Genomic DNA, 54,156 nt, shown 5'->3' on the forward strand with positions numbered 1-54,156 from the left:
ACCTGGGCGCCGGTGTCGGAGTTGGGCTTGAGCAGCACCGGGTTCATGTCGGTGTGCGGCGCCAGCCCGCAGGCCTGGGCCTGCAGCGCCTGGGCGCGGCCGATCTCGCCGCCGTCGGCGGTGACCGCACTGTTCAGCGCCATGTTCTGCGGCTTGAACGGCGCCACGCGCACGCCGCGCCGGTGCAGGCTGCGGCACAGGCCGGCGGCGACCGTGCTCTTGCCGGCGTCCGACGTGGTGCCCTGGATCATCAGCGCGTGCGGCGCAACGCCGTTCACGGATGTGCTCCCAGCTTGTCGCGCAGCTGCGCGGCGGCGCGTTCGCTCGCCACCAGCACCAGCTTCATCATCGCCCTCGTGGCGCCGACGAAGAGTTTGCGCAGCGTGCGTTCGTCCAGCGTTTCGAAGTCGATTTCGGCGAGGATGACCGCCGGCGCCGACTGCCCCTTGAAGCGGTACACCGATTCGATCAGCACTTCGCCGCCGGAATACTCCGGCTGGCCGAGCAGGTCGTACTGGCCGGTGAAGCTGCGCAGCGCGTTGGCGCCGAGGCGGTCGTGGCGCAGCAGTTCCGACTGTTCGCGGCCGCGCCAGCTGATGATGGCGACGTCCTGCGCATGAAAGCCGGCGGCGAAGCACAGGCGTATCGCCTCCTTCACGCGGGTGGTCAGCGGATGGGCGGTGTCGTAGGCGAGCAGTTCGACCTCGTCCGCCTCGAACGGCGATGCCGCCTCGATATGCTCGGCGGCCGGCAGCAGCGCCTGCAGCATGCGCACCACCGGTCGCGGGCTGCGGAAATTGCTGTGCGCGCGCAGCGTGACCCAGCCGGGCAGCTCGATCGGGGGGCGCGCGTACAGGTTCTGCATCGGGTCTTCGAGCCAGATGCGGCGCGCGTCATCATCGGCGGCATGGCGCCACAGCTGCTGCGCCCAGTCGGCGGAAAAGTCCTGCCCCTCGTCGACGATGATGGAATCGAAGCGCAGGTCGTCCGGCACCTCGAGTTCACCGGCGCGTGCGATCAGCGCGTCGAAGGCGTCCGGCTTGGCGTAGTCCGGCCGCTCGCCGTGTGCGGCGAGCACGCGTTCGCACAGGTGGTGGAAGGTGCAGGCCAGGCCGCCTTCCGGCGCGATGTGCGCGAGATGGTCGGCCAGCGGGCGGTTGAAACAGACGTAGAGCGGGCGGCGGCCGGCCGCGATGGCGGCGCTGTACTCGGCCAGCGCCAGCTGGGTCTTGCCGGAACCGGCGGTGCCGACGACTCGCAGCCGGTAAGGGTCGAAGTCGAGCGCGCGCGCCCACTGCGACAGGCCGCCCGCGACACGGGTGATGCGCTCGCGCGCGATACCCAGCCGCGCGGCGACGTCCGGCTCCAGCTTGATCTCGTCGCGCAGGAAGCGGTGCACCTCGGGCGCGTGCCCGCTGTGTTCGCCTGGCGGCAGGATGGCGCGGATGCGCGGTATTAGCTGATCGCGCACCGCGGCGTCGACGATGCGTTCCGGTTCGATGCCAGCGGTATGTGCCTGGCGCACGAAGTAGTCGGGGCAGTACAGCAGGTACTCGATGCGCGGCACCGGGCCGCCGAGCCGCGCGGCCAGCCGTGCCTGCAGCGCGGTGCGCGAGCGCGCGATGCCGACCGCGACATTGCGGTCGCGACCGCGCCGGCGCGAACTGAGACCCTGCGGCCCTTCTTCGAGGAAGCCGCTGCGCTGTTCGATGGCCAGCAGTTCGCCGGCGGCATTCACCACGACGAAGTCGATGTCGCCGTAGATCGAGAAGCCGCCCTCGTCCAGCCGCGTCCAGTGCACGCCGTGGTAGACGGTGTAGGCGGCCGGCAGGCCGCGCTCGAGCAGCGCCAGCGTCGCCAGCTCGCGTTCGGCCGCGCCGCCGGCCTCGCCCGCCGCGAGTTCTCGCCAGCCGTCGGGAATGACTTTCGCCACTGCAGGATCCTGATTCGGAAAGCCGCGAGCTTACACGGCCGGCAGGCTGTTCTTATCCACAACATCTGTGGACAAGATGCAGCGCGTCGTCACGGCAGCCGCGCCGGCTGAGGGTGTCAATAGGGTTGCCTCATTTTTGGGCAGGTACGTCGAAGCCAGGGGATTCGCCTCCGGCCGCGTCGCGCACCGATGACCACGACATGGATCGCGGCAGACCGCGTCGCGTCATCCACAGCATCTGTGGACAAACTTGTTAGCGAAAGATGTATAGACGCCGCAATCGCGCGCGGGAGGCCGGTGTCAACGGTGTTGCCTATTTATTGGGCAGCGGTGACGAAATAAGTTTTCGCGCGATGTGGCGCGGCGTCGTGCGTGCGGACCGGCGGGCGATGCCTTGCTTCCGATACGTCGTCTAATCAGGGCCGCGCGCACCGAGCAGTTCGTCGTGGTTCTCGGCCACCATTTCCTCGTAGCCGGTGAGCGGGTCGATCTCGCGGCGGATTTCCCAACCGCTGGCGATGCCGAGCACCAGTTCCATCGTCGTGCGCACGATGCTGCCGGCAAGCAGATGACCGCCGGTCACCTGTCCGTGGGCGTCGGCCACCGACATGTGCAGATGCACGCCGTGCGCGCTGATCGTGCCGGACAGCGTGAGCAGTTCGCTGTCGCCGTCGATCACCGTCGGTGTATCCCGCCCGGCCAGCCGCAGCATGGCCGGTGACAGGCTGCCGACCGCCGACAGCACGAATGCGGCGCCGAGGTCCTGCCGCTTCGCCCAGTGTTCGAGACTGCGCCGCAGGTCGTCGCCCGGGCGCAGACGCTCGATGTGTACGGTCATCATTCCCGCTCTCCTCAGCCGAAGGGACGCACGCCGATCAGCAGGCCGTGCAGCCAGAACGCGAACACGGCCCAGCCGGCGATGCCGGCCAGCACCACCTTCAGGTCGCCGGCCGCCGAGCCGGGCGGCACCGGCAGATGTGCTTCGCGTCGACGCAGCAGCGTGAAGGACAGCACCGCCCACACGAGGAAGCTGCCGAACATGAGCAGGTCGGCCAGCGTACCGTTGGCCAGCAGGTGAGCGAAGGCCCAGATCTTCACCGACGCAGCCAGCGGCTGGCGCAGCCGGGCGGCGATGCGCGAACCCGGCAGCAGCGAAGCCGCCAGCAGCACGAACGAAGGCAGCATCAGCAGCGCAGCGGCGTGGCGCGACCACACCGGCGGTATCCACAGCCACAGCGGCTGGGACCGCGCCTCGCCATAGCCCCAGATCAGCAGCACCAGGCCGACGAGCGACGCGCCCGAATGCAGCAGGCGCCAGCGCGTCGCGCCGTGCCGCGCTATCACCTGCTCGCGCAGGCCGGGCGCCACCAGCCGCAATGAGTGCACACCGATCACCAGCACCAGTCCCGCGATCAACCCGATCATGTCCGTCCTCCTCGACCAGACGCGAGGGTAACCGAAGCGCGCCTGCCGGATTTGTCCTACACGCGCCCACCGCGACGGATGACAGGCGCACACCCGTCCGCTGCCCATACTGGGCTCGTGTCATGCAGACGGAGATACCCATCATGACTGGACGCATGCTGATGTCGGCACTGGCCGGCGCACTGACCGTGATCGCCCTGCTCGCCGCCTATGAACTGGGTCGCACAGGACGTATCGACGCGTCACCGTCGGGTGCCGCCGTCGCGCTGTCGTCGCTGGACGGTCGCGAAGTGTTCGACACCGAGGGCGCGACCGTGGGCGTGGTGGAACAGACCATCTCGGCCCGCCACGGCGAACGATCCGCCCGTTACGCCATGGTGCGCATCTCGCGCGGCAGTGACGCGGGCCTGCGTCTTGCGGTACCGGATTACCGGCTGCAGCCGGTCGAGGACGGACTGATGCTGACGCTGGACGTCGATGAAGAAGGCGACTTCCAGCCGACGGTTGCGCAGCTGCGCAATCGCACCTGAATCCCACACTGAACGACAGGAGACGACGATGAACAGACTGATCACCCTGATGCTGATGTGCGCTGGCCTGGCTCTGGCAGGCTGCAACACGATCGCAGGCGCCGGCAAGGACATCGAATCCGGCGGCGAGAAGGTCCAGGACACCGCCCGCGACGTCCAGCAAAAGATGTAGTCCTGATGTTGATGCTGTTGAAGTAGCTGCTCCGTTTCACTCCTCCTTGCGCTCGCCCGGTCCGCTCGCGGAACCGGGCGTTTTTTTGTCGACGCGCGGTCAGCGGAGAGGACGGGTGGCGGTCGGTGCGACGCCGGACTCCTGGTATTCGACGTCGCCGTCCTTGGCCCACACCCAGTGCGGCTCGCCGGCCGGTGTTTCGTAAATGGCGCCCGCCGGCACCGCCACCACGGCGGTCTCGTCGACGCGTTCGCCGAAGCCGACGTACAGCGTGCCGCTGAGCACGGTCGTATAACGGGTGTCCGGATGGGTGTGCGGCGGGAAGCGCCCGCCCGCCGCCAGGCGCACGCGCAGCAGGTAGGGTCCGGCGCCCTGTTCCGAACCGACCAGCCAGGCGGCTTTCAGCGCCGGAACCGCCGGCGGGCTGAACCAGGTGGCCTGCTCCGGCCGCAGCGGCTGCGGCGGGGTCTGTGCCGCGACCGCGCCACTCAGCAGGGCAACGGTCAGCGCGATCATCGCTTTATGCATCGACGGCTCCTTACTGCTGCGCGCGATCGGTGCGCAGCGGCGTATGGACGTTGTGCCGCGCGCGCTCGTTCTCGGCCGCATCGAGTGCCGCGGCCGCCAGCCGGCGGCCATATTCGATCAGCGGCGCAGCCAGATGGAATTCGTGGAACTGGCAGGTGTTCTTCGGCACGCTGATGACAACGTCCGGCCAGAACACCGCGAGGTGCTGGCGGGTGATCGCGGCCTGCATGGTTTCCAGCGAACGCATGAGCACGTCGGACATCGCCAGACCGGTCTCGACCGGCTTGGCGTCGCCGTTGCCGCCCGGCAGATAGCCGCGCAGCCGCGCCAGCAGGCCGGGGGATACTTCGGCAGGCAGCTTCTGCAGCGGCGGCGGCTCGACCGATTCGCCATTCAGGTCGACCACGACGGTGAGGTCGGTCAGCGTGCGTTGGGTCGGTGCCACCGGCACCGGGTTGAGCAGGCCGCCATCGACCAGCGTGCGACCGCGGTAGGCGTGCGGCGTGAAGATGGACGGTATGGCCATGGAGGCGCGCATCGCTTCGAACAGCGGACCGTCGGTGAACCACACCTCGCGCCCGCGCTCGATGTCGACCGCCACCGCGGTGAAGTCCAGCGGCAGGCTTTCGATGTCGCAGTCGCCGATCAGCTCGCGCAGCCGCGTCATCAGCAGCGTGCCGCGGATCAGGCCGCCGCCGGAGAAGGTCCAGTCGAGCAGGCGGAACACGTCGGACTGGACGAGGCCGGTCACCCACTGCTCGTAGGCGTCGAGCCCGCCGGCAGCGTGAATGCCGCCGACCACGGCGCCCATCGACGAACCGGAGATCGCGCGGATGTCGTAGCCACGTGCCAGCAGTTCGCGGATGACGCCGATGTGCGCAAGGCCGCGGGCGCCACCGGAACCCAGCACGAGGGATACGGTTTTCTTCACTTCGCTCATCGGCCGCAGTGTAGCGCCGCGCGGCTCGCCGGCTACGCGGACTTGCCTGCGAGGTCGAGACAGGTCAGATGCAGTCGCAGGTCGAACTCGTACTGGTGATAGCGCGGCTCCATGTGCTCGCACAGCGCATAGAAACTCTTGTCGTGCTCGCGCACCTTCAGGTGCGCCAGCTCATGCACGACGATCATCTTCAGGAACTCCGGCGCGCAGTCGCGGAACAGCGTGGCGACGCGGATTTCCCGCTTGCTCTTGAGCTTCGCGCCCTGCACGCGCGAAATCGTGGTCTGCGTGCCGAGCGCCTTCGCCACCAGGCCGAGGCCGCTGTCGTACGCCACCTTGGCGACCGGAGGCGCGGTGCGCAGGTGGCGGTTCTTCAGTTCGAGCACGTAGTCGTACAGCGCGGAATCGCTGCGTATGTCGTGACGCTCCGGGTAGCGCACGCGCAGGGTTTCGGCCAGCCTGTCCTGCTCGATCAATGCGCGCACCTGATCCTGGATGTGGGCCGGATAGGCCGACAGGTACTTCAGTACCGTCATCAGGCGACCTGATTGGCCGCGGTGCGCCGGCGTTCGGCCGCCAGCACGCGTTCGGCGTCGAGCGACGAGATGGCGATGCGGGTGTCGGCCGGTATCGCGCCGGCCAGCTGCAGCGCCATGTAGCGACCGCAGCAGACGCGCAGGAAGGAGGTGAAGTTGGCCGGCAGCAGATGGGCACCGTCGCCGCCGCCCGCCTCGGCCAGTTCGTCGTACAGCTTCGAAATGAGGCGCGGCAGCGTCAGCCCGTCGCGCGCGCCGATCTCTTCCAGCACGTCCCAGAACTGGTTCTCCAGTCGGATGCTGGTGGCGACGCCGCGCAGCCGCAGCGAACGGCTGCGCATCACATACAGTTCGGGGTCGGCGCGGATGAAGATCTGGCACATGGGTGACACCTCCTGCGCCTATTGTAGACAGCGCAGCGGAACGCACACGCCCCGCCGCGCCGTTCGCTCACTCGATGCGCGTGCCGAGCACCGCGAGGAACTGCGAAATCCACGCCGGGTGCGCCGGCCAGGCAGGCGCTGTGACGAGGTTGCGATCAGTCACCGCGCCGTCGATGGCGATGTCGGCGTAGCGGCCACCCGCAAGTTCGACCTCTGCGCGGCAGGCCGGGTAGGCTGAGCACAGGCGGCCTTCGAGCACCTTGGCGCCGGCCAGCAGCTGGGCGCCGTGGCAGATGGCGGCGATCGGCTTGTCGGCCAGTGCGAAGTGACGGACGATGGCCAGCACCTTGTCGTCCATGCGCAGGTATTCAGGCGCACGACCGCCCGGGATGACCAGCGCGTCGTAGTCCTCGGCCTTCACCGTATCGAACGTGGCGTTCAGCGTGAAGTTATGGCCGCGCTTCTCGGAATAGGTCTGCTGACCTTCGAAATCGTGAATGGCGGTGGCGATCTGGTCGCCCGCCTTCTTGTCCGGACACACCGCATGCACGGTGTGGCCGACGGCCAGCAGCGCCTGGAAAGGCACCATGATTTCGTAGTCCTCGACGAAATCGCCGGCCAGCAACAGGATTTTCTTCGCCTTCATGTCCGTCCTCCTCGCGTGAAGCGCGCAACGCGCGCAGGTCGCTAACGTGCTACGGACGGAAGGGCTCGGGGTGGTATTCCGTTAACACATGAGGCGCATGCGGCCGTAGCTGATCGACGGCCGTTGTCGGGGTCAGAAGACCCCTCCCACAGCACCGCGCACCTGGTTCGGCTAGCGGCCCGGGCGCACGCGCCGTGGGAGCGGCCTTGGCCGCGACACGGCAGCTGCGCTCCTGCGCCGCCTCAGTCCTTGAACGCCTCGACCGGGATGTTGATCACCACCGTGTCGCCGATGCCCGGCAGGTACTTGGTCATGCCGAATTCCGAACGCTTCAGGGTGGTCGAGATGTCGGCACCGCACAGCGCCTTCTTGTTGATCGGGTGGGTGCCGCAGGCGAAGCCCTTGACGTCCAGACGCACCGGCCGGGTCACGCCGAGCAGCGTGAAATCGCCCTCCGCGCCGACCAGCTTGTCGCCTTCGTACATCAGCTTCGTCGACTTGAAGGTCATGTTCGGAAACTTCTCGACGTTGAAGAAATCCTCGCCGCGCATGTGCTTGTCCCAGGCTTCGAGGCCCATGTCGACCGAAGCGCTGTCGATCGTGACCTCGATGCTGCCGCTCTTCTGCGCCGGCACCAGCATGATCTTGCCGGTCACGTTGTTGAAACGGCCGCGCTGCGTCGAGAAGCCGAGGTGGTTGACCTCGAACACCGGAAAGGTGTGGCGGCTGTCGATGGTGAAGCTATCGGCGGCCATCGCGCCGGCGGTCATGGACAGGCCGGCGAATGCGCCGAACAGGGCAACAGCGATCTTCTTCATGCAGGAACTCCTTCTTATTGATGTACGGGCGCGCCGCAGTCGGGCGCGTCCGGGGGATTACTTGCCGGCGACGGCGAGCCGAAAGCGGATCTGCACCTCGTCGGCGACCACCGAGGTGTCACCCCAGGCGCCGGTGCCGACTCCGTAGTCAAGGCGCTTGAGCGGGAAACTGCCCTCGAGCACCGCACCGGCACCCTCCGGTTTCAGCGTGAAGGGCGCGGCCACCTCGCGCGTCTTGCCCTTGATGCTCATCTGGCCGCGTACTTCGAACCTGTTGTTGCCCAGCGGCTTGACCGAGGTGGACACGAAGCGCGCCGTCGGGAACTGCTTCACGTCGAACCAGTTCTTGCCCTTCACCTCGTCGTTGGCTTCCGGGCCACCGGCATCGATCGACGCCAGTTCGATGTCCAGCGTGGCCTTGCCGGCCTCGGGTTTGGTCGGATCGAAATCAAGCGTCGCGGCAAACTTGCGGAAGGTGCCGTCGACCGACACCCCCATCTGCTGCGACACGAAGGCCAGCGAACTTTTCTCGGGCAGCACACGGCTGTAGGTGCCGGCCGCCAGCGCCGGCACGGCCAGTGCCAGACCCGCAGCGATCACGGTCGACCGGCACACGGCCGTGAAATTCGGGAAGGTCATGAGCTCTCCATATAAGTCGCACACCGTTGTTGATGCGCGATGACGGGAAAAATTCCGCGGCCGCAGTCAGCCCTCGCGTGCGGCAAGCCGGCTTTCAAGATCGGCAACACGCGCTTCCAGCGCTTCGAGCTGGGCGCGGGTGCGGGCCAGCACCTCTCTCTGCACGTCGAATTCCTCGCGCGTAACCAGATCGAGGCGGGAAAACATGGCGCTGGCCATCGCCTTGGCGTTCTTTTCCAGATCGCGGGCCGGGCTGGCGGCAATCAGTTCGGAAAAACGGCTGGACAGCTCCTCGAGCATCTTGGGATTGAGCATGGCGACCTCCTGCAGTTAGGGATTCAACGCGTCACCCCGGCGGGACGCCGACGCGACGAACGTTCGCCGCGCATTGTGCCGGCAAGCGGCAGCCGGCGCGACCATCGCGGCGACGCCATTCATGACATCGCGGTGCATTTCCGGGCATGCGGGCACCGAATTCGCGCACGGAATGTAAGGCCATGTATTCACGCACCGACTTGGTGCGAGTCGGATTTGTCGCGCGTGAACTTGGGGCAAGGCCGTTGCATGGATCACGGCGCCGCTGTGGGACATGATCACAAACCATTGAAATTATTGATGTTTGCTTGCTGGCACGGTCCGTGCAATGGAGGCTGAGCAGTTTTCCCTAACATCAAGGAGTGAACACTCATGCAAAAGACTCTGATCGCCGCCGCCCTCGCCAGCGCGCTGGCCGTGCCCGCCTTCTCCGTCCATGCCGAAGAGCCGGCCAGCCCGCACACCTTCACCGGCAACGTCGGTCTGTTCAGCCAGTACGTGTTCCGCGGCATCAGCCAGACCAACGAAGACATCGCACTGCAGGGCGGCTTCGACTACTCGCACGCCAGCGGCTTCTACATTGGCACCTGGGCTTCATCCAGTTCGTGGCTGTCTGATTCGGAGAGCATTACCGGCTACCGCTCGAGCAGTCTTGAGACGAATACATACGGTGGCTTTAGGGGCAACATCAGAGCTACTGACTTTAGCTATGACATAGGTCTTCTCCAATATATATATCCTGGCAGCCGGACATCCGGATTCGTCAACGCTGACACACTCGAAGCCTATGCCGCAATTGGTTGGCAGTTTCTGTCAGCGAAGTACTCTTACAGCCTTGGTGACACCTTCGGCGTGAACAATGCCTCCGGCACTTGGTACCTTGACCTCCAAGCCAACTACTCGATCACCGACGCGCTGACGCTGAACCTGCACTACGGCATACAAGAATTCAGCGGCTCGAACGGCGGCGTGAGTAACGATTCCGTTGCTTCTTATGAAGACTGGAAGATCGGTCTTTCGTACGCGCTGCCGCAAAGCTTCACCGTCGGCGCCTATTACACTGACACCAGCATGAACAGCACCCAGAAGGCGTTCTACACGAACACTTCCCGCAAGTTCCTCGGTGACGACCAGTACGTCGTATTCGTTTCCAAGACCTTCTGATTTACAAACGCTTCGCGGCATCTGCCAGGGGAATGTCATGAAACTAGTCACTGCCATCATCAAGCCGTTCAAGCTTGACGAAGTGCGTGAGGCGCTGTCCGCCATCGGCGTGCAGGGCATCACCGTCACCGAGGTCAAGGGTTTCGGTCGTCAGAAAGGCCACACCGAGCTGTATCGCGGTGCCGAGTACGTCGTCGATTTCCTGCCGAAGGTGAAGATCGAAGCGGCGATCAGCGACGAGCTGGTCGACAGCGTCGTCGAAGCCATCGAAAAATCCGCCAGCACCGGCAAGATCGGCGACGGCAAGATTTTCGTATTCGATCTCGAACAAGTCGTCCGCATCCGCACCGGTGAAACCGGCGTCGATGCGCTTTAAGGGAGAACGGGAGATGAAGCGCTTTTTGAGCATCCTGTGCGCAACGCTGGCCATCGGCCTGGCAGCGCCTGTCATGGCAGAAGACCCCCCGGCAGCGCCGGTCGCGGCAGAAGCGGCCGCACCGGCCGCCGACGCCCCGGCGGCGCCCGAGGCAGCACCGGTGGCCGCCGAAGCAGCACCGGCTGAAGCGGCTCCGGCCGAAGAAGTGAAGGCCGAAGTCCACAAGGGCGACGTGGCATGGATGCTGGTATCCACCGTGATCGTGCTGTTCATGGCCCTGCCCGGCCTGGCGCTGTTCTACGGCGGCATGGTGCGCGCCAAGAACATGCTGTCGGTGCTGATGCAGGTGATGGTGGTGTTTTCGCTGATCGGCGTGCTGTGGGTCATCTACGGCTACAGCCTCGCCTTCACCGAGGGCACGCCCTTCATCGGTTCGCTGGACAAGCTCTTCCTGAGCGGTGTCTCGGTCGAATCGCTGGCTGACACCTTCAGCCCCGCCGTGAAGCTGCCCGAGTACGTGTTCATCATGTTCCAGCTGACCTTCGCCGGCATCACCGCCGCGCTGATCGTCGGTTCGTTCGCCGAACGCGCCAAGTTCTCGGCGGTGCTGCTGTTCTCGGTGCTGTGGTTCACCTTCTCCTACATCCCGATCGCCCACATGGTGTGGGGTGCCGGTGGTTACCTGCTGGGTCACGGCGCGCTCGACTTCGCCGGCGGCACGGTGGTGCACATCAACGCCGGTGTCGCCGGTCTGGTGGGTGCCTACATGGTCGGCAAGCGCATCGGCTACGGCAAGGAATCGATGGCACCGCACTCGCTGGTACTGACCATGGTCGGTGCGTCGATGCTGTGGGTGGGCTGGTTCGGCTTCAACGCCGGCTCCAACCTGGAAGCCAACGCCAACACTGCGCTGGCCGCCATCAACACGATGATTGCCGCCGCTGCTGCTACGGTTGCCTGGATCGCCGCCGAAGCCATCTTCAAGGGCAAGCCGTCGATGCTGGGTGCCGCTTCCGGCTCGATCGCCGGTCTGGTTGCCATCACCCCGGCCTGCGGTACCGTCGGCCCGATGGGTGCACTGGTGATCGGTCTGCTGGCTGGCGTGATCTGCCTGTGGGGCGTGAATGGCCTGAAGCACATGCTCGGTGCCGATGACTCGCTCGACGTGTTCGGCGTGCATGGTGTCGGCGGCATCGTCGGCGCCATCCTGACCGGCGTGTTCACCGCGCCGTCGCTCGGCGGCACCGGTGCCGAGGACTTCGCGATGGGTGCCCAGGTCGGCATCCAGGCAATGAGCGTGGTGATCACCATCGTGTGGTCGGGCGTCGTGTCCTTCATCGCCTACAAGCTGGTCGACATCTTCATCGGCCTGCGTGTGCCGGAAGACGAAGAGCGTGAAGGTCTGGACGTGACCGCCCACGGCGAAACCGCCTACCGCCTCTGATACGAACACTCCCCCAGCAATGGTTCGGGCGCCTTCGGGCGCCCGTTTTTTTTTGTGCGTGCACGGTGTCAGCGAGGCCTAGGCCGGCGCGTGCTGTCCGTCGCCAGCGAGGCATGCGCGTTGATCGATCTCGTGCCCGACCCGCGGTTGCGGGTTAGCATCATGGCCCCTGCTGCCCTCAGCGCCGCGGGGGACGGCAACGAGGGCGCCCGCCGAGGCGCCCCGGATTGAACGAGGACACCGCACGTGAACACCTTTGCCCTGCGCAGCATGGCTGCGCTGATTGCCCTGAGCGCGAGCACCTTCGCCGCTGCGCAGGAGGACAGCTTCCCCACGGAAGAGCGCGCACGGCTGCGCGACCAGGCCGCTGCGCTGAAGCAGCAGGCACGCACGCAACAGGAAGCAGCCCGCATTGCGCGCGACGAGGGCTATGCCGCCTGCTGGCAGCGCACGCTGGTGTCGTCCTGCATCGAGGACACCGACGAAGCCTATCGCCGCAGCGTGGGTGAGGCGCGCAAGCTGGAAATCCAGGCCAGCGACATCGAGCGCGACATGCGCACCCGCGCCGCCGAAGTTCGCCGCGCGGAAAAGCAGCGTGCGGCCGAAGCGCGCCGGGACAAGTCGATCGAAATGAGCGTCAAGACGCGCGAACAGGAGGCGCAGCGTGCGCAGGATGCAGCCGCCCGCGCCGACAAGGACGCCGAAATGGCGGCCCAGGCCGAGGCGCGCGAACGCGCTCAGGCAGAGCGCGACGCCGCGCAGGCGGCCAAGCGCAAGCGCGAGGACGCGCGTGCCGCCGAGCGCGCCGCCGACCAACGGCGCAAGGCGGCGAAGATCGACGAGCGCGTACAGCGCCGCGAAGAGGAGCGCGCCCGCCGCGAGGCCGAGGCGGCAGCGAAGGAAGCCGCCAAGGACGCCAAGGAAACCACCGAGACGGGCGCGAAGCCCTGATCAGTTCGGCGTGTGGTGACCGCCAGGCGCGGCGTGGTGCGTACCGGACGCAGCATGGTGATGCAGCGCCGCGTGATCCGGTTCGTGCGGCAGCCGGTGACCGACCCACTGCGGCAGCAGTGACCCACCCACCATGCCGACCATGCTGACGACCAGACCGATCAGCTGCGGCGGTACCAGGCTCGCTTCACCGACCAGGATCTCGATCAGCAGCCATGACATCAGCCCGCCGATGATGGCCGCCAGCGCGCCCTGGGTCGTCGCGCGTTTCCAGAAGGCACCGAAGAACAGCGGCACGAAGGCGCCGGCCAGCGTCACCTTGTAGGCGTTCTCGACCATGCCGAAGATGCTGGTTTCCGAATTGAGCGCGACCAGCAGCACGACGCTGGCGAAGCCGACGATGGCGCCGCGCATCACGAACAGCAGCTGACGGTCGCTCATGCGCGGGTAGAAGCCCTTCACGATGTTCTCGGCAAAGGTGACCGAGGGCGCCAGCAGTGTCGCCGACGAACAGCTCATGATGGCCGACAGCACGGCGCCGAAGAACAGGATCTGCGCGATCAGCGGCGTGTGCTGCATCACCAGCGTCGGCAGCACGCGCTGCGAATCCTCCTCGATCAGCGCGCCGAAGGTGGCCGGATCGATCAGCGTCGCCGAATAGGCGATGAACATCGGCACGAAGCAGAAGCAGAAGTAGATGGTCGCGCCGAGCACCGAACCACCGACGGCCACCTTGGCCGACTTTGCCGAGGTGACGCGCTGGAACACGTCCTGCTGCGGAATCGAACCCAGCATCATGGTGAGCCAGGCGCCGATGAAGGTGATCCACAGCCAGGGGTCGGCCGGCGGGAAGAAATCGAGCTTGCCGGCTGCCGACGCGTGCTCGATCACCGGCGCCACGCCGCCGGTCAGGCCGCTGATGATGTAGGCGATGTAGAGCAGGCCGCCCATCGACACCGCCATCTGCACGAAGTCGAGGATGGCCACCGAGAACATGCCGCCGAAGGTGGTGTAGGTGAGCACGATGACCGCGCCCAGCACCATGCCCGCCTCCTGGCTCACGGCGCCGTTGGTCACCATGAAGAAGATGAGGCCCATGGCCTTGATCTGCGCCGCCACCCAGCCGAGGTAGGACACGACGATGCACATCGAGGTGATCGCCTCCACCGTGCGGTTGTAGCGCATGCGGTAGTAGTCGCCGACGGTCAGGATGTTGAGCTTATAAAGCTTCGAGGCGAAGAAGAAGCCAGCGATGATGAGGCACATCGACGAACCGAAGGGGTCGGCCACGACACCGCCCAGACCTTCGGTGACGAACTGCGCCGACACGCCGAAAACCGCCTCGGCACCGAACCAGGTGGCGAACACGGTGGCGGTGACCACCGGCAGCGGCAGGCTACGCCCGGCGACCGCGAAGTCCTTCGCGTTATGAACGTTCTTCGACGCGTACAGGCCGATGCCGACCGACACCATCAGATAGAGCACTACGAACCAGATCAGCATGAACGCCCCGGCGGAACATTGCGCGGCGCGGCACGACGCCGCGCGAGCGCAATGATAGCGGCGCGCAAACGCTGATGGGCAAAGGAAAGCGGCAGTTTTTCGATCAGGCCGAAAGTGAATAGCGCGAGGCGGCCGGCAGCGCCGTGTCGGCCACCATTTCGAGCACCACGCGGCCCTCGACCCGCAGGCCGGACAGATGGATGTGCAGGTGGGTGACCAGCGCGTTCTGCAGCGATTCGTCGACGCCGAAAGCGCAATCGCGCGACGACAGCGCGACGCGCGGCTGCGTCGCTTCGACCTTCCAGCCGAAGGCGCCGGCGAGGCCACCGCTGCAGGCACCGATGACGATGCTGCCGGCTTCGGCCAGCGCGTCCTGTTCGAGTTCGGTCAGTTCGTCGGAGACATCGGCCAGACCGAGCATGCGCCGCACGATGAGCAGCGCGCCCTCCTCCGGCAGCGCAAGCAGCGCTTCGGCCGCCTGGCCGTCAGCGGTGCGCATGCGCTGCGCGACCACGCACAGGCGGCCGCCGCTGAATTCGTCGAGCGCGCACAAGCTGCGCTGCAGCGACTCGCGGTCGGCCAGCGCGACATGCGAAACCGACATGCCGACGCGTTCGGACACGATTTGCGAAAAGGTCAGCGCCGCGCCATGTACCGAGCGGGTCATCGACCCGGCCAGCGCGCCGAGGCGTGCGGGGTGAGCCGGCGTCATCGCGCGTCCTCCGGGCGGGACGCCGTGCAGCCTTGATGCGTATCTACCGTGGTCGTTTTCATCGTTGTGATCTCGCGGCATGAAGGATCACTAACGACGGGGCGGGCGCTGACTTGAGGGCGCCGCTTCGGGTGTTCTTCCCGACCACGGCAGACGTGCTGCCGATGACTCCTACAGACCGGCGGCGATGCGCCAGATTTCGAGACCGATCAGCACCGCGACCAGCGCGCTCAGTATGCGCAGCCAGCGCAGCTGGCGACGGCTGCGCCGCTCGATGATGATGGGGTCGTGCAAGGCGTCGTGGGCGGCGGCCTGGCTCAGCACGCGGTGCGCCAGACGGGGCAGCTCGGGCATCGTCAGCGCCCAGCCCGGCGCCTCTTCGACCAGCTTGCGGCGCAGCGCGCGCCAGCCCATCTGTTCGCTCATCCAGCGCTCGAGGAAGGGCTTGGCCGTCTTCCACAGATCCAGTTCCGGATCGAGCTGACGGCCCAGGCCTTCGATATTGAGCAGCGTCTTCTGCAGCATTACCAGCTGAGGCTGGATTTCGACGTTGAAGCGGCGCGATACCTGGAACAGGCGCAGCAGCGTGCGGCCGAACTCGATTTCCTTCAGCGGCTTGTCGAAGATGGGCTCGCAGACGGCGCGGATCGACGCTTCGAATTCGTCTACCCGAGTGCCGCGCGGCACCCAGCCGGCGTCGACGTGGGCCTGCGCGACGCGCTTGTAGTCGCGCTGGAAGAAGGCGAGGAAGTTCTGCGCCAGGTAGTTCTTGTCGACGTCCGTCAGCGTGCCCATGATGCCGAAGTCGAGCGCGATGTACTGGCCGTCCGGTGCGACGAAAATGTTGCCCGGATGCATGTCGGCGTGAAAAAAGCCGTCGCGGAACACCTGGGTGAAAAAGATTTCGACGCCGGCGCGCGACAGCGCGGCCATGTCTACGCCCTGGGCGCGCAATGCGTCGACCTGCGAGATGGGCAGACCGTGCATGCGCTGCATCACCATCGCGCCCGGACCGCAGTAGTCCCAGTACACCTCTGGCACGGCGAGCAGCGGCGAATCGCGGAAGTTGCGGCGCAGCTGCGAACAGTTCGACGCCTCGCGCATCAGGTCCAGCTCGTCGCCGAGATGCTTGGAAAACTCCGCCACCACCTCGCGCGCCTTCAGCCGGCGGCCTTCCGACCACACGCGTTCGAGCAGCGTGGCGGCGGTTTCCATCAGCGCGATGTCGTTGGCGATGACGTGCTCGATGCCCGGCCGCAGCACCTTGACCGCCACTTCCTCACCCGTCGGCAGCACTGCGAAATGCACCTGGGCGACCGAGGCCGACGCCACCGGCTGCGTTTCGAAGCTGCGGAAGACCTGCGCCAGCGGCTTGCCGTAGAAGGTTTCGAGGCGGGCGATCGCCTGTTCCGACGGAAAGGGCGGCACGCGGTCCTGCAGCTTGGCCAGTTCGTCGGCCAGATCGGGCGGCAGCAGGTCGCGCCGCGTCGACAGCATCTGGCCGAACTTGACGAAGATGGGGCCGAGCGCCTCCAGCGCCTGACGCAGACGCACCGCGCGCGGCGCGTCGAATCGGCGGCCCAGCCGGGTGACGCGCAGCAGACCGGCGAAGCGCAGCTTGCTGCCGGCGTCGATCAGCATCTGGTCGAGCCCGAAACGCAGGCTGACGGTGACGATCTTGAGCAGTCGCAACCAGCGCATCGGTTCAGCCCTTCACCGCGGGCAGCGGATCGGCAGGGGTCGGACGGGCGGCGTGAAACGTCATGTTGCTAAATTCGGCAGCGGCGCGGGAGCGCGCACTGTACAAGAAGGCCTGCCGCCCCGGAAGCCGCGCGCGGCGGGCCTCCACGGGCTCGCGTTATACTTCGCGGTCTTCAAATGCTTCTGCGCTTCGCGCCCTCGTTCCATTCATGACCCCCGAACTGCGCCAGGAACTGACCCGTCTGCTGCATGCCTCGCTCGCCAGCGTGGCACCTGACCTCGCCGCGCCCGACATCATCCTTGATCGCCCGAAGCAGGCCGCGCATGGCGACCTCGCCTGCAACGTCGCGCTGCAGCTGGCCAAGGCGCTGAAGCAGAACCCGCGCGTGATCGCCGAACGCATCGTGCGCGAACTGCCGCCATCCAACGTGATCGAGCGTGCCGAGGTGGCAGGCGCGGGCTTCATCAACTTCTTCTTCAGCGCATCAGTGAAGCAGGCCATCGTCGGCCGCATCCTCGCCGAACGCGAACGCTACGGCCGCTCGGACAGCGGCGCCGGGCGGAAGGTGCAGATCGAATTCGTGTCGGCCAATCCGACCGGCCCGCTGCACGTCGGTCACGGCCGCGGCGCGGCCTATGGCTCGGCGCTGTCCAATCTGCTGGAAGCCGCCGGCTACGCGGTGACGCGCGAGTTCTATGTAAACGACGCCGGCCGCCAGATGGACATCCTGGCCGTGTCGGTATGGCTGCGCTATCTCGAAACCCAGGGCACCGCCGTAAAATTCCCGGCCGACGGCTACCGCGGTGACTACGTGCGCGACATCGGCGCCGAACTGTTCATCCAGCAGGGCACACGACTTAACCGCCACACCGGCGACCTGCCCGACGCTTCGCAGCCGGGCGACACCGCCGACGCCATGCTTGACGCGCTGATCGCCGCCGCCAAGAAATCGCTCGGCGACGACTGGTGGACGGTGCACCGCTTCGCGCTCGACGCGATGCTGGCCGACCAGCGCAACGACCTCGGCGAATTCCGCGTGCACTACGACGTGTGGTACTCGGAACAGTCGCTGCACACGAATGGCGCGGTCGATCGCGCGGTGAAACGCCTGCAGGACGCCGGCCACATCTACGAACAGGACGGCGCGCTGTGGTTTCGCTCCACCCATTTCGGTGACGAGAAGGACCGCGTGGTCCGCCGCGACAACGGCGCGTACACGTATTTCGCGTCCGACATCGCCTACCACGCCGAGAAATTCGCGCGCGGCTTCGATCTGGTGATCGACGTCTGGGGCGCCGATCACCACGGCTACATCCCGCGCGTGAAGGGTGCGCTCGCCGCACTCGGCGAAAACCCGGACAAGCTCGAAATCGCACTGGTGCAGTTCGCCGTGCTCTACCGCGGCGGCGAGAAGGCGGCCATGGGCAAGCGCTCGGGCGACTTCGTCACGCTGCGCGATCTGCGCGCCGAGGTGGGCAACGACGCCGCCCGCTTCTTCTACGTGCTGCGCAAGAGCGACCAGCACCTGGATTTCGACCTCGATCTGGCCAAGTCGGAATCGAACGACAACCCGGTCTATTACATCCAGTACGCGCACGCGCGCATCTGTTCGGTCATCCGCGAAGCGGTCGCCAACCACGCGCTCGACCTGTCGCTGCTGCAGGGCGTGCCGGTGGACAGCCTGTCCGGCGAGAAGGAACTGCTGCTGGCACAGCGTCTGGCCGAGTTCCCGGACGTGATCACGGCCGCGGTGGCCGACCGTGCACCGCACTCGGTTGCCTTCTACCTGCGCGACGTGGCGTCGGACTTCCACGCCTTCTACAACGCCTCGCGCATGCTGGTGGACGATCTGGCCGTGCGCGAAGCCCGCCTCGCGCTGGCGGCGGCCACCCGGCAGGTTATCGCCAACGGCCTCGCCCTGCTCGGCGTGTCCGCCCCGGAAACAATGTAAATGGCCAAGGCCCCAGCGAAGAAATCATCTGCACGCAAGAGCCGCGGCGGCACCGTGGTCGGCATCTTCATCGGCTTGGTGCTCGGTGTGGTGCTGAGCGCCGGCGTCATGTGGTACATCAATGGCTCGTCGCTGCCGCTGCAGGTGCGCGGCAGCGCGCCGCCACCGGCGCAGCCGCCGACCGAGCCGGCCGCACTGCCGGGCAAGCCCGGCGACAAGGCCCCCGCGAAGCCACGCTTCGACTTCTACGAAACCCTGCCCGGCAACACGCCGGCACCGGCCGCCGCGCCGGAGGCAAAGCCGGCTCCTGCCGCGGAGCCGCCGGCAGCCGCACAGCCGCCGGCGTCGCTGCTGCTGCAGGCAGGTGCTTTCTCGTCGGAAGAAGAAGCGGACAACCTGCGCGCCCGTCTTGCGTTGATCGGTCTGGAATCTTCGGTGCAGAAAGGTACGGTGCCCGGCAAGGGCACGCTGTACCGGGTGCGCCTGGGCCCCTTCGCCAACGCGGAAGACATGCAGCGCGTACGCGCTGACCTTGCACAGAACGGAATCGACGCGTCGATTGTCCGATGACATCGATTCAGAATAAGGAGACAGCATGAAATTCGGATTCAAAGCCCTTGCCGCGCTGGCCGTCGCCGGCTTCATGTCCATCGGCACCGCCACCGCCGCGCCGCTGACCGACAAGGACTACCGTGAAATCAAGCCGGCGCAGTCCACCGAGCCGGGCAACAAGGTCGAAGTGATCGAGTTCTTCTGGTACGGCTGCCCGCACTGTTTCGACCTCGAGCCGACGCTGAAGAAGTGGCTGGCCAAGCTGCCGGCCGACGTCACCTTCAAGCGCGTACCGGCGATCTTCCGCCAGTCCTGGGTGGCCGGCGCGCAGACCTACTACACGCTGGAAACCATGGGCGAACTGGATCGCATGCACGGCAAGGTGTTCGACGCCATCCACGTGGATCGCCAGGCCTTCAACGACATCGGCACCATCGCGACGTGGATGAGCAAGAACGGCATCGACGGCAAGAAGTTCGAAGACACCGCCAAGTCCTTCGCCGTGTCGGGCAAGGTGCAGCGCGCGCAGCAGATGAGCGCCGCCTACCAGCTGACCGGCGTGCCGGCGCTGGTGGTCGATGGCAAGTACATCGCGCTGGGCAACAGCTTCGACGGCATGCTCGCCAACCTCGACGCGCTGATCGACCGCGCCCGCGCCGAGCGCGCCGCTGCCGGCAAGAAGTGAAGCCGGACGGTTCGACGATGACGACGGGTGCCCACGCGGCACCCGTTGTTTTTTTGACCGGCGCGTCCACCGGTATCGGCGAGGCCCTCGCACGCCATTACGCGGCACAGGGCGCGACGCTGGGCCTGGTCGCACGCCGCGCGGCGCTGCTCGATAAGGTCACGGCCAGCCTGCCGGGTCGGCACCTCCAATACGCCGCGGACGTGCGCGACACCGACGCGCTGCGCGCCGCGGCGGAGGATTTCATCGCCCGCGTCGGCGTGCCCGACGTCGTCATCGGCAACGCCGGCGTATCGGTCGGTACGCTGACCGGCGAACAGGAAGACCTGCCTGCGTTCGAGGCGGTGTTCGACATCAATATGCTGGGGCTGATACGCACCTTCGCGCCCTTCGTGAAACCGATGCAGGCGCGCGGCTCGGGCACGCTGGTGGGCGTCGCGTCCGTCGCCGGTATCCGCGGCCTGCCCGGTGCCGGCGCCTACAGCGCGTCGAAGGCGGCGGCGATCAGCTACCTGGAAAGTCTGCGCGTCGAACTGCGCGGCAGCGGCGTACGGGTGAAGACGCTGTGCCCCGGCTACATCGACACGCCGATGACCGAGAAAAACCCCTACCCGATGCCCTTCATGCTCGAAGCCGCCGACGCCGCCGAACGCTTCGCCCGCTTCATCGACGGGCCACGCAGCTATGCCGTCATTCCGTGGCAGATGGGCATCGTCGCCAAGTTGATGCGGCTGCTGCCCAACCCGGTGTACGACGCGCTGGCGGCGAAGTCAGGGCGCAAGCCGCGCGGCACGCTGTAGGGCCGACACAAGACCCAGGCCGCAGGATTCAAGGGAGACGGAACGGCGATGCGGCCGTGGCAAAGCGTGAGGTGACCGGTCATTTCCACAGTGCGTGGAAGTGGTGCACCGGACCGCGCCCCCTGCCGACCTCCAGCTGGTACGCGGCGGCCAGCGCGGCACCCAGATAGTCTTTCGCCTGGCGCACCGCGCTCACCACGTCCGTGGTCGGCAGCAGCGCTGCCGCAGCGGCGGCCAGCGTGCAGCCGGTACCGTGATCGTGGGTGGTAACGATGCGCTGGGCCGGCAGCGCTAGTTCGACGTCGGGGCCGGCGAGCAGATCCGTACTGTGCGGCGCGCGCAGATGGCCGCCCTTCAGCAGCACCCACTGCGGTCCGTGCGCGCGCAGCGCGGTCAGCATGTCGCGCATGTCGTCCAGCGTCTGCGGCGCCGGGCGGTCGAGCAGCACCGCCGCTTCCGGCAGATTGGGCGTGATCAGCGTAGCCAGCGGCAGCAGCTCGTCGCGCAGCGCAGCCACCGCGTCCGGCAGCAGCAGATGGTCGCCGCTCTTGGCCACCATGACCGGATCGACCACCACCGGGCAGCGCGCATACCGCCGCAGCCGGTCCGCCACCACGCAGGCGATCGCCGCGTTGGCGATCATGCCCACCTTCACCGCATCGACCCGCACGTCGTCGAACACCGCGTCGATCTGCTCACCGACGAAATCCGGCTCCAGCGCCACGAAGCTGCGCACCCCGCAGGTGTTCTGCGCCACCACCGCGGTGATCGCACTCATGCCATAGGCACCGAGCGCGGAAAAGGTCTTGAGGTCGGCCTGTATGCCGGCGCCACCGGTCGGGTCGGTGCCGGCGATGGTGAGGACGTTGGGGATCATGGAAAGGGTTTCAGCGAGCGGGCGATCATGATGGCGCAAGCGGGGCGCGGCGGTCGAATCCGCATATATCGAAGTGGCGGGTACGCCCCGCGTCACCGTGTTCAGTTGCGGACACTCGTTATATCGTCTGCGTACATAGCATCGGATCGAGGCCAAGCCATGACCGCCAGCACCGTATTTACCCACAACCGCACCCAGGCCGTGCGCCTCCCTGCCGAGGTGCAATTTCCTGAAGAGGTGAAGAAGGTTGTCGTCCGGGTCGCCGGCCGGGAACGCATCATTTCGCCGGTGGGCGCGGTGTGGGACAGTTTCTTCCTCGGCGGCTCAAACATACCCACCGACGATTTCATGAACGAACGCGCCAGCCAGGATCAGCCGGCGCGCGAAGTCGAGCGTGTGCCGGGGCTGTTGAGCGAGAACGGGCTGTAAGGACCCGATCAGCCCCTCGACACCGACGACCTCCCGATCGGGCACGCCCGTAGAAATCCGTCCGAACGCGACAGCGGTGAGCCCTGCCCCACTCACCCGGTTTACGACACGCGTGATCCGGGAGCCGCTCATCCGCAAGGCTGCCCGGTAAGCGCACACGTGCTACGCTGTACTGACGATGTAACACGTGAGACGGCGCCATGAGCGATGCCACCTTTACCTTCCGGGTCGAAGAATCCCTGAAGAATGACTTCACCGCAGCCGCGAAGTCCCGTGACCGGAGCAGTGCGCAGTTGCTGAGGGACTTCATGCGCGATTACGTCCGGCAGCAGCAGGACTCCGCCGAACACGACGCCTGGTTCCGCCGCCAGGTGCAGGCCGGACAGGACGCCGCGAACGCTGGCGAGCTGCTGCCCGCGGAAGAAGTCGAAGCCGAAGCCGCCGCATGGCGTGCCGGAACACGCGCCCAAGCCGCCGACAGATCTTGAAACTGTTGTGGACGCGGCTTGCTGCGCAGGACCGCCGCGACATCCGCACCCATATCGCGCGAGACAACCCAGCCGCTGCGGCGGCACTCGACCAGTCGATCTCCGACAGCTCCGCCCGCCTGACTGCCCACCCAATCCTCGGCCGGGAAGGCCGCGTTGCCGGAACGCGGGAGCTGGTGATTCATCCGAACTACGTCGTGGTCTATGACCTCACCGCCGATTGCGTGCGCGTATTACGGGTGCTGCATGCGCGCAGACAGTGGCCGGAGGGTCGATCCTAGGAAGAAGATTGCGTGCCCAGGGCGTTGGGGTGCCCATCCATCAGGGCGCCTCTTGTTGTGCAAGGGTTCAGGACGTGACACCCGGCTTTGTCACCGTTACGCGAATCGGGTCTCCAACGGGAAGTGGTGAGAATGCAAGAGGTATCGCCAGTCCAGCTTGTCGGAATAATGGAAACGCTAGCGAGGTACTCTCAGTTTCAGCGTCCTCTACTAGCTAGGCAATCCGATCCACTTCATCCGTATGCAAAAAACTGAGCTATGACTAACCTCTTTGTCGATGCGCAGGACAAAATCGACCGGTGCCTCAATTCGTTTGCTACAGAGTCCTTCCGGGACCAAGCGGACCGGGACTACATTCATGCACGGCTCGCCTGTAGAAGCGAACTCTTTCCGCAATTCCTATGGTCGTCCCATCAAGCGCTCGAGAAGTACCTCAAAGCTATCCTTCTATACAACCGCATCGAGGCAACCCGAGTCAGACACGACATTCTCGGAGCGCTGGCATTGACGCGGCACCTTCCATTCAAGATCGAGCTGTCGAATAGAAGCAAAAGGTTTCTAGACCACGTCGCTGACCTCGGAGAGCACCGTTACCTAGACGTTCCATACTATGTGCATGGCCATGTGATGGTCGATCTTGATCTGTGCGTATGGGAGCTACGTCGTTACTGTCAGGTTCTGAATGTGTTCGGGAAAGCGCTCCCTCCAATCGAAGAATCACTACTCCAGAAGGCGAAGACTGATCTGGAACTTAGCGGGAGCCAGCCTCGACACCTATTCCGGCTACACGGCGGTCACTTGGAAAAGATCCTGGACAATCCGCGTCACCCAAGCCGACCCCCACTCGTCTGGAATAATCCATGCTACGGGGTACGCGCACGTAAAGTCATACGGGCCCGCGCTCAAATGCATGCGCAGAATCCGTTACTGCTGCACTATCCAGAAATTCTTCCTGAGTTACAGAAATATGTCTTCATACCTGGGTCGATCGCAGCCAGTTATCGTGCGCTAGCCAATGAAGCAGCGAAAAATACGACCTCCTAGTCTGAGGCGTTCAAGCGCGCTGCAAACTTCGCCGAATCTCTCTCCTCATTATCAGCCCGGATGCAGAGTCCAGCCGCAGCCTCAAGATAGACCTGCGGACTGCCTGCATCGGAGCACATCAGATATCAAACCATCGAAAGATCGAGTCATTTCTTTCGACAGCTAGCGTTCAAGTGGCCTCACGCCACCTTCGCAAACGCCGCCTTCGCCCGCGCCACGGTCTGCGCCACGTCGTCCTCGCTGTGCGCACCCGACACGAAGCCGGCTTCGAAGGCCGACGGCGCGAGGTAGACGCCGGCGTCCAGCATGGCGTGGAAGAAACGGTTGAAGCGCTCGCGGTCGGACTGCATCACCTCGGCGTAGCTGGCGGGGCAGCCGTCGCGGAAGTAGAGGCCGAACATGCCGCCGACCGACTGGGCGGAGAAGGTGACGCCGGCGTCCTTCGCGGCGGCGACCAGGCCGTCGCAGAACTGCTTGGTGCGGGCGGCGAGGCGGTCGTGGAAGCCGGGGGCGTTGATCAGTTCCAGCGTCTTCAGGCCGGCGGCGACGGCGACCGGATTGCCGGACAGCGTGCCGGCCTGGTAGACCGCGCCCAGCGGCGCGATGGCGGACATGATGTCGCGCCGGCCGCCGAAGGCGCCGACCGGCATGCCGCCACCGATCACCTTGCCCAGCGTGGTCAGGTCAGGCGTGATGCCGAACAGCCCCTGGGCGCCGACCGGGCCAACGCGGAAGCCGGTCATCACTTCGTCGAAGATGAGTACCGAACCGTACTTCGTGCACAGCGCGCGCATCGCGTCGATGAACTCGCGGCTCGGCACGATGAGGTTCATGTTGCCGACCACCGGCTCGACGATGACGCAGGCGATGCGGTCGCCGTGGTTGCGGAAGCAGTCTTCGAGCTGCTGCACGTCGTTGTAGTCGAGCACCAGCGTGTGCTTGGCGAAATCGTCCGGCACGCCGCCCGAACTCGGGTTGCCGAAGGTGAGTGCGCCGGAGCCGGCTTTCACCAGCAGGCTGTCGGCGTGGCCGTGGTAGCAGCCTTCGAACTTGACGATGGCGTCGCGGCCGGTGAAGCCGCGCGCCAGCCGGATGGCGCTCATCGTCGCTTCGGTGCCGGAACTGACCAGGCGCACCTGCTCGATCGACGGCACGCGCGCACACAGCGTTTCCGCCATCACGATTTCCGCTTCGGTCGGCGCGCCGAACGAGAGGCCGCCGACGGCCGCCTCCTGCACTGCGCGGATCACCTCGGGGTGCGCATGGCCGACGATGGCCGGGCCCCAGGAGCCCACGTAGTCGATGTACTCGGTGCCGTCGGCGTCCCACAACCGGCTGCCCTGGCCGCGGGTGAAGAAGCGCGGCGTGCCGCCGACCGAGCGGAAGGCGCGCACCGGCGAATTGACGCCGCCCGGAATGCTGCGCTGGGCGCGTTCGAAAAGTTGTTCGTTGCGGGTGCTCATGGGGAATTCCTTCAGAAAAGCCTGGCGTAGGCGCGGGCGCGCGCCGCGATGTCGGGCGCGTCGAACAGATCGGACACCACGGCCAGCAGATCGGCGCCGGCGGCGATCAGTTCCGGCGCGCGCGCCAGCGTGATGCCGCCGATGGCGCAGCGCGACAGGCCGAGATCGGCCACTTCGGCGAAACGGCCGATCGAGGCCGGCGGTGCAGCGGGCTTGGTGCTCGAGGCATACATCGAGCCGAAGGCGACGTAATCGGCGCCGTCACGCGCGGCGGCCCGGGCCAGCGCCGGGTCGTCGTAACAGGACACGCCGATCAGCGCATCGCTGCCAAGCGCCTTGCGCGCCAGCGCCGGGCCGCCGTCGTCGCGACCGACGTGCACGCCATCGGCGCCGCAGGCCTTGGCCAGTTCGATGTCGTCGTTGATGACGAACAGCGCGCCGCAGACGGTGGTGATGGCGCGCAGCGCGTCGGCGTCGGCGCGTCGTCGTGCCGCGTCGGTGGACTTGTTGCGGTACTGCAGCACGACCGCGCCGCTGCCGCAGGCGGCTTCGGCCGCGCGGTAAAGCGCGGCGCCGCTCAACGCTTCCGGCGTCACCGCGTACAGGCCGCGCAGCGGCTTACGCGTCATCGTCGGACTCCCGGTCGGCGGTCGCGGCATTGTGTTCGCGCAGGAAGAAGAAGCGGTCCGGCAGGTGCTGGCCCATGCCCGGCCGGAAACCGGCCTGCAGCGTGCGCCATGTGTACTCCTGCGCGGCGTGCGCCGCTTCGCCGACATCCAGGCCGTGCGCCAGCCAGGCGGCGAGCGCCGATGCCAGCGTGCAGCCCGAACCGTGGTAGCTGCCGGGCAGGCGGTCCCACTCGTCGCGGCGGATGACGCCACTGCGCCCGTACAGCACGTTGGCGACGCGGGTGGTCGATTCGTGCGTGCCGGTCAGCAGCACGTGGCCGCAGCCGGCGGCGATGAGCTGACGCGCGCACTGTTCGAGCGTCGGCGATACGGTGCGCCGTACGTCGTCGTCCTCGTCAGTTTCGTCGTCCTCGTCCTCGTCGGCGAAATCGTCGCCGTCGTCGTCATCCTCGTCGTCGGCCTGCGCCAAACGACGGGCTTCGAGACTGTTCGGCGTCAGCACGGTGGTCAGCGGCAGCAGCAGTTCCTGCAGCGCGATCACCATGTCCTCGTCGGCGAGCTCGTCGCCACGGCCGGACGACAGCACCGGATCGAGCACCACCGGTACGTCGGGGTAGTCGGAAATGATTTCGGCGATGGCCGCGATGTTCTCGATGCTGCCCATCACGCCGATCTTGAACGCCGCGACCGGCATGTCGGCGAGCAACACGCGCGCCTGATCGACCAGCAGATCGTCGTCCATCGGCACGACCTCTTCGACGCCTGCGCTGTCCTGCACCGTGACAGCCGTCACGACTGTCAGCGGATGGCAGCCCAGGGCCGACAGCGTCATCAGATCGGCCTGCATGCCGGCCCCGCCAGTGGGGTCGGTCGCCGAAAAACACATGACAAGCGGAGGATGCGCCCGCACATCAGAATTGACCATAAAGCGCGCGCCCGGATTGTCGTTACAGATGGTTAATTACGGTAATATCGACCGGATTCTAACAAACCAACCTGCCATGAGTTCCACTGTCACGGCCGAATTCCAGACTTATATGTGTCTCATCTGCGGCTTCATCTACGACGAAGCCGCCGGTCTGCCGGAAGAGGGCATCGCCCCCGGTACTCGCTGGGCGGACGTTCCGCCCAACTGGACCTGTCCCGAGTGCAGTGCACGCAAGGACGATTTCGAGATGGTCCAGATCTGAAACACGCATCGGTTGCGGACCTGTCGGGCCGGTGCATCCGCCTCATGAAGACCAACCGGATGCCGTCGCCGCGCAGTCCTGCGGCAGAACGGCGTGCGGACAACAGGGGAGAACATCTTGGCTGAATCGGGTGGCAATACCGGCGTCAAGGTGATGGTGATCGACGACAGCAACACCATACGCCGCAGTGCCGAAATCTTCCTGGTCCAGGCCGGGTATCAGGTGGTCCTGGCCGAGGATGGCTTCGACGCCCTGTCGAAAATCAGCGACCACCACCCCCAGGTCATCTTCTGCGACATCATGATGCCGCGCCTCGACGGTTACCAGACCTGCGCGCTCATCAAGAAGAACCCCCGTTTTGCCGCTACTCCCGTCGTGATGCTTTCGTCACGCGACGGCCTGTTCGACCGCGCACGCGGTCGGATGGTCGGCTCGGACGAATATCTCACCAAGCCCTTCACGAAGGACAGCCTGCTGCAGGCGGTGTCGCGTCACGCGCGCAACGGCGCTGACTGAGACGCCTTACACCGTATCCACCGAACGCGGAGCCGACGATGGCGATCAAGCGCATCATGGTGGTGGACGACTCGCCCACCGAACGCCATGTTCTGAACGACTTCCTGACCCGCAAGGGCTTCGAGGTCATCATCGCCGAGAACGGCGAACAGGCCATCGAGAAGGCCAAGGCCGAGAAACCCGACCTCATCCTGATGGATGTGGTGATGCCCGGCATCAACGGCTACCAGGCCACCCGCACGATCACCCGCGACGACAGCACGCGCGACATCCCGGTGATCATGTGCACCAGCAAGGATCTGCCGACCGACCGCATCTGGGGCATGCGCCAGGGTGCGCTCGACTACATGGTCAAGCCGGTCAATCTGGAAGAACTGCTTGGCCGCATCACCCAGCTCGGCGCGGCGAACAACGATGGCTAAGCTCTCGCTGCGCGAGTTTCAGGAAGAACTGGCCCGCAAGCTGTCGGACACCTCCGGCGCCACCGGCACGCGCGCGCTGCTCGGCCTGCAGGCCGGCGCCGAGCTGTGGCTGATCGATCTGGCCGAGTCCGGCGAAATCCTGCCGGTGCCGGCGCTGACACCGGTGCCGCTGGCCACCGGCTGGCTGCGCGGCGTCGCCAACGTGCGCGGCGTGCTGTACGCGGTCAGCGACTTTTCCGCCTTTCAGGGCAATGCACCGACCGCGCTGACCGGCGACGCCCGGCTGCTGCTGCCGCATGCCAAGTTCGGCTGCAACAGTGCGCTGCTGGTGTCGCGGGTGCTCGGCCTGCGCGCACTCGACGATTTCGAACCGGCCGACGCGGCAGCGGATCCACGGCCCTGGGTTTCGACGCAGTTTTCCGATACGCAGGGCCGGCTTTGGCGCCGCTTCGATCCGCGCAAGCTCTATACCGACGCGCGTTTTCTCGACGTCGCCGCCTGATTGCAGCAGAGGCTGACAGCACACCGTCCTCCAAGAACCGAACAGCCCTCCAGGAATAGCTCCGATGGCACTGAACATCCCAGGACTGAAATCCGCCCGTCCCGCCGACGGCAGCAGCGCACCCACCGCGCCACGCGGCACCCTCGGTTTCCTGCGCGGGCGCCTGCCGCTGATCGGTCACCTGCCGCTCGAACAGCAGGTACGCGTGCTCGGTACGCTGTTCCTGTTCTTCATCGTGATCGCCGCCTTCCTGGTCTGGCAGGACTTGCGCATTACCCGCTACAACGCGAGCTATGTGTCGGCCGCTGGCCAGATGCGCACGCTGAGCCAGAGCATGGCCAAGTCGGCGCACCAGGCGCTGGCCGGCGAATCGGCCGCCTTCGCCGAGCTGGCCGCCTCGCGCGACGCCTTTTTCCGGCTGCTCGACCGCGTCACCCAGGGCGGCGAGATCGACGGTGTCGACGTGCCGGCCAGTTCCGGTGCGGTGCAAGGGTCGCTGCAGCAGCTCGACGCCGCCTGGTCCGGCTTCGATCAGAACGTGTCGGCCGTGCTGGCGCAGGAAAAGGCGCTGCGCGCGCTCGGCGACGCCGCCCGCGCACTCGACCAGCAGGCGCCGGCGCTGGCCGCGGCAGCAGCGCAGACGGCCGTCGCACGGGCCGGCAAGGACGGCAACCTGTTCCACGGCTTCGCCACCGTGCTCAGTCAGGTGCAGGCCGGCGCGCACGCGACCGCGGCCGACGCGCCGGCGACGCTCGCCCTCAGCGTGCCGGCGCTGCGCGACGCCGCACAGCAGATCGAGACACTGGCCGAAGGCGCGGCGCGCGACACCTTCAGCAGCGCGCGCGCCGTCATCGACGGTCCGCTCGGCGTGCTGGCCGGTGAGCTCGGCAAACCCGAGGCGCTGGCCGGCGCACGCAAGGCCGGTGCCGCGGTGATCGCCGAGGCGGCGACGCTGTCGAAACTGACCGACGAACTGGGCGCCGGCTATGTCGCCGAGCGCGAGGGGCGGCTGGCCCTGGCCGGTGCCGGCGCGCTGTGCGTGCTGCTGGCCCTGATCAGCGTGTTCCTGATGGTGCGCGCCTACAACGAGGACCAGAACGAACAGCGGCTGCAGGCCGAAGGTTCGCGCGAGGAAGCGAAGCGCGAGAAGGACATGACGCAGCAGGCCATCCTGCGGCTGATGAACGAGATGGGCGACCTCGCCGACGGCGACCTGACCGTGCGCGCCACGGTGTCGGAAGACATCACCGGCGCCATCGCCGACTCGGTCAATTACACGATCGAGGAACTGTCGGTGCTGGTGAAGCGGATCAACGACGCCGCCGGCCGCGTGACCGAGGCATCGGAAACCGCGCAGCGCATCTCGACCCAGTTGCTGACGGCGGCGGAAAAGCAGTCGCGTGAGGTGACCGAATCCGGCCAGTCGGTGCTGGCGATGGCGCAGTCGATGAATATGGTGTCGCAGGAGGCGACCCGCTCGGCGCAGGTGGCGCGGCAGTCGCTGGCCGCCGCGCAGAACGGCTCGACCGCGGTGTCGAACTCGATCCGCGGCATGAACGACATCCGTGAGCAGATCCAGGAAACGTCGAAGCGCATCAAGCGGCTGGGCGAGTCGTCGCAGGAGATCGGCGAGATCGTCGAACTCATTTCCGACATTACCGAACAGACCAACGTGCTGGCGCTGAACGCCGCCATCCAGGCGGCGAGCGCCGGCGAGGCCGGCCGCGGCTTCACGGTGGTGGCGGAAGAAGTGCAGCGGCTGGCCGAACGCTCGGCCGAAGCGACCAAGCAGATCGCCGCCATCGTCCGCACCATCCAGACCGACACCCAGGATGCCGTGGCGGCGATGGAAAATTCCACCCGCGGCGTGGTCGAGGGGGCCCGCCTGTCCGACGCCGCCGGTCAGGCACTGGGCGAGATTTCGACCGTGTCGTCGGAACTGGCGCAGCTAATCGAACGCATTTCGTCGTCAGCCCAGGTTCAGGCGGAACAGGCCACACGGGTAGCTCAGGGCATGCAGGGCATCCTGCGCATCACGGAGCAGACCACGGTCGGCACCAAGCAGACCGCGGTGTCCATCGGCCAGCTGGCGGACCTCGCCGCTGAACTCAAGGGCTCGGTCGCGGGCTTCAAGGTATGAACACCTCCACCAGCGAACAGGATCTGGGCCCGCTGATCTGGGTCCGCGGCGAGATCGATCTTGCCCTCGTCCGCGCCGCAGAAGCGCTCGGCGACGGGCAGCACGGCAGCGGCGCCGAAGCACTGAAATTCGCCCAGACCCACCTGCACCAGGCGCGCGGCGCACTGGCCATCGTCGGCCTCGATGGCCTGACCCATTTCTGCGACGCGCTCGAACAGACGCTGGCCGACTGGCACGGCGGCCGGCTGGCGGACACCGGCACCGCCGGTGCCGTCGCGCAGCGCGCGATCGCCGCGATCCGCACCCACCTGGACGAACTGGTGGCCGGCGGCAGCGACCAGCCGATGCGGCTGATGTCGCTCTACCGCGACCTGATGGCGCTGCGCGGCGAAGCCGTGGTGGCGCCGTCGGAGCTGTTCTTCCCCGATCTGACGCTGCGCCCGCCGCCGGCACCGTCGGCCGCCGCCGCACTGTCGCCGCTGGACCGCGCGCGCGCATTGCGCAGCGCGCGCAGCCAGTTCGAACGCGGCCTGCTGCGCTTCCTGCGCGACGACCGCGACGGCCTGCTGCAGATGCGCCAGGCCGTCGGCGCGATCGAACAGACGCAGACCGCCCCCGCCACGCGCGCCTTCTGGTGGGTGGCCGGCGCGCTGTTCGACGGCATGGCGCAGGGCGCCATCCAGAGCGACTTCTTCATCAAGCGGCTGTGCGCGCGCATCGACGTGCAGATGCGCCGCCTGCTCGAAGGCTCGCGCGGCGTGGCCGAGCGGCTGATGCGTGACTCGCTGTACTTCATTGCCACCGCCGAACACCCGACGCCTGCACTGCGCGCGGTGCGCGACACCTACCGGCTGGACACGCTGCTGGCCACCGACGCCGAGACGCGCGACGACATCGCCGCGCTGCGTCCGGCGCTGGCCGCACTGCGCGAGTCGCTCGGTCAGGCCAAGGAAGCGTGGACGCGCTTCTCGTCCGGCGCCGCCGTGGCGCTGCCGCAGTTCCACGAACAGTGCGAATCCATGGTCGCGTCGGCGGCCCGCGTCGGTCAGCCCGACCTCGCCCGGCTCGCCGCGGCACTGCTCGACCTCGGTCAGTGGCTGCGGCGCGATCCGCTGCAGCACCAGGAAAACCTGGCGATGGAAGTCGCCACGGCACTGCTGGTGATGGACGCGCTGGTCGAACAGTTCAGCCGCGCCCAGAGCGACGACCTGCCTGCCCAGGTCGATACGCTGATCGACCGCCTGGCGCGCGCCCGTCGCGGCGAAACGCTGCCGGCGATGCAGATTCCGCTGTTCGACGAAATGTCGCGCCGCGCCCAGGAGCGGCTGTTCATGGGTCAGGTCGCGCGCGAAATCCTGGCCAGCCTGACCGAGGTCGAACAGCAGCTCGACGCCTATTTCCGCAATCCGGCCAAGGCTGCTGAACTGGCTGCGCTGGCAGCGCCGCTGAAGCAGGTGGAGGGCGCGCTGAACATGCTGGGGCAGGACGCCGCGGTGTCGCTGGTGCGGCGCTGCGCGCAGCAGATCGCCCGCATGGCGCAACCGGACCACGTCGCCGCCGAAGGCGAATTCGAGGCGCTGGCGCACCAGCTGTCCGGCCTCGGCTTCTTCGTGGACAAGCTGCAGTACGGCCCGGCCGATCTTGATGCCATCCTGAACCCGCGCGGCAGCGCACCGGCGACCGGCGACGTGCCGACCGAGGCGGACGAAGCCAGCGTCGAGTCGGAACTGGCCGCGCGGCGCAACGAGGCGACCCAGCTGCTCGACCGGCTGGCGCACGGCGACGCCGACGAACACACCCGTGACGAATTGCGGCAGTCGCTCGAAACCATCCGCCAGGACGCCAAGCTGCTGGCTGACGAAAAGCTGGAAAAGCGGGTGACCGAAGCGCTGGCGGCGCTGAAGGCCGGCGACGCTGCGATGGCCGGCGCGGTGCAGGCGCTGGCCGAAGCCCCGGTCGAATCGCTGGCGCCGTCGGCCGACACGGTGCGTCTGGCCGAAGCCAGTCAGGAGGAATTCGATGCCGAACTGCTCGAAATCTTCATCGAGGAGGCACGCGAAGTCCTCGACAGCATCGCCTCCGGCACCGCCGCCGCTCGTCAGGCGCCGCACAACCAGGAGCTGCTGACCGCGCTGCGCCGTGGCTTCCACACGCTGAAGGGCAGCGGCCGCATGGTCGGTCTGCGCGACCTCGGCGAGAGCGCCTACGCGATCGAGCAGGTGATGAACCGCTGGCTGTCCAGCGAGCGCGATGGCACGCCCGAACTGTTCGACCTGCTCGACCGCGCGCGCGACCTGTTCGCCGGCTGGGTCGAACAGCTGGCCGACGGCAACACCGTCACGCCCGAGCACGGCTGGCTGCCGCCCGCCTGCGCGGCGATGTTCGGCGGCGAGCCGGACGACAGCGAAGCGGCCCCGGCCACGCCGGTCACCATCGAGGCTGCCGCAGCGCCGGACGACAACGCGCTCGACATCGAGCTCGACATGGACCTCGATTTCAACCTCGACGAGGACGACACGCCGGCCGGTGTCATCGAACTGGACGACGCACCGCATGTGGTCGAGGCGACGGCCCCGGACTTGGATCTCGATCTGGACCTCGGCCTGCCCGTCGCCACCGAGGTCGAGGCCGTCATCGACAGCCCGGAAGCGATCGACATCACGGCCGACATCGACGCCGAAGACCTCGCTCTGGACGCCGGCACCGACCGCACGCTGTTCGACCTGTTCGTCGCCGAGGCGCGCGGCCATCTGGCCACGCTGCGGCGTGAACTTGCCCGCCTGCACGTGAACCCGTCGCTGCTGCCGACGCAGGACAGCCTGATCGCCGCGCACACGCTGGGCGGCATTTCACTGACCGTCGGCCAGCCCGACATCAGCGCGCTGGCGAAGGCGCTCGAGCACGCACTGAGCCGCTGCGAAGCGCACGGCGAGCCGCCGGCGGACCACGAGTCGGCGCTGCTGAACACCGCCGCCAGCACGCTCGAAAGCCAGGTCGGCGCGATCGCCGAGGGGGGTCAGGCGCACGCTGCGCCAGCCCTGGTCGAACAGCTCGACGCGCTGTTCTTCCACACGCGCCCGGCCGTCGAGTTGCCGGTGCTGGAACTGCCAGCCGGCAGCCACGACATCCCTTCCACACCGGATCTGGACGTCGGCGCTGCCGACCTCGACGAAATCACCCCGGCCGAAAGCGGCGCCCGTTCGGTACTGAGCGACCGCGACGGCTTCCGCTGCGGCCTCGACGCGGACGGCAACACCCAGCCCGAGCCTGAACCGGCAGTCGAAGCGATCGACGACGACACGGCGGCAGAGGTCGACGCCGAACTGCCCGCGGCGGACGTCCCGCTGCTCGAAGAGCCGGCGCTCGACCTGTCGCCCGACGAAGCAGCAGCGGACGTGACGGCCCCTGAAGACGACATCGCGCTCGACCAAGCGCTGGCGGACGAGGACATGCGCTTCGAGAAGGTGGCGCTGCCGGACGAGTACGTGCTGCCGCAGACCAGCGACCTGCCGACCGCGGCCGACAGCCTGCGCAGCCCGGCACCGCGAAGCGCCGCCGAAACCGCGGACGCACCGCGTGTCGCCGACGACATCGACCCGCAGCTGCTGCCCATCTTCATCGAGGAAGCGCACGACCTGCTGCGCGACATCGGCCACGAACTGCGCGCATGGCGCGAACAGCCGGAGCAGCTGTCCGCGTCCGACATGCTGCGCCGCCAGTTGCACACGCTGAAGGGCAGCGCGCGCATGGCGGGCGTCATGCGCTTCGGTGACCTGGTGCACAGCATGGAGGGCGTGATCGAAGCGCCCTGCAGTGCGGACGAGCGCCCGGCCGTGCTCGACGAACTCGAAATGGCCTACGACCGCTGCGAGGAACTGGTCGCCCGGCTGGAACGCGGGGAAACCGGCGAGCCGCACGAAGTCGCAAGCACGGACGCCGACGGCACCCAGGCGGTGCCCGCGGCCGGCGATGACGAGGCCGGCACCGTGCGCGAGCGGCCCACCGTGCGCGTGCGTTCCGACATGGTCGACCGCTTCGTGAACGAAGCCGGCGAAATGAGCATCGCGCGCACCCGTATCGAGGGCGAACTGCGCGCGCTGCGCGGCTCGCTGAACGACCTGACCGAAAACGTGCAGCGCCTGCGCGGCCAGTTGCGCGAAATCGAGATCCACGCCGAAAGCCAGATGCAGTCGCGCATGGCGGCGGCCGAAGCACACCACGAACAGTTCGACCCGCTGGAGATGGACCGCTTCACGCGGCTGCAGGAACTGTCGCGGCTGATGACCGAAAGCCTGTCCGACGTCACCACGGTGCAGTACAACCTGGTGCGCAACCTCGACGCCGCCGACACCGCCATACAGTCGCAGGCGCGGCTCAACCGCGAACTGTCGCAGGCGCTGATGTCGGTGCGCATGGTGCCGTTCTCGACGCTGGAGGACCGGCTCTACCGGGTCGCCCGGCAATCGGCCAAGGAGCTGGGCAAGAAGGTGAACCTCGAACTGCGCAACACGCAGATCGAGCTTGACCGCGAAGTGCTGGAGCAGATGACCGGCCCGATCGAGCACCTGCTGCGCAACGCGGTGGCACACGGCATCGAGTCGCGCGAGGCGCGCGCCGCCTGCGGCAAATCGGAAACCGGCGAAATCGTGATCACGCTGACGCAGCAGACCAACGAAGTGGTGATCGAACTGGCCGACGACGGCGCCGGCCTCGCCTTCGACCGCATCCGTACGCGCGGCATCGAGCGCGGCCTGATCGCGCCGGACGAGGTGGTCGACGAGCGTCGTCTGACCGGGCTGATCTTCGAACCGGGCTTCTCGACCGCGGCGGCGGTATCCGAGCTGGCCGGCCGCGGTGTCGGCATGGACGTGGTGAAGAACGCGACCACCGCGCTCGGCGGCCGCATCGAAACCACCAGCGAAACCGGGCACGGCACACGTTTCCGGCTGTCGCTGCCGATGACGCTGGCGGTGACGCAATCGGTGCTGGTGAGCAGCGCCGGCAAGACCTACGCGATTCCGTCGTCGATGGTGCAGCACGCACGCGAACTGAAGGGCGACGCCGGCGAGGCGCTGCGCGAGGCGGGCGGACAGGACTGGCTGGGCACGCACTACCGCTACCAGTACCTGCCGCGTCTGCTCGGCGACGGTCACAGCCAGCCGGTGCCCGGCAGCTGGGCGCTGCTGATCAACAGCGGCCACGAATTCATGGCGCTGGAAGTCGACGCGCTGCGCGGCAACCAAGAAGTGGTGGTGAAGCCGGTCGGCCCGCAGCTGTCGAAGCTGGTCGGCATTTCCGGTGCCACCGTGCTGCCCGACGGCGAGGTGACGCTGATCATCAACCCGGTGGCGATCGCCGCGCGCAACCGCAGCGAACTGCTGCGCGCGGCCTCGGCCGACGAGCCGGTGCGCACGATGGCACCGGTGGCGCAGGCGGTCGAGGCGCCGCTGATCATGGTGGTGGATGACTCGCTGACGGTGCGCAAGGTGACCAGCCGTCTGCTGGAACGCGAGGGCTATCGCGTCGTGACCGCGAAGGACGGCGTGGATGCGCTGGAAAAACTGATCGACACCGAACCGGCGGTGATGCTGGTGGACATCGAAATGCCGCGCATGGACGGCTTCGACCTGACGCGCAACGTGCGTGCCGACGCACGCACGAGGGCCATCCCCATCATCATGATCACCTCGCGCACGGCGGAAAAGCACAAGGCCTACGCGCGCGAGATCGGCGTGAACCACTACCTCGGCAAGCCCTATAACGAGGCCGAACTGCTGGAACTGATCACCGGCTACGCCCCGCCGCCCGAGACCCTCTGATCAGGCGCGATCCCCGTGGGAGCGGCCCTGTGGGAGCGGCCTTGGCCGCGACACGGCCGCTGCCAGCCGCCGGCTTCGATCCAGAGACCGCAATCGCGAGCAAGCTCGCTCCCACGGTCTTCTGCATAGTGCGGTGCGAAGGACCTCTGCGGGAGGCAACCATCGCTGCCGACGGGCCCTGAACCCGGCGCCGCGCACCGCCCACCGCCGCGGTCGGGGTCGGAAGGCCCCTCCCACAGAACCCCGGCTCCGGTCACCGGTCCGGGCGCGCTCCCTGTGGGAGCGGCCTCGGCTTCAGGGCCGGTCAGGCGCGCGGTAGCGCGATCACTTCTTCATCGTGTCCAGGCGCAGCTTGGCGAAACGGCCCGGCGCGTCCTCGATCGGCTTCAGCTTGCCCTTGGCCGGATCGCGTGCCGGCACGGTGTCCGCGTCCTGCGCGGTCACCCACTGCTGCCAGTCGGTCCACCACGAGCCGGGGTTCTGCGTGCAGCCGTTGAACCACTCGTCGGCGTCGCCCGGCAGCTTGACGCCAGGATTGGTCCAGTAGCCGTACTTGTTGGCCGCCGGCGGATTGACGATGCCGGCGATGTGGCCGGAACCGCCGAGCACGAAGCGCACCGGGCCCGACACCAGCTGGGCGCCCAGATAGGTGCTCTTCCACGGCGCGATGTGATCCTCGATGGCCGACACGAAGTACACCGGCACCTTGATCTTGCGGATGTCGATCGGCTCGCCCAGCACGGTGATGCCGCCCGGCTCGCGCAGCTTGTTCTGGATGTACATCTGGCGCAGATAGAAGCTGTGCATGCAGGCCGGCATGCGGGTCGAGTCCGAGTTCCAGTACAGCAGATCGAACGGGAAGGGCTCGCGACCCATCAGGTAGTTGTTGACGACGAAGGACCAGATCAGGTCATTCGAACGCAGCATGTTGAAGGTGCCGGCCATTTCGCTGCCTTCGAGGTAACCGCGCTCGAACATCTTCTTTTCCAGGCCCTCGACCGCCTTCTCGTCGATGAACACGCCCAGTTCGCCCGGCTCGGAAAAGTCGATCAGCGTGGTAAAGAAGGTGGCGCTGGCGATGCGCTTCTGCTTCTTGCCGGCCAGATAGGCCAGCGTGGTCGCCAGCAGCGTGCCGCCGAGGCAGTAGCCGGCGGCGTTCACCTCGGTCTCGCCGGTGTGCTTCTCGATCATGTCGAGCGCGGCCAGCGGACCCTGATGCACGTAGTCCTCGAAGGTGAGCTGGGCCAGCTTCTCGTCCGGATTCACCCACGAGATGACGAACACGGTGTGGCCCTGGTCGGTGGCCCACTTGATGTAGCTGTTCGATTCGCGCAGGTCGAGGATGTAGTACTTGTTGATCCACGGCGGCACGATGAGCAGCGGACGCTTGAACTGCGTGTCGGTGGTCGGGTTGAACTGCAGCAGCTGCATCAGCGCGTTCTCGGCCACCACCTTGCCCGGCGTCGTGGCGACGTTGCGGCCCAGTTCGAAGGCCGAGGTGTCGGTCATGCGCACGCGCAGCTGGCCGTCGCCGTCCTCGATGTCACGCAGCAGGTTGTTGAAGCCGCGCAGCAGGTTCTGGCCGTGGCTGCGCACGGTTTCGCGCAGCACTTCGGGGTTGGTCAGCGCGAAGTTGCTCGGGCTGAAGGCGTTGATGGTTTGGCGGGTGAAGAAGTTGACCTTCTGCAGCGTGTGGTCGTCCATGCCCTCGACGTTGCTGACCACGTCGTGGATGTGGCGGGCGGCGATCAGGTAGCTCTGCTTGAAGAAGTCGAACAGGAAGTGGCTCTCCCACTCCTCACCGCGGAAGCGGTTGTCGCCCTTGACCGGGGTGACCACCGGCGCCGCGTCGACGCCCATGAACTTCAGCATCGACTGCTGCCACAGCGTGTAGTAATCCCACACCAGACCCATCTGCGCCTGCGCCAGCTTGTACGGGTTGGACAGCAGACGCGAGGTCATGTCCATGAAGGCCTGGGCGATGCCCAGTTCGTCGGCCGGCGGCGTCACACCGCGCTTCAGTTGCCGCTGTACGTGTTCGCCGAGCAGCTTGCTCGCGCGCTCCGCCACTTCGGCATAGGTTTTTGCGACTTCGGCGGGATCCGGAAGGGTGGCGGGTTCTGCGGGCTTGGCGTCTTTGGCGGCTGGCTTGTTCATGGTCTCCCCCTGGGCTGGTTCAAGGCTGGGTAAAGCGGATCACGCCGTCCTGCCCGGGCAGGCGGCGCAGTTGTCCGGCTTGCCACAGATGGTTCAGGTGAGCGATCACCTCTCCCATGGCAAACCGGGTCTGGAAACTGTCGAGTTCGCGCTTGAAAAGGCGCGGCAGCAATTCGAAGGCGTGTCGCGGCTCGTCACACAGTGCGGCGATCTGGGCGAGGCGCTTGTCGTGGTGCAGGCGCAGCGCATCGACGCGGGCAACCACGCCGCGATACGGGTCGCCGTGCGCAGGCAGCACGACGGTGGCCGCGGCGAGCGAGCGGAAACGTTCGATCGAGTCGAGGTACTGACCGACGGCGTCAGTCTCGGGTTCGAAAGGCAGCGTCGGTGTATTCGGCGAAATGGTCGGCAGCAGCATGTCGCCGGCGATCAGTACCGGGTCGTGTGCGCGATAGAACGACAGGTGCTCGGGCGAGTGCCCGTGGCCGACGAGCGCCTCCCAGGCGTCGTCGCCGATGGTGATCACCTCGCCCGGCAGGATGCGGCGCATCGCCACCGGCACCGAGCCTACCGTGCGCCGATAGCGCCGGCCCTCGAGCTGCATCGCCTCGGTCTGCGCAGGCGGCAGACCATGCTGACGGAAGAAGTCCGCCATCAGATCGATGCCGGATGCCGGCGTGTCCCCGAACCAGGCCTGCGCGGTCAGGTACTCGCCGAGCGACATCCAGATGCGGGCGCCGGTCTGTTCGGCGAGCCAGTCGCCCAGACCGAAGTGATCCGGATGGCAGTGGGTGATCAGGATGCGTCGCACCCGGCGACCGGCCAGATCACCGGACAGCGCCTGCAGCCAGTTGGCACGCGTCGCGTCGTCGGGGAAGCCGGCATCGACCAGGGTCCAGCACGGGCCGTGCTCGTCGTGGTCCTCGATCGCCCAGACGTTTACGTGACCGGGCGCGAAGGCGACCGGCATGCGCAGCCAGTGCACGCCGCGCACCACCGGCGCGAGCCGGCCGGGTTGCGGCGCGGTCGCGGGATGCGGGTCGAGAACGGGATCGTGGGCGGACACGGCGGTCGGTGTGGGCCAGGATACTGAAGTCCTTGAATGGTAACCTGAAACGCGGCTCATTGTGCAGTGCAATATCAAGTGTGGCGTCAGCCTGTTGCTACACTCGCGCGTCGGCGACGGAACGCCCCGTGCGTTACCGCATCACAGACCCATGAGCCGATAACGGAGGAGACCCATGCGCGCTGCGATCACCCTGCTGGCCTTGCTGATGACCCTGCCCGTGCGGGCGGAGGACGAGGACCCGACCCGGTTCGTCACCTTCAGCCAGGATTTCGCCGCCAGCTGCGTCTCGCGCAATTCCGTGCAGTTGCTGGTCGGCAACAGCCACCCGAGCCGCACCGTGATGGTGTGGCTGGACCGCTACCACATGGGCGTGGGCACCGGCGACCGCTCCAAGACCGAAATGAAGCCGGGTGCCGAGCCGGTACCGCTGGGCTGTTCGCGCACGCTGGACGGCCCGCAGGAATGGCGCGTCGTGAAGGCCAAGTTCGTCGACTGAGTCATCGACTGAAGCAGCGATCCACCCTGCCCGTACGCGCGCCGCGCGTGCATACTTCGCTCTCCCGATTTCCGACTTCCGGTTGCACACATGCGTGTCTGTGTCTTCTGCGGTTCACGCAGCGGTGATTCCCCGATCTACGCAGAAACGGCGCACATCCTCGGCACGCTGCTCGCCGTGCGTGGCCATGGTCTGGTCTATGGCGGCGGCAACATCGGCCTGATGGGTCTGATCGCCGACGCCGCGCTCGACGCCGGCAGCGAGGTGATCGGCGTCATCCCGCAGCATCTGCTCGAACGCGAGGTGGCGCACGCCAACCTGACACAACTGCACGTGGTCGACAGCATGCACACCCGCAAGGCGCTGATGGCCGATCTGTCCGATCTGTTCGTCGCCGCACCTGGCGGCTTTGGCACTCTGGACGAACTGTGCGAAATTCTCACCTGGGCGCAGCTCGGGCTGCACCATAAACCCTGTGGACTGCTCAACGTGGCCGGCTATTTCGATCCGCTGCTCGCCATGTTCGACCAGGCGACCCGCGAGGGCTTTCTCAGCGCGCCGCACCGGCAGCTGATCATTGCAGACGAAGATCCGATCCGCCTGCTCGACCGGCTGGCGGCCGGCGTGACGACCGGGAGTGAAACCGCATGAAGTCTGACTGGAACCGCCCGCTGCTGGCCTGCATTGCCGCGCTGCTGCCGTGCACCGTCCATGCCGCAGAGCCGACCGCCTGGCTGCGGCCGGTCGACCTGATCGAGGCGGTGCCGCTGCTCAACGAGGGCGGACGCGCCGGCTACGGCCGCTTCCTGCAGGTCACGCTGCGCCCGCGCGCGTTCGCGTTGAACATGAACGGCGACTGGGCGTGGAACGCTGGCGACGACGCAGCCAGCGAAGCGATCGCCGCCTGCGAGGCACAGGGTCTGCCCTGCCAGCTGTACGCGGTCGACGACGAGGTGGTCATGCCGGGCTTCGAACTGGGTGCACCACTGCGCGCGCTCGGCAGCCATCTGGTGCAGGGGGCGGTACCTTGATGCGGGACCCGAATGCGCTGGTGCTGACCGAAATCGTCGACGGCATCGGCATCGTCACGCTTAACCGGCCGGACCACCACAACCTGCTCGATGCGTCGCTCGCCGAATCGCTGATCGCGGCCATCGACGACATGGTCGCGCACGCCGATGTGCGCCTGCTGGTGCTGTCGGCGCTGGGTGACAGCTTCAGCATCGGCGCCGACCCGATGGAGCTCGAACGCAGCGGTCTGATGGCCGTCGAGCCGGCACTGGCGGCGCGGCTGATGCGCACGCTCAGCGAGTGCATACGGCCGGTGGTGGCCCGCGTGCAGGGCCCGGCGATCGGCCTCGGGGCCGGTCTGATCGCTGCCTGCGATGTCGCCATCGCCAGTTTCGACGCCCACTTCGCCTTCGACGCGGTGCGCACCGGCCAGGTGCCGGCGGTGATCGCACCCTACGTGATGGCGGCCATCGGCCCGGCACGGGCACGGCGCTACTTCCTGACCGGCGAGCGCTTTTCCGCGTCCGAGGCCTACCGCATCGGCCTGCTGTCGGAAATCGTCGCGTCGGCGGAACACCTGGACGACGCCGTCGGCGAGGTGGTCGACGCGCTGCTGCTCGGCGGCCCGCGTGCGCAGCAGCAGATCAAGCTGCTGGTGCGCGCACTCGGCCGGCCGCGCGCCGACGAGAAGACACTCGATCACGCCGTCGAGATGGAAAACCGCATCGATACCGGCGCCGAGGCGCAGGAGGGGCTGGACGCGCTGTTCGCGCGCCGACGTCCCGGCTGGGTGCCGGCCGGACCCGCGTGATGGGCGCGCTGCCCGCCCGCGTACGCATCGTCGAGGTGGGGCCGCGCGACGGCCTGCAGAACGAACGCGTCGCGCTGTCCATCGACGACCGGCTGACGCTGATCGCGAAGCTTGTCGACGCCGGCCTGGCGGATATCGAAGCCGGCGCCTTCGTGTCGCCCAAGCGCGTGCCGAACATGGCGGGCAGCGGCGAACTGATGAAGCGTCTGCCGCGCAGCAGTGGCGTGAGCTACCCCTGCCTGGTACCGAACGACACCGGGCTGGACGCCGCGCTCGACGCCGGCTGCGGCGACATCGCCGTGTTCGCCGCGGTATCGGAGACGTTTTCGCAGCGAAATACCGCCTGCAGCATCGCCGAATCGATGGCGCGGCTGCGCGCCGTGGCGCGGCGCGCGCTGGACAGCAACGTACGCGTGCGCGGCTACCTGTCCTGCGTGATCGGCTGCCCTTACGAAGGGCCGATCGCCGCCGGCATCGTTGCCGACATGGCGCTGCAGCTGATCGACATGGGCTGCCATGAAGTCAGTCTGGGCGACACCACCGGCATCGGCACACCGGAGCAGATCCGGCGGCTGATCGACGCGGTGTCGGCGCGGGTGCCGGTGCACCGGCTGGCCGGTCACTTCCACGACACCTGGGGCATGGGCGTGGCGAATGTTTACGCTGCACTGCAGTCCGGCGTGGCGGTGTTCGACGCATCGGTCGGCGGCCTGGGCGGTTGCCCGTTCGCACCGGGTGCCAGCGGCAATGTGGCAACCGAGGACGTGGTGTATATGCTGGAAGGTGCCGGTGTCGTCACCGGCGTGGATCTCGGAAAGCTGGTCGGCGCCGCGCGCTGGGTCAGCGCCCGGCTGGACAGACAGGTGGCGTCGCGCGTTGCGCGCGCCTACAGGACGGAATAGATGGTTGCATCACCTTGCACCGGCGTGTGCACACTCGACCGACAGCTCGGCCTCTGTGTCGGCTGCCTTCGCTCGCGGGACGAAATCGCCTGCTGGGGCTCGACCACTGATGAAGTGCGGCTGCAGATACTCGAGCGCATCCGCGAACGGGAAGCGCAGGGCCACCGGCGCGTGGCGCCGGCAGCCGAGTGAGCGAGGAAACGACCCTCAGTTTTCGCGTCGCCGCCGCGGCTCGCTGGGACTGCCGTCAGGTGCCGGCGCGTCGCGCGAACCCGGAGCGCCCTGGGCCGGCTGTGAGCGCGACTGGAGTGCGGCTCGCTCGGCTTCGCGCTCGGCACGGCGACGATTGGCCTGGCTGCGCTGGAGTCTGAGATATCGCATGGTGAACACCTCCGGTCGGATTGCCCTGCTACACGCCACATCCTGAATCGGATGCAGTCGGGCAGCACATGAGGCAGCATTCGGATGCTGCGTGCCGTCGGACCGCACTCATTCAGCGTAGTTTCCACAGACCCAGTGTCAACCATGTTATTTGCATGAACACGCTTTTTCGCAGGTAAGCCACGTGAATGAAACGCGACGCGGCGCAATGCGCCTGGTACTGATCAGCGGCATGTCCGGCTCGGGCAAGAGCGTTGCGCTCAACGTGCTGGAGGACGCCGGATTTTTTTGTGTCGACAATTTGCCGGCCCCGCTGCTGCCGCAACTGGTCGGCCATCTGCGTGACGCCGGCTACAGCCGCGTCGCGGTGGCGGTAGACGTGCGCTCGGGCAAGAGCATGAGCGCGCTGCCGCCGATGATGGGCGTGCTGCGCAACGGCACCGAACTGCAGACGCTTTTTCTCGACGCGCGCGACGACGCGCTGATCGCGCGCTTTTCCGAGACGCGGCGGCGCCACCCGCTGGGCGACGACCAGACTTCGCTGGCCGAGGCGATCCGCCGCGAACGCGATCTGCTCGAACCCATCGTCGCGCTCGGTCACCGCATCGACACCAGCGACCTGCCGTCTGCGGTGCTGCGCAAATGGGTGCGCGAGCTGGTGCAGATCGACGAGGGCTCCGGCCTGACGCTGATGTTCGAGTCCTTCGGCTTCAAGCACGGCATCCCGCTCGACGCCGATCTGGTGTTCGACGTGCGCTGCCTGCCCAATCCCCACTACGACCCGGTGCTGCGTCCGCAGACCGGCTGTGATCAGCCGGTGATCGACTATCTGGAACGCAGTCCGGACGTGCTGCGCATGCGCGACGACATTGCGCGTTTCGTGCACGACTGGCTGCCCTGCTACATCAAGGACAGCCGCAGCTATCTGACGGTGGCCATCGGCTGCACCGGCGGCCAGCATCGTTCGGTCTACATGACGCAGTGGCTGGCCGAACACTTCCGCAAGGAAGCGCGCGTGCTGTTGCGTCACCGTTCGCTCGCTTCGAGCGGCAAATGACGCGCCTGCGGCCCGGTGACTGGCTGATGATCGCAGCCGGCCTGGCCGCAACCGTCGCCACGACCGCGGCGCAGTGGGGCCGGGCGGCGCCAACGCTGGCGCAGGTGCGCCTCGATGGCCGCATCGTCGCCGAAATACCGCTGAACGGTACGCATCGCGTCGCCATCGCCGGCGCGCTGGCCGCGCAGGGCGAAACCGTGATCGAGGTCGAACCGGGTCGCGCGCGCGTTGCCGCCGATCCGGGCCCACGCCAGTACTGCGTGCACCAGGGCTGGCTGACGCGCGCTGGCGCGGTCGCCGTCTGCGCACCCAGCCACATTTCGCTGCAACTGGCCGGACCGGACAGCGCGCAGGACACGGTGGCGTTCTGATGAGCGCCGTGGTCGACGTCGAGCCGAGTGCGCGCGACCGTCGCCTGGCGCGCTATGCCGCCGCAGCGATCGCCGCGTCACTGATCGAGGCGGCGATTCCCAGCCCGCTGCCGGGCGTGAAGCCGGGGCTGGCCAACATCGTCATCCTCATCGTGCTGGCCCGCCACGGCTGGCGCGACGCCGCCTGGGTCAGCGTGCTGCGGGTGATCGCCGGCAGTCTGCTGGCCGGGCAGTTCCTCGCGCCCGGCTTCTTTCTCGCCGCCACCGGCGCCGTGACCAGCCTGGCGGTGCTCGGCGCACTGCAGACGCTGCCCTGGCGCTGGCTGGGCCCGGTCGGCCGCTCGGTGGCTGCGGCCTTCGCCCACATCGGCGGCCAGCTCGTGCTGGCGCGGCTGTGGCTGGTGCCGCACGACGGCCTGTTCAACCTGGCGCCGGTGTTCTTCGCCGCCGCCCTGGTGTTCGGCGTCGTCAACGGCGTGGTCGCCGACCGGCTGTTGCGGGACAATGCGGCATGACCTCGACGCCCCGACCGCCCACCATACTCGTCGCGCTGACCGGCGCCTCCGGCATGCCCTACGGCCTGCGCCTGACCGAAATGCTGCTGGCCGCAGATTGCCGCGTCTGGCTGGTGTATTCGCAGGTGGCGCAGATCGTTGCCCGGCAGGAGATGGATGTCGTGCTGCCGGCCAATCCGCAGCAGGCGGCGCGCGAACTGTCGGCCCGCTTCAACGCCGCACCGGGCCAGCTCGAAGTGTTCGGCCGCGAGGACTGGAACTGCCCGCCGGCCTCCGGTTCGAATCCGCCCGATGCGATGGTCGTGTGCCCCTGTTCGATGGGTACGCTGGCGTCGATCGCCCACGGCCTGGCGTCCAACCTGATCGAGCGCGCCGCCGACGTCGTGATGAAGGAACGCCGCACCCTCATCCTGGTGCCGCGCGAAACGCCTTTCTCGACCCTGCACCTGGAAAACATGCTGAGCCTGTCGCGCAACGGTGTGGTCATCCTGCCGCCCTCGCCCGGCTTCTACCAGCAACCGCGCGAAATCGCCGACCTGGTCGACTTCGTAGTCGCCCGCATCCTCGACCAGCTGCGTGTTCCGCACACGCTGCTGCCGCGCTGGGGCGAGCCGCAAGCCGGCGACTGACGCTGTCACACGCCTGACATGCAGATGAAACAAGCTGAAGGGCTTTCCGGTCGTGCCGCCGCAGGCGACCGGGCACCTCGGGAGCACGCACATGAAGATGGACAGCCAGCCGCTGGACGGCGGCATCACCCTGATCCGGCTCGACGGTCGCCTCGACATCGAAGGCGCGGAGACGCTGGACCAGCCGCTCACCTACGCCACCAGCACGCACCCGGCCAGGATTGCGATCGATCTGTCGGCAGTGAGCTTTCTCGCCTCGATCGGCATCCGCACGCTGCTGTCGGCGGCGCGCGGTCAGGCCTCGCGCGGCGGCAAGCTGGTCATGTTCGGTGCGCAGCCGATGATACGGCGCGTGCTGCAGACGGCCGGCGTCGACCAGCTGCTGACGCTGTGCGACGACCTCGACGCCGCGCGCAAGGCGCTGGCCGACTGAACGCCGGAGCAAACCTCCGCGGAGTGCGCAGTGCATAGCGCGCACGCCCGCCGCAGCCTGCGCCTGATCAACGACAGCGGCGCCATTTCCGCTGCGAGCGCCTGGTTGCGCACGCTCGGCGACAGCTTCGATCTGGGCAGCGAACTGGTGTTCCGGCTCGACCTGTGCGCGTCGGAACTGGTCGCCAACATCGTCAGCTACGCCTTCGACGACGAAGCGCCGCACACCATTGCGCTCGACCTGATCCTCGAACCGCAGTCGGTCAAGCTGGTGGTGGCCGACGACGGCCGCGAATTCGATCCGCTGGAACTGCCGGAGCCGGTGACGCCGGCCACGCTGGAAGAAGCCAGCGTCGGCGGACTGGGCGTGCACCTGGTGCGCCAGTTCGCCGATCAGGTCAGTTACGAGCGCACCAGCGGCCGCAACCAGCTCACGCTGGCGTGGACCCGGCCAAGCCGCAGCAGCCCGAGCGGCAGCCGCACCCCGGTGCGCCGCGGCGTCGAGCGTCGACGCCGTCAGGCCGCGGTGTTCCCGCTGATCCGCGCCGACGGCAGCCGTGTCGGCCACGACGCACGCGTCGGCGGCGAGCGCCGCGCCCTCGGTTTCATTTCGCGCCTCGACCTGTTTCGCGACGTGCCCTACGCACTGATCGAAGGCCTGCTCGCCCACTGCGCCCAGCGCGACTACCCGGACGAATACGTGGTGCTGGCGCCCGGCATGCAGAACGACCACGTGGCCCTGGTGCTGGCCGGACGGCTGCGGGTGTACCTGGACGATCCGGCGACTGACGGCCAGGGGGGCTACACGGTGATCGGCAGCGGCGAATGCGCGGGCGAGCTTTCGATCATCGACGGCGAGCCAGCGTCCGCCTGGGTGGTGGCCGAACCCGGCACGCGCCTGCTGCTGATCGACGCCCACACCTTCTTTTCCGAACTGCTGCCGCTGCCTCAGGTCGCCCGCAACCTGCTGCGCCTGATGGCGGCGCGCATGCGCCAGGCCAATCACCAGGTGGTCGAGCAGGTGCGCCGTTCGCTGGTACTGGAACGCCTGCAGTCGGAGCTGCGCACCGCACAGGAAATCCAGTCGGGCATGCTGCCGCTGCGCTCGCCGATGTTCGCCGAACATCCGGAGATCGAGTGCGAAGCCAGCATCCAGCAGGCGCGCGAGATCGGCGGCGACTTCTTCGACGCCTTCTTCATCGACGAGAACCGCCTGTTCGTCGCCATCGGTGACGTCTGCGGCAAGGGCATGCCGGCCGCGCTGCTGATGATGCGCACACTGACCACGCTGCGCGCAGAAGCGGCACGCAAGCAGGGGCAGAAGGGGCATCTGGAAAGGGTGATGGAACGCACCAACCGCAAGCTGGCGCTGAACAACGAACGACTGCTGTTCGCCAGCCTGTTCATCGGCCTGCTGGACACCCGCGATGGCAGCTTCCGCTACGCCAACGCCGGTCATCTGCGGCCGGTGCTGCTTCGTCGTGGCGACGCGCCGGTGCTGCTCAAGGTGCCGCGCAACCCGATAGCCGGCATCGACCCGACCATCGATTACGCACTGGGCGAAACCCGGCTCGGCTCGGGCGACCAGTTGCTGCTCTACACCGACGGCGTGACGGAAGCCCTGAACACGCGCGGCGAACTGTTCGGCGAAACGCGGCTGCTGGCGACGCTGACCGGTCTGCGCGCCGGCGCAGCAGGCGCCATCGACGCGGTACGCGAGGCGACCCGCCTGTTCTGCGACGGTCAGGCACCGTCGGACGACGTGACGCTGCTGGCGCTGCGCTACATCGGCCACACGTAGAACATGCATCCGCCACGTCCTTCACGGACGGCGGCGGATGCCCGTCGTGCTTACTGCACCTTGGCCTTCGACATCAGCGATTCGATGTGGGTCTGCACCGCCTGCTGCTGCATCGATTCGATCACGCGGTCCTTCACCTCCTCGAACTTCGGCGCTTCGGCGCGGCGGACGTCGTCGAGCTGGATCACGTGGAAGCCGTAGGCGGTTTTGACCGGCTCGGTCGTGAACTGGCCCTTCTCCAGCTTCTGCAGTGCGGCGTCGAACTCCGGCACGAAGGAGCCCGGGCGCGACCAGCCCAGTTCACCGCCGCGCTCCTTGCTGCCCGGATCGTTCGACACCGACACCAGTTCCGCGAACGGCGTGCCGGCCTGCAGCTTGGCAATGATGTCGCGCGCGACCTCTTCGGAATCGACCAGGATGTGGCGCGACGCGTATTCGTTCGGGCCGCCCTGAGCGACCACGCGCTCGTACTCGGCGCGGGCAGCCGCCTCGGTTACCGGGTTCTTCTCGACCCAGCGCTCCAGGTAGGCGTTGGCCAGCATTTCGCCACTGGAATAGGCGATGCGCTGCTGCACCTCCGGCACCTTGTCGGTACCGGCCTTGCGTGCCGCCTGCAGCAGCACCTCGCGGCGCACCAGGTGCTCGCGCACACGGTTGCGCAGGTCCTCGTTGTCCGGCGCGCCCTGGGCGACCTGCTCACGCACCAGCAGATCCGCCAGCGCGGCGGGCACGGCCACGCCATTGACCTTGGCCAGCGCGGCACCGGCCGCAGGCGCCTTGGTCTGGGCCACGGCGGAGGCAGCAACACTCATCATCAGGGCGGCGGCAAGTGCGCCGATACGGTGGTTCATCAGGACATCCTCGTGGGTTGTATGGGGCTCGATCGAGCGGAATGCTTATACCGCCCTTTTGGCCGGCGTGGCGAGGGCCGCTGTAACCGTGCTGTCGCCGCGACGTCATATGTGCTGAACACGCGCTGCATATCTTGAAGCGGTACCCTTCACGGAGACGGGAATGCTTCAGATCGATTCGGCACGCGAACGGCGTGCCCAGCGCAACCTCAGCGTCACGCTGGCGGCCTGCGAGTCCGAGGTGCTGGCGGCGCAGCAGTTGCGCTGGCGGGTGTTCGCCGACGAACTTGGCGCACGGCTCGACAGCACGGTGCACGGCGCCGACATCGACCGCTTCGACGCCCACTGCAAACACCTGATCGTGCGCGACGAGGACAACGGCCGCATCGTCGGCTGCTACCGCATCCTGCCGCCCGAAGCCGCGCGACGCACCGGCGGCTACTACTCGGAAACCGAGTTCGACCTCGGCCGGCTCGACCATCTGCGCCCGCAGATGGTGGAAATTGGCCGCTCCTGCATCGACGCCGATTACCGCAGCAACGCGGCGGTGATCGCGCTGCTGTGGTCCGGACTCGCGCGCTACATGCTGGACAGCGGTCACCAGTACCTGATCGGCTGCGCCAGCATCGGTCTGGCCGACGGCGGGCATAACGCTGCAGCCATCTGGGCCGGTCTGTCCGCGCACATGGCGCCGGCCGAGTACCGCGTGTTCCCGAAGGTGCGCCTGCCGCTCGAACGGCTGACGCCGAACGCCGCCAGCGTCGTGCCGCCGCTGGTCAAGGGCTATATCCGCGCCGGCGCCGAGGTGTGCGGCGAACCGGCCTGGGATCCAGATTTCAACACCGCCGACCTGCCGCTGCTGCTCACCATGGCCAAGCTGGACGCGCGCTACGCCCGCCACTTCATACAGCGCGCCGCCTGATCCGCGAACCGGGGAGGACGTAAGATGTCTGTCATCAGTCTGTTTGCCGACCTCGATCTTCCCTTGTCGCATCCTCATCCGCACCACCCCGCGGCGGCGCGCGCCGCCGCGGCCACGCACCACACGTCCGGCCTGCGCGCACAGGCGCGCATGACCTGGCGCATCGCGCGGCTGGCCGTACATCTGGCCGCCGGCTGTTCGCGCGTCGCCCTGCTCTATCCGCTGGTCGGCGAGCGCACGCAACGCAAGATGCGTGCACGCTGGTCGCGCCAGCTGCTCGGTGTGCTCGGCGTCGAACTGCAGGCGCAGGGGCCGCTGCCGCGGCCCGGCCAGCTGCTGGTGAGCAATCACATCTCGTGGGTGGACGTGTTCGTGATCAACGCCATCTCGCCACTGTCCTTCGTCTGTAAGGACGAGGTGCGCAGCTGGCCGCTGCTCGGCTGGCTGGTGGCGCGCAACCACACGGTGTTCATCCGTCGCGCCAGCCGCAGTTCGGCGGCCGAGGTGCGCGACCGGCTGGTCGGCTCGCTCAGCTGCGGACGCAGCGTGATGGTGTTCCCTGAAGGCACGACCACCGACGGCCGCGCCGTGCTGCCCTTCCGCGCCGCGCTGTTCCAGGCGGCGATCGACGCCGGCCGTGCGGTCAAGCCGGTGCGCCTGCGCTATGTCGATCACCGTGGCGAGCACTCGGACGCCGCCGCCTACATCGACGACGTGAGCTTCTGGCAGTCGGTCTGCATGCTGGCGCGCGCGCCGCGCACGGTGGCCCGGGTCGAACTGCTGCCGGCGCTGCCCTCGCACGGCCTGACGCGGCAGGATCTGGCGCAGGTGACACACGCCCAGGTGAGCGCGACCGCCTGAACAGTTGATTCGGATCAACGGCCGCGCAGCACGGCGGCGTACCGTGGAATCGGAGGCTGCGGCACGGTGCCGCAGACCGGACGGTACGAGGAGAACCGCATGATCCGCGAAGTCACCGGCGACATTCTTTTTACCCGCGCCCAGGTCATCGCCCACGGCATCGCCGTGCGCGAACGTTTCGACCACGGTCTGGCGCTGGCGCTGCGCGAGCGCTGGCCGTCGATGGCGCGCGACTACCGGCACGCACAGCACGGCCGCCACATGGTGCCGGGCGAGGTGTGGTCGTGGGCCGGCGTCGATAACGACGGCAGTACGCGCAACATCGTGAACATGCTCACCCAGGACATGGTGGGCGAAGGCCCGGCGGCGAAACCGGGCAAGGCGACGGTCGAGCACGTGCATCACGCACTGAAGGCGCTGGCCCGGCACCTGCAGGCGATCGGCGCCACCAGCGTGGCGCTGCCGCGGCTGGCCACCGGCGTCGGCGGTCTGGAGTGGGCCGAGGTGAAGCCGCTGATCGAACAGCATCTGGCACCGCTGGGCATTCCGGTCGTCGTCTACGAAACCTATCGCAAGGACGTGGTGGCGGACGAGAAGCTGCACTGACGCCGTCGGTGCGGCAGGCGCTCAGCGCCCGTCGCGCAGGCTGTCGATCAGCGCCATATTGTGTTCGAGCAGGCGATTGCACTCGTCGTCGCGCTGCGCGAACGCGTCGTCCAGCCCCTGCGCCTGCGCAGGGTCGGCGCGGCGTTCGGCCAGTACCTTGCGCTCGCGTGCCAGCACGGCCGTGACCTGCGGACGTTCGCCCAGACGCATCGCCAGCGACAGATAGTTTTTCGCCGCGTACTGGACACGCACGGTTCGGCTCGCCTGCGGATGCGCCGCCGCCATGTCGCCGTAGATCGCCGAGCAGGCGGCCAGTCGTTCCGCCAGTGTCGGCCGGTCCAGCACCTGCGCCTGCGCGCCGGCAGCAACCAGCAAAAAGGTCATCGAGACTGCTGTGTGTTTGATGTGCATGCAAAAGCCTCCGTGTCCGGCATCGCAGCGTAAACACCCTGCCTCCGTCGCTGCGGCCGCAGCGACGCGATGAGGACGATCGCCTCGTTCGATCGGGTGCACATCCCCGCCTTTGCGGCCATCGGCATCGCCGCGCCCGGGACTGTTTCCCTCGGCATGCGCTAGGGCAGCAGGCGCTCGCGCAGGAAAACCGGAAAGCGCGGCTGGCCGCGCGGCGTCAGCTCACGATAGCGGTAGGTGACGACGGCGCCGATGGCCGGCGGCGCCGCACGCTGGGCGTCGGTGAAGCCGCTGCCGATGCGGAAGCGTCGACCCGCTGCATCAATCACCTCGAGCGCGCCCAGCCGGCCGCGATGGCGACCCTTACCCGGCAGGTGGGCGAGCACGGTCGCTTCGGCATCGAGAAAGGGCGTGAGCTTGAGCAATGCGTCGCTGCGACCGACCGTCCAGCGGGCATCGGCCCGGTGCAGCATCAGGCCTTCGCCACCGCCGGCGACGACCTCGTCGAACAGCGCCTGCAGCGCGGCGCGGTCGGCCAGCCGCTGCTGCGGCACGACCCGTATCCAGTCGGCAACGGTCTCGTCGACCAGCTGCTCCATGCGTGCGAGCCGCTGCGAAAAGTCGCCGTCTGCGCCGGGCAGATCGAACAGCATGTAGCGCACCGCGCGCCAGTCGGCATCCGCCGGGCGCTCGCTGCGGACGATGCCGGACACTTCGTCGAAGCGGCCTCGCCCCAGCCACAGCTCGCCGTCGAGCGGGAATCCGGGCAGCGGCGCGACGAACCACGCCGGTGCGGCAATGGCGGCGCCGTTGCGCAGGCGCAGCGCCTGCCCGTCCCAGCGGGCGCGGACACCGTCGAGCTTTTCGCTGATCCAGTAGGGCGTCGGGTCGATGTCGGCGGGCGCGCGCTGCGCCAGCATCGGCAGCAGCGGGTCGGCAACAGCGAATGACGAAAACAGGCCGCAAAGACAGAACAGCAGCACGCGCATGGTCGGGACTCCGATGACGGAGCCGCGATTATCCCGCTTTATGACAAAGGCAAAAGTCGAGGCGCCCGCTCGTGCAGCCTGTTACGGTCGTTCAGCGCGCCTCGCCGGCCTTGCCACGCTCGCGCTGGTAGCGCTCGTATTCGAGGTTCGCGGTATCCAGGCAGCGGCTGCGTTCGGCCGCATCGACGATGCGGTCGCACTCGTTCTGGCGCCAGCCGGCAGCGCTGTCATAGACCTGCCGGCTGCTGCAGCCCGCGAGTACGCAGGTCAGCACGGTGATGGCGGCGATCGGGCGGATCACGGCTTCACTCCCCGAGATAGGCGGCACGCACCGCCGGGTTGTCCAGCAGTTCGGCCGCCGGTGCGCTCAGCGTGATTTCGCCGCCATCCATCACGCAGCCGCGGTCGCACAGCGACAGCGCGAGCCGCGCGTTCTGTTCGACCAGCAGCAGCGTGACCCCTTCGCGCGCGACTTCGCGGATCACGTCGAACACCGTGTCGACCATGATGGGCGACAGCCCCATCGACGGCTCGTCGAGCAGCAGGATGCGTGGCCGGCTCATCAGCGCGCGGCCGATGGCCACCATCTGCTGCTCGCCGCCGGACAGCGTGCCGGCGGTCTGGCCCGCGCGCTCCTTCAGCCGCGGCAGCAGGCCGAACACGCGCTCGATGTCGGCGTCGACGACCGCCTTGTCGTCGCGTACGTAGGCGCCCATTTCGAGGTTTTCCAGCACCGACAGCCGGGCGAACACGCCCCGCCCCTCCGGCACCAGCGCCAGACCCTTGCGCACCAGCAGGTGCGGCGGCGCGTGCTCGATCGCCTCGCCGCTCAGCTTCACGCTGCCGCGCGCCGGCAGCATGCGGGCGATGGCCTTCAGCGTGCTGGTCTTGCCGGCACCGTTGGCGCCGATCAGCGCCACCTTCTCGCCGGCGGCGACATCGAGGTCGACGCCGCGCACCGCGCAGATGCCGCCGTAATGCACTTCGAGTCCGCGCACCTCAAGCATCGACCGCCTCCGTCCCGAGGTAGGCGGCAATCACGCGCGGGTCGCGCCGCACGACGTCCGGCACGTCCTCTGCAATCTTCTCGCCGTAGTCCAGCACGGCGACGCGGTCGCACAAGCCCATCACCAGTTTCACGTCGTGCTCGATCAGCAGCACGGTCAGGCCGTCGCCGCGCAGCTTTTCGATCAGCGCACGCAGGCCGGCGGTTTCGGTCGCGTTCATGCCGGCAGCCGGTTCGTCCAGCGCCAGCAGCTTCGGTTCGGTGGCCAGTGCGCGGGCGATCTCCAGCCGGCGCTGGTCGCCGTAGCTCAGATGGGTGGCCTGCTGGTTGGCCAGCCGGTCGATGCCGACATAGCGCAGCAAGGCATGCGCGC

General features: G+C 67.4%; 62 protein-coding genes (1 of these 62 only partly in view). 35 read left to right on the forward strand and 27 right to left on the reverse strand.

Annotation, left to right across the window (positions count from 1 at the left end; all coding sequences use genetic code 11):
• From IV112_RS17525 to IV112_RS17540, 4 genes are all read right to left on the reverse strand, one after another.
• Positions 1–251, reverse strand: a 251-nt coding sequence (locus IV112_RS17525; RefSeq protein ID WP_304005772.1) for an AAA family ATPase, incomplete at its 3' end; no start/stop codon positions are given.
• A 23-nt stretch (positions 252–274) separates the two neighbouring features.
• Positions 275–1,933 (reverse strand): ATP-dependent helicase, encoded by a 1,659-nt coding sequence (locus IV112_RS17530; protein ID WP_304005672.1) that lies wholly within the window; start codon positions 1,931–1,933, stop codon positions 275–277.
• Between the two features lie 412 nt (positions 1,934–2,345).
• Positions 2,346–2,774 carry a PPC domain-containing DNA-binding protein gene (locus IV112_RS17535; protein WP_304005673.1) on the reverse strand — a complete coding sequence of 143 codons (429 nt, stop codon included), beginning with the start codon at positions 2,772–2,774 and terminating at the stop codon, positions 2,346–2,348.
• Positions 2,775–2,785: 11 nt separating this feature from the next.
• Entirely contained in the window at positions 2,786–3,358 is a 573-nt protein-coding gene (locus IV112_RS17540; protein WP_304005674.1) for an NnrU family protein, read from the reverse strand.
• Positions 3,359–3,501: 143 nt separating this feature from the next.
• Here IV112_RS17540 and IV112_RS17545 point away from each other — a divergent pair, with 143 nt between their 5' ends.
• The gene (locus tag IV112_RS17545) at positions 3,502–3,888 is read left to right on the forward strand and encodes a hypothetical protein (RefSeq protein WP_232416096.1); all 387 of its coding nucleotides are present in this window, start codon (positions 3,502–3,504) and stop codon (positions 3,886–3,888) included.
• Between the two features lie 28 nt (positions 3,889–3,916).
• Positions 3,917–4,060: an entericidin A/B family lipoprotein gene (locus tag IV112_RS17550; protein ID WP_019916159.1), complete on the forward strand. Its 144-nt coding sequence runs from the start codon at positions 3,917–3,919 to the stop codon at positions 4,058–4,060.
• 99 nt (positions 4,061–4,159) lie between these two features.
• Here the strand turns inward: IV112_RS17550 and IV112_RS17555 are convergent, their stop codons facing one another.
• The 8 genes from IV112_RS17555 to IV112_RS17590 all read right to left on the reverse strand — a co-directional run bounded on the left by IV112_RS17555 (position 4,160) and on the right by IV112_RS17590 (position 8,865).
• Positions 4,160–4,588 (reverse strand): cupin domain-containing protein, encoded by a 429-nt coding sequence (locus tag IV112_RS17555; protein WP_304005675.1) that lies wholly within the window; start codon positions 4,586–4,588, stop codon positions 4,160–4,162.
• A gap of 10 nt (positions 4,589–4,598) precedes the next feature.
• Positions 4,599–5,528, reverse strand: a complete 930-nt coding sequence (locus IV112_RS17560) for a patatin-like phospholipase family protein (protein WP_304005676.1) — start codon at positions 5,526–5,528, stop codon at positions 4,599–4,601.
• Between the two features lie 32 nt (positions 5,529–5,560).
• Positions 5,561–6,064 carry a M48 family metallopeptidase gene (locus IV112_RS17565; RefSeq protein WP_304005677.1) on the reverse strand — a complete coding sequence of 168 codons (504 nt, stop codon included), beginning with the start codon at positions 6,062–6,064 and terminating at the stop codon, positions 5,561–5,563.
• Complete coding sequence (locus tag IV112_RS17570; protein ID WP_020166321.1) at positions 6,064–6,447, reverse strand: ribbon-helix-helix domain-containing protein; 384 nt, start codon at positions 6,445–6,447, stop codon at positions 6,064–6,066. The genes IV112_RS17565 and IV112_RS17570 overlap by 1 nt, the downstream gene beginning before the upstream one ends.
• Positions 6,448–6,514: 67 nt before the next feature.
• Entirely contained in the window at positions 6,515–7,093 is a 579-nt protein-coding gene (locus IV112_RS17575) for a DJ-1/PfpI family protein (RefSeq protein ID WP_020166322.1), read from the reverse strand.
• A 242-nt stretch (positions 7,094–7,335) separates the two neighbouring features.
• Entirely contained in the window at positions 7,336–7,911 is a 576-nt protein-coding gene (locus tag IV112_RS17580; protein WP_304005678.1) for a YceI family protein, read from the reverse strand.
• A 57-nt stretch (positions 7,912–7,968) separates the two neighbouring features.
• Positions 7,969–8,550, reverse strand: coding sequence for a YceI family protein (locus IV112_RS17585; RefSeq protein WP_304005680.1), 582 nt, complete (start codon positions 8,548–8,550; stop codon positions 7,969–7,971).
• Between the two features lie 66 nt (positions 8,551–8,616).
• Positions 8,617–8,865 (reverse strand): accessory factor UbiK family protein, encoded by a 249-nt coding sequence (locus IV112_RS17590; protein ID WP_304005682.1) that lies wholly within the window; start codon positions 8,863–8,865, stop codon positions 8,617–8,619.
• 372 nt (positions 8,866–9,237) lie between these two features.
• On the opposite strand from IV112_RS17590, the gene IV112_RS17595 reads away from it, so the two are divergent.
• The 4 genes from IV112_RS17595 to IV112_RS17610 all read left to right on the forward strand — a co-directional run bounded on the left by IV112_RS17595 (position 9,238) and on the right by IV112_RS17610 (position 12,800).
• Positions 9,238–10,029, forward strand: coding sequence for a TorF family putative porin (locus IV112_RS17595; RefSeq protein WP_296813495.1), 792 nt, complete (start codon positions 9,238–9,240; stop codon positions 10,027–10,029).
• Positions 10,030–10,066: 37 nt separating this feature from the next.
• Complete coding sequence (glnK, locus tag IV112_RS17600; protein WP_018412627.1) at positions 10,067–10,405, forward strand: P-II family nitrogen regulator; 339 nt, start codon at positions 10,067–10,069, stop codon at positions 10,403–10,405.
• Between the two features lie 13 nt (positions 10,406–10,418).
• The gene (locus IV112_RS17605) at positions 10,419–11,849 is read left to right on the forward strand and encodes an ammonium transporter (RefSeq protein ID WP_296813493.1); all 1,431 of its coding nucleotides are present in this window, start codon (positions 10,419–10,421) and stop codon (positions 11,847–11,849) included.
• Positions 11,850–12,095: 246 nt separating this feature from the next.
• Entirely contained in the window at positions 12,096–12,800 is a 705-nt protein-coding gene (locus IV112_RS17610) for a hypothetical protein (protein ID WP_296813491.1), read from the forward strand.
• On the opposite strand, the gene IV112_RS17615 is transcribed toward IV112_RS17610, so the two are convergent.
• From IV112_RS17615 to ubiB, 3 genes are all read right to left on the reverse strand, one after another.
• Entirely contained in the window at positions 12,801–14,303 is a 1,503-nt protein-coding gene (locus tag IV112_RS17615; protein ID WP_020166328.1) for a sodium:solute symporter family protein, read from the reverse strand.
• Between the two features lie 103 nt (positions 14,304–14,406).
• Positions 14,407–15,015: a hypothetical protein gene (locus tag IV112_RS17620; protein WP_304005688.1), complete on the reverse strand. Its 609-nt coding sequence runs from the start codon at positions 15,013–15,015 to the stop codon at positions 14,407–14,409.
• A 171-nt stretch (positions 15,016–15,186) separates the two neighbouring features.
• On the reverse strand, positions 15,187–16,716 hold the full coding sequence (gene ubiB, locus IV112_RS17625) for a ubiquinone biosynthesis regulatory protein kinase UbiB (RefSeq protein WP_020166330.1): 1,530 nt from the start codon (positions 16,714–16,716) through the stop codon (positions 15,187–15,189).
• A 209-nt stretch (positions 16,717–16,925) separates the two neighbouring features.
• Here ubiB and argS point away from each other — a divergent pair, with 209 nt between their 5' ends.
• Genes argS through IV112_RS17645 form a run of 4 tightly spaced genes read left to right on the forward strand, consistent with a single transcriptional unit; the run spans position 16,926 to position 20,705 of the window.
• Complete coding sequence (gene argS, locus IV112_RS17630) at positions 16,926–18,668, forward strand: arginine--tRNA ligase (protein WP_304005691.1); 1,743 nt, start codon at positions 16,926–16,928, stop codon at positions 18,666–18,668.
• Positions 18,669–19,238 carry an SPOR domain-containing protein gene (locus IV112_RS17635; RefSeq protein ID WP_304005693.1) on the forward strand — a complete coding sequence of 190 codons (570 nt, stop codon included), beginning with the start codon at positions 18,669–18,671 and terminating at the stop codon, positions 19,236–19,238.
• 25 nt (positions 19,239–19,263) lie between these two features.
• Complete coding sequence (locus IV112_RS17640; RefSeq protein ID WP_304005695.1) at positions 19,264–19,905, forward strand: thiol:disulfide interchange protein DsbA/DsbL; 642 nt, start codon at positions 19,264–19,266, stop codon at positions 19,903–19,905.
• A gap of 17 nt (positions 19,906–19,922) precedes the next feature.
• Positions 19,923–20,705: an SDR family oxidoreductase gene (locus tag IV112_RS17645; protein WP_304005697.1), complete on the forward strand. Its 783-nt coding sequence runs from the start codon at positions 19,923–19,925 to the stop codon at positions 20,703–20,705.
• Positions 20,706–20,784: 79 nt separating this feature from the next.
• Here the strand turns inward: IV112_RS17645 and thiD (IV112_RS17650) are convergent, their stop codons facing one another.
• Positions 20,785–21,582, reverse strand: coding sequence for a bifunctional hydroxymethylpyrimidine kinase/phosphomethylpyrimidine kinase (gene thiD / locus IV112_RS17650; RefSeq protein ID WP_304005699.1), 798 nt, complete (start codon positions 21,580–21,582; stop codon positions 20,785–20,787).
• Between the two features lie 159 nt (positions 21,583–21,741).
• Between thiD (IV112_RS17650) and vapB the strand changes: the two genes are divergently transcribed.
• The 4 genes from vapB to IV112_RS21525 all read left to right on the forward strand — a co-directional run bounded on the left by vapB (position 21,742) and on the right by IV112_RS21525 (position 23,824).
• Entirely contained in the window at positions 21,742–22,011 is a 270-nt protein-coding gene (vapB, locus tag IV112_RS17655; protein WP_304005701.1) for a type II toxin-antitoxin system VapB family antitoxin, read from the forward strand.
• A gap of 200 nt (positions 22,012–22,211) precedes the next feature.
• Positions 22,212–22,499: a CopG family ribbon-helix-helix protein gene (locus tag IV112_RS17660; RefSeq protein ID WP_304005703.1), complete on the forward strand. Its 288-nt coding sequence runs from the start codon at positions 22,212–22,214 to the stop codon at positions 22,497–22,499.
• The gene (locus IV112_RS17665) at positions 22,496–22,780 is read left to right on the forward strand and encodes a type II toxin-antitoxin system RelE/ParE family toxin (RefSeq protein ID WP_304005705.1); all 285 of its coding nucleotides are present in this window, start codon (positions 22,496–22,498) and stop codon (positions 22,778–22,780) included. Before IV112_RS17660 ends, IV112_RS17665 begins: the two co-directional genes overlap by 4 nt.
• A 258-nt stretch (positions 22,781–23,038) precedes the next feature.
• Positions 23,039–23,824, forward strand: a complete 786-nt coding sequence (locus tag IV112_RS21525) for a HEPN domain-containing protein (RefSeq protein WP_368500625.1) — start codon at positions 23,039–23,041, stop codon at positions 23,822–23,824.
• A gap of 179 nt (positions 23,825–24,003) precedes the next feature.
• Here IV112_RS21525 and hemL read toward each other — a convergent pair whose 3' ends face one another.
• Genes hemL through thiD (IV112_RS17680) form a run of 3 tightly spaced genes read right to left on the reverse strand, consistent with a single transcriptional unit; the run spans position 24,004 to position 26,763 of the window.
• Positions 24,004–25,287: a glutamate-1-semialdehyde 2,1-aminomutase gene (gene hemL / locus IV112_RS17670; RefSeq protein WP_304005706.1), complete on the reverse strand. Its 1,284-nt coding sequence runs from the start codon at positions 25,285–25,287 to the stop codon at positions 24,004–24,006.
• Positions 25,288–25,298: 11 nt separating this feature from the next.
• Positions 25,299–25,916, reverse strand: a complete 618-nt coding sequence (gene thiE / locus IV112_RS17675) for a thiamine phosphate synthase (protein ID WP_304005708.1) — start codon at positions 25,914–25,916, stop codon at positions 25,299–25,301.
• Complete coding sequence (gene thiD, locus IV112_RS17680) at positions 25,906–26,763, reverse strand: bifunctional hydroxymethylpyrimidine kinase/phosphomethylpyrimidine kinase (protein WP_438362256.1); 858 nt, start codon at positions 26,761–26,763, stop codon at positions 25,906–25,908. Before thiD (IV112_RS17680) ends, thiE begins: the two co-directional genes overlap by 11 nt.
• A gap of 154 nt (positions 26,764–26,917) precedes the next feature.
• On the opposite strand from thiD (IV112_RS17680), the gene IV112_RS17685 reads away from it, so the two are divergent.
• The 6 genes from IV112_RS17685 to IV112_RS17710 all read left to right on the forward strand — a co-directional run bounded on the left by IV112_RS17685 (position 26,918) and on the right by IV112_RS17710 (position 36,505).
• Positions 26,918–27,106 carry a rubredoxin gene (locus IV112_RS17685; protein ID WP_020166339.1) on the forward strand — a complete coding sequence of 63 codons (189 nt, stop codon included), beginning with the start codon at positions 26,918–26,920 and terminating at the stop codon, positions 27,104–27,106.
• A gap of 117 nt (positions 27,107–27,223) precedes the next feature.
• Complete coding sequence (locus IV112_RS17690) at positions 27,224–27,622, forward strand: response regulator (protein ID WP_020166340.1); 399 nt, start codon at positions 27,224–27,226, stop codon at positions 27,620–27,622.
• Positions 27,623–27,660: 38 nt separating this feature from the next.
• A complete protein-coding gene (locus IV112_RS17695; protein ID WP_019916125.1) occupies positions 27,661–28,044 on the forward strand; it encodes a response regulator in 384 nt (127 codons plus the stop codon).
• Positions 28,037–28,546, forward strand: coding sequence for a chemotaxis protein CheW (locus IV112_RS17700; protein WP_304005713.1), 510 nt, complete (start codon positions 28,037–28,039; stop codon positions 28,544–28,546). The genes IV112_RS17695 and IV112_RS17700 overlap by 8 nt, the downstream gene beginning before the upstream one ends.
• 64 nt (positions 28,547–28,610) lie before the next feature.
• Positions 28,611–30,686: a methyl-accepting chemotaxis protein gene (locus IV112_RS17705; RefSeq protein WP_304005715.1), complete on the forward strand. Its 2,076-nt coding sequence runs from the start codon at positions 28,611–28,613 to the stop codon at positions 30,684–30,686.
• Positions 30,683–36,505, forward strand: coding sequence for an Hpt domain-containing protein (locus tag IV112_RS17710; protein WP_304005716.1), 5,823 nt, complete (start codon positions 30,683–30,685; stop codon positions 36,503–36,505). Before IV112_RS17705 ends, IV112_RS17710 begins: the two co-directional genes overlap by 4 nt.
• 324 nt (positions 36,506–36,829) lie before the next feature.
• On the opposite strand, the gene IV112_RS17715 is transcribed toward IV112_RS17710, so the two are convergent.
• Together IV112_RS17715 and IV112_RS17720 are read right to left on the reverse strand one after the other, a co-directional pair.
• Entirely contained in the window at positions 36,830–38,662 is a 1,833-nt protein-coding gene (locus IV112_RS17715) for a PHA/PHB synthase family protein (RefSeq protein ID WP_304005718.1), read from the reverse strand.
• 19 nt (positions 38,663–38,681) lie between these two features.
• Positions 38,682–39,728, reverse strand: a complete 1,047-nt coding sequence (locus IV112_RS17720; RefSeq protein WP_304005720.1) for an MBL fold metallo-hydrolase — start codon at positions 39,726–39,728, stop codon at positions 38,682–38,684.
• A 175-nt stretch (positions 39,729–39,903) separates the two neighbouring features.
• On the opposite strand from IV112_RS17720, the gene IV112_RS17725 reads away from it, so the two are divergent.
• The 12 genes from IV112_RS17725 to IV112_RS17780 all read left to right on the forward strand — a co-directional run bounded on the left by IV112_RS17725 (position 39,904) and on the right by IV112_RS17780 (position 48,137).
• Positions 39,904–40,227: a hypothetical protein gene (locus tag IV112_RS17725; protein WP_020166347.1), complete on the forward strand. Its 324-nt coding sequence runs from the start codon at positions 39,904–39,906 to the stop codon at positions 40,225–40,227.
• Between the two features lie 90 nt (positions 40,228–40,317).
• Complete coding sequence (locus tag IV112_RS17730; protein ID WP_304005723.1) at positions 40,318–40,878, forward strand: TIGR00730 family Rossman fold protein; 561 nt, start codon at positions 40,318–40,320, stop codon at positions 40,876–40,878.
• Positions 40,875–41,258 carry a hypothetical protein gene (locus IV112_RS17735; RefSeq protein ID WP_304005725.1) on the forward strand — a complete coding sequence of 128 codons (384 nt, stop codon included), beginning with the start codon at positions 40,875–40,877 and terminating at the stop codon, positions 41,256–41,258. The genes IV112_RS17730 and IV112_RS17735 overlap by 4 nt, the downstream gene beginning before the upstream one ends.
• Positions 41,258–42,049: an enoyl-CoA hydratase-related protein gene (locus IV112_RS17740; protein WP_304005727.1), complete on the forward strand. Its 792-nt coding sequence runs from the start codon at positions 41,258–41,260 to the stop codon at positions 42,047–42,049. The genes IV112_RS17735 and IV112_RS17740 overlap by 1 nt, the downstream gene beginning before the upstream one ends.
• The gene (locus IV112_RS17745) at positions 42,049–42,951 is read left to right on the forward strand and encodes a hydroxymethylglutaryl-CoA lyase (RefSeq protein WP_304005728.1); all 903 of its coding nucleotides are present in this window, start codon (positions 42,049–42,051) and stop codon (positions 42,949–42,951) included. Before IV112_RS17740 ends, IV112_RS17745 begins: the two co-directional genes overlap by 1 nt.
• Positions 42,952–43,143 (forward strand): DUF1289 domain-containing protein, encoded by a 192-nt coding sequence (locus tag IV112_RS17750; protein WP_304005731.1) that lies wholly within the window; start codon positions 42,952–42,954, stop codon positions 43,141–43,143.
• A 397-nt stretch (positions 43,144–43,540) separates the two neighbouring features.
• Positions 43,541–44,389, forward strand: a complete 849-nt coding sequence (rapZ, locus tag IV112_RS17755) for an RNase adapter RapZ (protein WP_024300727.1) — start codon at positions 43,541–43,543, stop codon at positions 44,387–44,389.
• Positions 44,386–44,760, forward strand: a complete 375-nt coding sequence (locus IV112_RS17760) for a NusG domain II-containing protein (RefSeq protein WP_019916105.1) — start codon at positions 44,386–44,388, stop codon at positions 44,758–44,760. The genes rapZ and IV112_RS17760 overlap by 4 nt, the downstream gene beginning before the upstream one ends.
• Positions 44,760–45,275, forward strand: coding sequence for a Gx transporter family protein (locus IV112_RS17765; protein WP_304005734.1), 516 nt, complete (start codon positions 44,760–44,762; stop codon positions 45,273–45,275). Before IV112_RS17760 ends, IV112_RS17765 begins: the two co-directional genes overlap by 1 nt.
• Positions 45,272–45,904 carry a flavin prenyltransferase UbiX gene (locus IV112_RS17770; protein WP_304005736.1) on the forward strand — a complete coding sequence of 211 codons (633 nt, stop codon included), beginning with the start codon at positions 45,272–45,274 and terminating at the stop codon, positions 45,902–45,904. The genes IV112_RS17765 and IV112_RS17770 overlap by 4 nt, the downstream gene beginning before the upstream one ends.
• A gap of 91 nt (positions 45,905–45,995) precedes the next feature.
• On the forward strand, positions 45,996–46,337 hold the full coding sequence (locus IV112_RS17775; RefSeq protein ID WP_304005738.1) for an STAS domain-containing protein: 342 nt from the start codon (positions 45,996–45,998) through the stop codon (positions 46,335–46,337).
• Between the two features lie 30 nt (positions 46,338–46,367).
• Positions 46,368–48,137, forward strand: a complete 1,770-nt coding sequence (locus tag IV112_RS17780; protein ID WP_304005740.1) for a SpoIIE family protein phosphatase — start codon at positions 46,368–46,370, stop codon at positions 48,135–48,137.
• A gap of 50 nt (positions 48,138–48,187) precedes the next feature.
• Here the strand turns inward: IV112_RS17780 and IV112_RS17785 are convergent, their stop codons facing one another.
• Positions 48,188–48,988, reverse strand: coding sequence for a peptidylprolyl isomerase (locus IV112_RS17785; RefSeq protein WP_304005742.1), 801 nt, complete (start codon positions 48,986–48,988; stop codon positions 48,188–48,190).
• A gap of 163 nt (positions 48,989–49,151) precedes the next feature.
• On the opposite strand from IV112_RS17785, the gene IV112_RS17790 reads away from it, so the two are divergent.
• The 3 genes from IV112_RS17790 (at position 49,152) to IV112_RS17800 (ending at position 51,377) form a co-directional block, all read left to right on the forward strand.
• Positions 49,152–49,910: a GNAT family N-acetyltransferase gene (locus IV112_RS17790; protein WP_304005743.1), complete on the forward strand. Its 759-nt coding sequence runs from the start codon at positions 49,152–49,154 to the stop codon at positions 49,908–49,910.
• Between the two features lie 24 nt (positions 49,911–49,934).
• Entirely contained in the window at positions 49,935–50,771 is an 837-nt protein-coding gene (locus tag IV112_RS17795; RefSeq protein ID WP_304005745.1) for a lysophospholipid acyltransferase family protein, read from the forward strand.
• Positions 50,772–50,870: 99 nt separating this feature from the next.
• Positions 50,871–51,377, forward strand: coding sequence for a macro domain-containing protein (locus IV112_RS17800; protein WP_304005747.1), 507 nt, complete (start codon positions 50,871–50,873; stop codon positions 51,375–51,377).
• Positions 51,378–51,398: 21 nt separating this feature from the next.
• Here the strand turns inward: IV112_RS17800 and IV112_RS17805 are convergent, their stop codons facing one another.
• The 5 genes from IV112_RS17805 to IV112_RS17825 form a co-directional block, all read right to left on the reverse strand.
• Positions 51,399–51,761: a hypothetical protein gene (locus tag IV112_RS17805; protein ID WP_304005749.1), complete on the reverse strand. Its 363-nt coding sequence runs from the start codon at positions 51,759–51,761 to the stop codon at positions 51,399–51,401.
• Between the two features lie 188 nt (positions 51,762–51,949).
• Positions 51,950–52,777 (reverse strand): DNA ligase, encoded by an 828-nt coding sequence (locus IV112_RS17810; RefSeq protein ID WP_304005751.1) that lies wholly within the window; start codon positions 52,775–52,777, stop codon positions 51,950–51,952.
• A gap of 91 nt (positions 52,778–52,868) precedes the next feature.
• Positions 52,869–53,078 carry a hypothetical protein gene (locus IV112_RS17815; RefSeq protein WP_304005752.1) on the reverse strand — a complete coding sequence of 70 codons (210 nt, stop codon included), beginning with the start codon at positions 53,076–53,078 and terminating at the stop codon, positions 52,869–52,871.
• 4 nt (positions 53,079–53,082) lie between these two features.
• Positions 53,083–53,784, reverse strand: coding sequence for an ABC transporter ATP-binding protein (locus IV112_RS17820; protein WP_304005754.1), 702 nt, complete (start codon positions 53,782–53,784; stop codon positions 53,083–53,085).
• On the reverse strand, positions 53,777–54,156 hold the final stretch of the coding sequence (locus tag IV112_RS17825; RefSeq protein WP_304005756.1) for an ABC transporter ATP-binding protein. Its footprint extends 397 nt past the window's final position; only the last 380 of its 777 coding nucleotides appear in the window; its start codon lies off the right edge, out of view — the gene reads right to left on this strand; it ends in the stop codon at positions 53,777–53,779. Before IV112_RS17825 ends, IV112_RS17820 begins: the two co-directional genes overlap by 8 nt.

This window comes from Methyloversatilis discipulorum (assembly GCF_018780585.1).
Lineage (GTDB): Bacteria > Pseudomonadota > Gammaproteobacteria > Burkholderiales > Rhodocyclaceae > Methyloversatilis > Methyloversatilis discipulorum_B.

What these genes read in the sequence shown, in the direction of transcription:
- IV112_RS17635 (WP_304005693.1), top strand. Translation starts at nt 18,669, where the DNA reads ATGGCCAAGGCCCCAGCGAAGAAATCATCTGCACGCAAGAGCCGCGGC.
- IV112_RS17790 (WP_304005743.1), top strand. Translation starts at nt 49,152, where the DNA reads ATGCTTCAGATCGATTCGGCACGCGAACGGCGTGCCCAGCGCAACCTC.
- IV112_RS17705 (WP_304005715.1), top strand. Translation starts at nt 28,611, where the DNA reads ATGGCACTGAACATCCCAGGACTGAAATCCGCCCGTCCCGCCGACGGC.
- IV112_RS17750 (WP_304005731.1), top strand. Translation starts at nt 42,952, where the DNA reads ATGGTTGCATCACCTTGCACCGGCGTGTGCACACTCGACCGACAGCTC.
- thiD (WP_304005699.1), bottom strand. Translation starts at nt 21,582, where the DNA reads ATGATCCCCAACGTCCTCACCATCGCCGGCACCGACCCGACCGGTGGC.
- IV112_RS17800 (WP_304005747.1), top strand. Translation starts at nt 50,871, where the DNA reads ATGATCCGCGAAGTCACCGGCGACATTCTTTTTACCCGCGCCCAGGTC.
- thiD (WP_438362256.1), bottom strand. Translation starts at nt 26,763, where the DNA reads ATGCAGGCCGATCTGATGACGCTGTCGGCCCTGGGCTGCCATCCGCTG.
- argS (WP_304005691.1), top strand. Translation starts at nt 16,926, where the DNA reads ATGACCCCCGAACTGCGCCAGGAACTGACCCGTCTGCTGCATGCCTCG.
- IV112_RS17765 (WP_304005734.1), top strand. Translation starts at nt 44,760, where the DNA reads ATGAGCGCCGTGGTCGACGTCGAGCCGAGTGCGCGCGACCGTCGCCTG.
- IV112_RS17550 (WP_019916159.1), top strand. Translation starts at nt 3,917, where the DNA reads ATGAACAGACTGATCACCCTGATGCTGATGTGCGCTGGCCTGGCTCTG.
- IV112_RS17770 (WP_304005736.1), top strand. Translation starts at nt 45,272, where the DNA reads ATGACCTCGACGCCCCGACCGCCCACCATACTCGTCGCGCTGACCGGC.
- IV112_RS17535 (WP_304005673.1), bottom strand. Translation starts at nt 2,774, where the DNA reads ATGATGACCGTACACATCGAGCGTCTGCGCCCGGGCGACGACCTGCGG.
- hemL (WP_304005706.1), bottom strand. Translation starts at nt 25,287, where the DNA reads ATGAGCACCCGCAACGAACAACTTTTCGAACGCGCCCAGCGCAGCATT.
- IV112_RS17695 (WP_019916125.1), top strand. Translation starts at nt 27,661, where the DNA reads ATGGCGATCAAGCGCATCATGGTGGTGGACGACTCGCCCACCGAACGC.
- IV112_RS17725 (WP_020166347.1), top strand. Translation starts at nt 39,904, where the DNA reads ATGCGCGCTGCGATCACCCTGCTGGCCTTGCTGATGACCCTGCCCGTG.
- IV112_RS17795 (WP_304005745.1), top strand. Translation starts at nt 49,935, where the DNA reads ATGTCTGTCATCAGTCTGTTTGCCGACCTCGATCTTCCCTTGTCGCAT.
- IV112_RS17710 (WP_304005716.1), top strand. Translation starts at nt 30,683, where the DNA reads ATGAACACCTCCACCAGCGAACAGGATCTGGGCCCGCTGATCTGGGTC.
- glnK (WP_018412627.1), top strand. Translation starts at nt 10,067, where the DNA reads ATGAAACTAGTCACTGCCATCATCAAGCCGTTCAAGCTTGACGAAGTG.
- IV112_RS17595 (WP_296813495.1), top strand. Translation starts at nt 9,238, where the DNA reads ATGCAAAAGACTCTGATCGCCGCCGCCCTCGCCAGCGCGCTGGCCGTG.
- IV112_RS17715 (WP_304005718.1), bottom strand. Translation starts at nt 38,662, where the DNA reads ATGAACAAGCCAGCCGCCAAAGACGCCAAGCCCGCAGAACCCGCCACC.
- thiE (WP_304005708.1), bottom strand. Translation starts at nt 25,916, where the DNA reads ATGACGCGTAAGCCGCTGCGCGGCCTGTACGCGGTGACGCCGGAAGCG.
- IV112_RS17540 (WP_304005674.1), bottom strand. Translation starts at nt 3,358, where the DNA reads ATGATCGGGTTGATCGCGGGACTGGTGCTGGTGATCGGTGTGCACTCA.
- IV112_RS17700 (WP_304005713.1), top strand. Translation starts at nt 28,037, where the DNA reads ATGGCTAAGCTCTCGCTGCGCGAGTTTCAGGAAGAACTGGCCCGCAAG.
- ubiB (WP_020166330.1), bottom strand. Translation starts at nt 16,716, where the DNA reads ATGCGCTGGTTGCGACTGCTCAAGATCGTCACCGTCAGCCTGCGTTTC.
- IV112_RS17545 (WP_232416096.1), top strand. Translation starts at nt 3,502, where the DNA reads ATGACTGGACGCATGCTGATGTCGGCACTGGCCGGCGCACTGACCGTG.
- rapZ (WP_024300727.1), top strand. Translation starts at nt 43,541, where the DNA reads ATGCGCCTGGTACTGATCAGCGGCATGTCCGGCTCGGGCAAGAGCGTT.
- IV112_RS17585 (WP_304005680.1), bottom strand. Translation starts at nt 8,550, where the DNA reads ATGACCTTCCCGAATTTCACGGCCGTGTGCCGGTCGACCGTGATCGCT.
- IV112_RS17745 (WP_304005728.1), top strand. Translation starts at nt 42,049, where the DNA reads ATGGGCGCGCTGCCCGCCCGCGTACGCATCGTCGAGGTGGGGCCGCGC.
- IV112_RS17640 (WP_304005695.1), top strand. Translation starts at nt 19,264, where the DNA reads ATGAAATTCGGATTCAAAGCCCTTGCCGCGCTGGCCGTCGCCGGCTTC.
- IV112_RS17730 (WP_304005723.1), top strand. Translation starts at nt 40,318, where the DNA reads ATGCGTGTCTGTGTCTTCTGCGGTTCACGCAGCGGTGATTCCCCGATC.
- IV112_RS17565 (WP_304005677.1), bottom strand. Translation starts at nt 6,064, where the DNA reads ATGACGGTACTGAAGTACCTGTCGGCCTATCCGGCCCACATCCAGGAT.
- IV112_RS17775 (WP_304005738.1), top strand. Translation starts at nt 45,996, where the DNA reads ATGAAGATGGACAGCCAGCCGCTGGACGGCGGCATCACCCTGATCCGG.
- IV112_RS17555 (WP_304005675.1), bottom strand. Translation starts at nt 4,588, where the DNA reads ATGCATAAAGCGATGATCGCGCTGACCGTTGCCCTGCTGAGTGGCGCG.
- IV112_RS17805 (WP_304005749.1), bottom strand. Translation starts at nt 51,761, where the DNA reads ATGACCTTTTTGCTGGTTGCTGCCGGCGCGCAGGCGCAGGTGCTGGAC.
- IV112_RS17560 (WP_304005676.1), bottom strand. Translation starts at nt 5,528, where the DNA reads ATGAGCGAAGTGAAGAAAACCGTATCCCTCGTGCTGGGTTCCGGTGGC.
- vapB (WP_304005701.1), top strand. Translation starts at nt 21,742, where the DNA reads ATGACCGCCAGCACCGTATTTACCCACAACCGCACCCAGGCCGTGCGC.
- IV112_RS17590 (WP_304005682.1), bottom strand. Translation starts at nt 8,865, where the DNA reads ATGCTCAATCCCAAGATGCTCGAGGAGCTGTCCAGCCGTTTTTCCGAA.
- IV112_RS17580 (WP_304005678.1), bottom strand. Translation starts at nt 7,911, where the DNA reads ATGAAGAAGATCGCTGTTGCCCTGTTCGGCGCATTCGCCGGCCTGTCC.
- IV112_RS17575 (WP_020166322.1), bottom strand. Translation starts at nt 7,093, where the DNA reads ATGAAGGCGAAGAAAATCCTGTTGCTGGCCGGCGATTTCGTCGAGGAC.
- IV112_RS17605 (WP_296813493.1), top strand. Translation starts at nt 10,419, where the DNA reads ATGAAGCGCTTTTTGAGCATCCTGTGCGCAACGCTGGCCATCGGCCTG.
- IV112_RS17615 (WP_020166328.1), bottom strand. Translation starts at nt 14,303, where the DNA reads ATGCTGATCTGGTTCGTAGTGCTCTATCTGATGGTGTCGGTCGGCATC.
- IV112_RS17645 (WP_304005697.1), top strand. Translation starts at nt 19,923, where the DNA reads ATGACGACGGGTGCCCACGCGGCACCCGTTGTTTTTTTGACCGGCGCG.
- IV112_RS17570 (WP_020166321.1), bottom strand. Translation starts at nt 6,447, where the DNA reads ATGTGCCAGATCTTCATCCGCGCCGACCCCGAACTGTATGTGATGCGC.
- IV112_RS17820 (WP_304005754.1), bottom strand. Translation starts at nt 53,784, where the DNA reads ATGCTTGAGGTGCGCGGACTCGAAGTGCATTACGGCGGCATCTGCGCG.
- IV112_RS17810 (WP_304005751.1), bottom strand. Translation starts at nt 52,777, where the DNA reads ATGCGCGTGCTGCTGTTCTGTCTTTGCGGCCTGTTTTCGTCATTCGCT.
- IV112_RS17785 (WP_304005742.1), bottom strand. Translation starts at nt 48,988, where the DNA reads ATGAACCACCGTATCGGCGCACTTGCCGCCGCCCTGATGATGAGTGTT.
- IV112_RS17685 (WP_020166339.1), top strand. Translation starts at nt 26,918, where the DNA reads ATGAGTTCCACTGTCACGGCCGAATTCCAGACTTATATGTGTCTCATC.
- IV112_RS17735 (WP_304005725.1), top strand. Translation starts at nt 40,875, where the DNA reads ATGAAGTCTGACTGGAACCGCCCGCTGCTGGCCTGCATTGCCGCGCTG.
- IV112_RS21525 (WP_368500625.1), top strand. Translation starts at nt 23,039, where the DNA reads ATGACTAACCTCTTTGTCGATGCGCAGGACAAAATCGACCGGTGCCTC.
- IV112_RS17760 (WP_019916105.1), top strand. Translation starts at nt 44,386, where the DNA reads ATGACGCGCCTGCGGCCCGGTGACTGGCTGATGATCGCAGCCGGCCTG.
- IV112_RS17660 (WP_304005703.1), top strand. Translation starts at nt 22,212, where the DNA reads ATGAGCGATGCCACCTTTACCTTCCGGGTCGAAGAATCCCTGAAGAAT.
- IV112_RS17740 (WP_304005727.1), top strand. Translation starts at nt 41,258, where the DNA reads ATGCGGGACCCGAATGCGCTGGTGCTGACCGAAATCGTCGACGGCATC.
- IV112_RS17620 (WP_304005688.1), bottom strand. Translation starts at nt 15,015, where the DNA reads ATGACGCCGGCTCACCCCGCACGCCTCGGCGCGCTGGCCGGGTCGATG.